This window comes from Dyella telluris (assembly GCF_014297575.1).
Taxonomy (GTDB): domain Bacteria; phylum Pseudomonadota; class Gammaproteobacteria; order Xanthomonadales; family Rhodanobacteraceae; genus Dyella; species Dyella telluris.
On the sequence record NZ_CP060412.1, the window covers coordinates 2225237 to 2282907 of the forward strand.

Below are 57671 nucleotides of genomic sequence, written 5' to 3' on the forward strand. Positions count from 1 at the left end.
CTGGAACGATACCCCGGTGGATGAGCTTGGCCTGAAGGCACAGCTCGCGGTGATCGGTGGTCTGGGCGATCCGGCCAAGCAGCCGGAAGTTCAGATCAACGCCGATGACGGCGTGGCGTATGAGCATGTGGCTCGCGTGCTGGCGGATGCCAAGAGCTACGGCCTTACGAAGATCGGTTTCACTGAAGGTCAGTAATTCCGAAAGGAATGAAAGTAACACTACCCTGAGAGCCCCCGCCTAGTGCGGGGGTTCTTTTTTGGGCGAAGAAAACACTGACGGACCCGTGCGCGACGTTGTTCCTGGCGACGGGAAGATAAGACGTATAGACGTCCAGACAGACGATGACTCGTCGAGGATTCGCGACGGCGCGGCCGTACCCGCGCGCGTGCCTCAGTGAATGGCGCCACCCGGCGGCCGTCACGTGCGCGACGGCCAGCACCGGTTCAACGCAGTATCTGCAGATACTTCCGCACGGTAGAGGCAAGGCCTTCGTAGAGCGCCTCGCCAATCAGCGCGTGTCCGATCGATACTTCCGCCAGACCAGGAATGGCTGCCTTGAACGTGCCGAGGTTGGCCTGGCTGAGATCGTGCCCGGCATTGACGGCCAGGCCCGCCTGCTGAGCGCGTCGTGCGGTGTCCGCACAGCGCGCGAGCTCTTCCTGCACATCGCCTTCCTCGAAGGCCTGTGCATAAGGGCCCGTGTAAATCTCGATGCGCTGCACGCCGATGGCCAGCGCCGCATCGAAACCGGTGGCATTGGAATCCACGAACAGGCTCACGCGGCAACCGATATCGCGTAGCTCCGCGACCAGTGGCCTGAGTGTGTCGATATCACGCGCGAGGTCAAAGCCATGATCGGACGTGATCTGGCCGTCGCCATCGGGAACCAGCGTGACCTGGGTGGGGCGCACTTCGCGCGCAAGCTCGATCAGGCCCGGATAGCTGCCACGTGCAGGCGCAAACGGATTACCCTCGATGTTGTACTCCACGCGGCCACGCGTCAGCGACGCGAGCGCGCGCACGTCTTCAGGTCGAACATGACGCAGGTCGGGACGCGGGTGCACGGTGATGCCGCCGCAACCCGCATCGATGCAGGTGTGTGCGGCGCGCAGAATGTCCGGTTCGGTACCGCCGCGCGAATTGCGCAGCACGGCGATCTTGTTGACGTTGACGCTGAGCAGGGTCATGGGTTGTTCGATACTCGCTTGCGGGGCGCATGGAGGCGCCGGAACAGTCGCGGGTTGGACACAGTGCGCCGTTCAGACGGGGCCGGCAAGTGTCCACTGACGGATGCGGCGCGGATCGCCCTGCCAGGCCAGGGTACCCACATGCTCGTCGTCCAGGATCAGCCGATGCAGTTGCCACAGGTTGGTCTCGTGCCCTTCCAGTCGATGCAGCACGGGAAGATCGGGAGCACCGGCAATGCTCAGGCGATGCAGGCCGAACGCCAGCCCGCGGCCCAGTGCTTTCAGCACGGCCTCTTTGGCAGTCCACAGTTCCAGAAAGGCGCGGTCGCGCTGGTCCGCCGGAAGGGCTTCGAGGGCGGCGCTTTCGTCCGGGCTGAAATAGCGCCGGGCAATCGGCACCGCCTTGGGGTGGGCGCGCAGGCGTTCCAGATCCACGCCCGGAAGCACGCCGCGCGCCACGGCGATCAGGGCCTGGTCGTGGCTGTGGGACCAGTTGAACGACAGCGTGTCTCGCTGTCCCCCGGCAAGCACCGGTCGCCCGTGCTCCTGTGCTTCCAGCGCTACGTCGGCCGCTGGCACGCCCAGATAGGCGCCCAGCATCGCCAGCAGCGGCGCCCGGCCCTGGTGATGGTCATAAGCGAGGCGCCAGACATGGATCTCGTCGTCGGCCAGTCCGGCAGCCAACTGGGCCGGTGTGCGGCCGTCGGTGGTGATCATCCGCGCATGTTGCCGCCCAAGAGGTGATACTTACAAGCACGGCAGACGCGCAGGAACGGAGCGTCCCCGCCCGTCGCACCCACCGCAGGGAAGCCCTCATGTCGGAGAACACCGCTTGATCGCCGGATGGCTATTGCTGCTGGCTTCCCTGCTGTACGTCGGACTGCTGTTCGTCGTTGCCTACCTCGGCGACCGTCGCCCGCTCTATCCGCGCCAGCCGCGCCTGCGTCCGTTGGTATACAGCCTGGCCCTGGCGGTCTATTGCTCGTCGTGGACGTTCTACGGCGCAGTGGGTACGGCCGCGCGCGAAGGCCTGGGTTACCTGCCGATCTACCTCGGCCCGATCCTGCTGTTCGTGTTTGGCTTCGGCCTGTTGCGCCGCCTCGTGTTGCTGGCGCGCCAGCGCAACATCACCTCGATCGCCGACTTCATCGGTGCGCGCTTCGGCAAATCGCACGGGCTCGCTGCACTGGTGGCGGTCATCGCCGTCATCGCGGTGGTGCCCTACCTCGCCCTGCAGTTCAAGGCGGTGGCGATGTCCTACGCGGTGCTCGGCAGCGCCGTGCCTCCCGGCACCTCGCAGTTCAGCGACAGCGCGCTGTGGTGCGCGATCCTGCTGGCCACGTTTGCGATCCTGTTCGGTACGCGCACCATCGACGCCACCGAGCATCACCACGGCATGATGCTGGCCATTGCCGTCGAGTCGCTGATCAAACTCGTGGTGTTCATCGTGCTGGCCGGCTACGCGTTGTGGCGCGGTCCCGGGCTGGCCGCCACCGCCCAGCTTCCGGTGCAGCAGTTTTCCGAAGGCGTGTCGCCGGGCTTTCTCGCGCAGACCCTGCTCGCCTTCTGCGCCATGTTCTGCCTGCCGCGCCAGTTCCAGATCGGCGTGGTGGAATGCGAAGACCCGCACGACGTGTCGCGCGCGCGCTGGCTGTTTCCGGCCTATATGGTGATCGTCAGCCTGGCCGTGCTGCCCATCGTTGCGGCAGGCCTGCACCTTCCGCAGCTGCAGGGGGGCAACAAGGATGCGTGGGTGCTGACGCTGCCGATGGCCTACGGCGACCGGTCCATGGCGCTGCTGGCCTTCCTTGGCGGTTTCTCCGCGGCCACCGGCATGGTCATTGTGGCGTGCGTGGCACTGTCCACCATGATCAGCAACGACATCGTCATGCCGATGCTGCTGCGGGTCCGCGCGTTCAAGCTCGAACAGCGCGCGGATCTTTCCCAACTGGTGCTGCTGGTGCGTCGCATTGCGATCATCGCGCTGGCCGCCATGGCGTACGTCTACTACCGCGTAGTGGCGGACACCACCAACCTTGCGGCCACCGGCCTGCTGGCGTTTGCCGCCGTGGCGCAGTTCGCGCCGGGCATCGTCGCTGCGCTGTATTGGCGTGGCGCCAGTCGCAAGGGCGTGGCGGTGGGCCTGGCCACGGGCTTCCTGGTTTGGGCTTATACCCTGCTGCTGCCGGCCATGAACCGCTCGGCAGACTGGCTGGACGATGGCCCGATGAAACTCAGCTGGTTGCGGCCGCAGGCGCTGTTTCACCTGAGCGGTTGGGATCCGGTGATGCACGGCACGTTCTGGTCGTTGCTGGTGAACGTGGCCTGCCTCATCTTCGTGTCACTACGTTTCCGCCCGAGCCTGGAAGAGCGCCTGCACGCGGCGATGTTCATCGACCCCTATGCCGTCGACAACCGTGGCGCCGGTGACTGGCGTGGTCGCGTGGCCGTGGCCGACCTGCGTACCATCGCCGAGCGCATCGTCGGTGAACGCAGCACGCAGCGTGCGTTCGACGACTATGCGGAAAGGCGCGGCAAGGCGCTGCAACCCGGGGAAGCGGCGGATCGCGCGCTGATCCAGTACACCGAACGCCTGCTTGCTTCGGCCGTGGGCGCGGCAAGCGCGCGACGTATCCTGATGGGCGCACTCTCCGGCTCGGGCCTGGATATCGCCGAGGCCATGGCGCTGCTGGATGAAGCCTCGCAGGAACTTCGCTTCAACCGCGAGCTGCTCTCCACCACGTTGGAGAACGTCTCGCAGGGCATCAGCGTGGTCGACGCCAACATGCGTCTGGTCGCGTGGAACCGCCGCTATCTCGAGCTGTTCGACTATCCCGATGGCATGGTCTATGTCGGTGTGCCGGTAGCCGATCTCATCCGCTGGAACGCGGATCACGGCGAGTGCGGCCCCGGCGAAGTCGAGGCCCATGTCGGCAAGCGCATCGCGCACATGCACGCCGGTTCGCCGCACGTATTCCAGCGTATTCGCCCTGATGGTTCGGTGATCGAGATGCGCGGCCGTGCACTGCCCGGCGGCGGCTATGTCACCACGTATACCGACGTCACCGCGTACAAGCACGCCGAGCAAGCGCTGATCGAAGCCAACGAGAATCTTGAACAGCGCGTGGACCAGCGCACTGCCGAACTCAGCGAAGCGCTGAACTCAGCCGCCCATGCGCGACGCGAAGCGGAGATGGCCAATGCGTCGAAGACGCGCTTCCTCGCGGCAGCCAGTCACGACCTGTTGCAGCCGTTGAATGCGGCGCGTCTGTTCACCGCCGCGTTGCGCCAGCATCCGGGCCTGGATGGCGAAGCGAGCCTGCTGGCCGAACGCATCGATGCGTCGTTCCGCGCAGCGGAGGACCTGCTCGATGCGTTGCTGGATACGTCGCGGCTGGATGCCGGCAGCTACCGGGCGGACGTGAGCAACGTGGCGCTCTCGGACCTCTTCGAATCGCTCAAGGCACAGTTCGCGGTGCTCTCGCAGCAGCGCGGTCTGCGCTTGCGCGTGGTACCGACGCGCCTGGCGGTGCGCAGCGATCCGATGTTGCTGCGTCGCATCCTGCAGAACTTCATTTCCAACGCGCTGCGCTACACGCGCGAAGGCGCCATCCTGCTGGGCGCACGACGCGTCGGCAATGAAGTGCGCATCGAAGTATGGGACACCGGGCCTGGCATTGCCGAAGAGCAGCGTGCACGCATCTTCGGCGAGTTCCAGCGACTGGACCGACCTTCGCCATGGGGTGAGAAAGGACTGGGCTTGGGCTTGTCGATCTGCGAACGCATCGCCGGCATCCTGGACCACAAGCTGGAACTGAAATCACGTGAAGGCAAAGGCAGCTGCTTCGCGGTGCGCGTGCCGCGCGCGGAGAGCGCCGTATCGCGCCGGCGCCCCGTGCATCCCGTCTCCAGCGAACAACTGCCGCTTACCGTGCTGTGCCTGGACAACGACCCCGCCATTCTCGATGGCATGCGTGCCCTCCTGCAGCGTTGGGGAGTGGACTGCCGCACGGCGCTCGATGTGACCCAGGCCGAGGAAGAACTGCGTCGTGGCGGCATCGACCTCATTCTGGCCGACTACCACCTCACCGATGATTTCGATGGTCTGCAGGCACTCGATGAATTGCGAAGCGTCGTCAGCGATCTGCCGCCAGTGGCCATGATCACGGCCGACGGCAGCAGCGAGCTGAAGCAACGCGCACGCGCGCTTGGCTATCCGATCCTGCACAAACCGGTGCGACCGGCGGCACTACGCGCTCTGTTGAGTGCACTCGTTAGACGACAGACTACGGCGTAGGACGAGAAGTGCGTGGAGAGTAGTGAGAGGTGAGAGAGAGCCACAGCCTGCATCTCTCACTTCTCACTACTCTCCACTCACTCCTCGCACCTCAACCTTCTTCGTCATCCGGTAACGACGGCATCGATTCCTGATCGATGGCGAGATGGCTCGCCGCGAGCGCGACCTGGGTGCGATTGTTCACGCCAAGCTTGCGCATGATCGCCGTCATGTGCGCTTTGACCGTCGCCTCGGATACGCCCAGGTCATAGGCGATCTGCTTGTTGAGCAGGCCCTCGGCGATCATGGTGAGCACGCGGAACTGTTGCGGCGTCAGCGTAGCTACGCGATCGGCAACCGCCGCCTCGTCGGGCTTCAGCTCCATGCCGCCGCCGACCAGCTGGTGCGGCAGCCACACATCGCCATCGAGCACCTTGCGGATCGCGGTGATGATGTCTTCGCCCGGCGTGGATTTGGGAATGTATGCCGATGCACCATGCGCCAACGCGCGTCGAGCCACCTGCACGTCCTCGTGTCCCGACACCACGATGGTGGGAAGCCCGGGAAACTGCCCGCGGATGTGCGCCAGCGCGGAATAGCCGCGGGCGCCCGGCATGTGCAGGTCGAGCAGCAACAGTTCGGCGTCGGGGTACTGCTCGATCAGGCTGAGCAGGGTGTACACGCTGTCCGCGGCGTGCACGCTGGCATCGGGGATGGCCGCGACGACAGCGCGTTGCAGGGCGTCGCGGAACAGCGGGTGATCGTCGGCAATCAATACGTCAGGCATGGTCTTTCAGCTTGGCCTTTTCTGTAGGAGCGCACCCTGTGCGCGACCATCGACGCATTGCGATGTCCATGGTCGCGCACAGGGTGCGCTCCTACATGCTGTCGGTTACTTGATGAGTCGTTCGTCCACCAGGTTCTTCACCACGCCCGGATCGGCCAGCGTGGAAATGTCGCCCAGCTGGTCAGGCTGGTTCTCGCCGATCTTGCGCAGGATGCGGCGCATGATCTTGCCCGAGCGCGTCTTCGGCAGGCCCGGTGCCCACTGCAGGAAGTCCGGCGTGGCGATGGGTCCGATTTCCTTGCGTACCCAGGCGACCAGTTCCTTGCGCAGTTCTTCGCTGCCCTGCTCGCCGGCGATCAGGGTGACGAAGGCATAGATGCCCTGGCCCTTGATGTCGTGCGGTGCGCCGACCACGGCGGCTTCGGCCACCTTGGGATGCGACACCAGGGCGCTTTCCACTTCGGCGGTGCCGATGCGGTGGCCGCTCACGTTGATCACGTCGTCGACGCGGCCGGTGATCCAGTAGTAACCGTCTTCGTCGCGGCGCACGCCGTCACCGGTGAAGTAATTGCCCGGATAGGCGCTGAAGTAGGTGTCGATGAAGCGCTGGTGGTCGCCATACACGGTGCGCATCTGGCCCGGCCACGAATCGGTGATCACCAGGTTGCCCTCGGTCGCGCCCTGCAGCACGGTGCCGCTGGCATCGACCACGGCCGGCACGATGCCAAAGAACGGCCGGGTGGCGGAACCGGGCTTGGCGTCGATGGCGCCCGGCAGCGGCGTGATCAGGATGCCGCCGGTCTCGGTCTGCCACCAGGTATCCACGATCGGGCAGCGCTCGTCGCCTACCACGCGGTAATACCACTCCCAGGCTTCCGGATTGATCGGTTCGCCCACCGAGCCGAGCACGCGCAGTGAGGCGCGCGAGGCTTTCTTCACCGGCGCCTCGCCTTCGCGCATCAGCGCGCGGATGGCGGTGGGTGCGGTGTAGAACAGCGTGACCTTGTGCTTGTCCACCACGTTCCAGAAGCGGCTGGTATCCGGGTAGTTCGGCACGCCGTCGAACATCACCGTGGTCGCGCCGTTGGCCAGCGGGCCGTACACCACGTAGCTGTGGCCGGTGACCCAGCCCACGTCGGCGGTGCACCAGTACACGTCGTCCTCGCGCAGGTCGAACACCAGCTCATGCGTGTAGCTGGCGTACACCAGGTAACCGCCGGAGGTATGCAGCACGCCCTTGGGCTTGCCGGTGGAACCGGAGGTATAAAGGATGAACAGCGGATGTTCCGCATCTACCGGCGTCGGCGGGCAATCGGCGGACTGGCCTTCCATCAGCGTGTGGAAGTAGCGGTCGCGCGGCGACTGCATCGGTACGGCGCTGCCGGTACGGCGCACCACGATCACGGTTTCCACGCTATTGGTGCCCGGGCGCTCCAGGGCGGCGTCCACGTTGACCTTCAGCGGGATTTTCTTGCCGCCGCGCACGCCCTCGTCAGCGGTGACCACCACCTTGCAGGTGGAGTCGGCGATGCGGCCGGCCAGCGAGTCAGGCGAGAAACCGCCAAACACCACCGAGTGGACAGCACCGATGCGCGCGCAGGCCAGCATGGCCACGGCCGCTTCAGGGATCATCGGCATATAGATGGCTACACGGTCGCCCTTGGTGACGCCAAGGTGCTTGAGCGTGTTGGCGAACTTGCACACCTCGGCGTGCAGTTCCCTGTAGGTGATGTGGCGGGACTCGTTCGGGTCGTCGCCCTCGAAGATGATGGCCGTCTTGTCACCGCGCTCCGCCAGGTGGCGGTCCAGGCAGTTGGCCGAGACGTTCAGCTCGCCGTCTTCGTACCAGCGGATGTGCAGGTTGTGCGGGTCGTAGGAGACATTCTTGATCTTGGTGGGAGCCTTGCTCCACAGCAGGCGCTGGCCAACCTTGCCCCAGAAGCCCTCCGGATCCTTGACCGACTCGGCGTAGAGCCGCTCGTAGTCGTCCTTGCGGATACGCGCCTTGGCGGCGAAATCGGGCCTGACGGGGTAGAGCTTGGACATCGCGGGGCTCCTGCGGCCGGCGCTGCCGGCCTCCTCATGGTTGAATGTCGCCGCTTGCCACGGCGGTAGCGGCCGAGTGTAGCGGTTGGCCGGTGATCGGTATGTTTCCTTGCCATGTCACCGCTTTCGACTTTGGTCGAGGTTAGACCAAAGGTTAATAGGCGTCCGCAATGCAGCATGGACATTCTCGGGGGGTCATCGACCTGGGGAGGCCTGCCATGACACTGCCTACAACCGCACGTCGCCATGCCCTGTTGGCACTCAGCATCGCTTGCGCGCTGAGCCTGCCGTTGGGGGCCTATGCGCAGAACACGACCAAAAGCACCAAGAGCACCACCCGCGAACAACAGCTCGAGAACCGGGTGAACCAGCTGGAACAGGAACTGGCCGAACTGAAGGCCATGATCCAGGAACAGAAGACCGCCACCACGCAGGCCACGCAGACCGCGCAACAGGCCCAGGTCGCCGCTACCCAGGCGCAGACCACGGCACAGGCGACGCAGACCAAGGTGGAGGCAGCACCCAAGCCGCAGTTCACCACGGCGCCGGGCCTCTCGGTGGCCCTGCATGGTTTTGTCGACGCCACCGTGTTCGGTCAGGACAAGACCTTCATCAATTACGGCAACGGCCAGAACGCGGAGATCCCGGCACCGCCCACCGCAGCCAACATCAAGAACGGCTACGACGGCACGCTCAGCGGCGCGGACATCCGCAACACGCGCTTCTGGCTGGACTTCACCGGCGCCCGCCTGAATGACAACTGGAACGGCAGCGGCCGCCTCGAGATGGACTTCTTCGGCGGCAACAACGGCACCGGCGCGTATGCGGGGCAACAACCGGTCCCGCGCCTGCGTCAGGCCTACATGGACATCGTCAATCCGAACTGGGGCACCACGGTTCGCATCGGCCAGATGTGGGACCTGATGTTCCCGCTGGAAAACGTCCCCACCTCGCTGTCGCATGTCGCTTTCCCGCTGGGTTACGGCTCCGGCATCGTGGGGTGGCGCTATCCGGGCGTGATCGTCATGCAGGATCTCAACCACGGTACGCAAGGGGTGCAGTGGCGCTTCGACCTGGCCGTGCTCGAAGGCAACTGGAGCGGTCCGCAGAACGGCGCGGGCAATGTCACCACCAACTACCTCAATGCCGGCTCGGCCAACTACAGGCCGCAGGTGGAAGCACGCATCCATGCACAGAGCGGCAACTGGCTGGCGTATGCCACCGTGCACTATTCGGAGATCGACCTGCACGGCGTGGGCGACATCGAGCCCAAGCCGCCGCGCGACACCCTCAACAGCTTCGGCTACGACCTGGGCGGCCAGTGGAAGCCCGGTCCGTGGACGTTCAAGGGGCTGATCTACGCCGGCAGGGCGCTGGGTGAAATCTTTGGCGCCATGTCGCAGTTCGGCAACATCAAGGAAGCGGGCGGTTTCGTGCAGGCGGGCTACAACTTCACGCCCAAGTGGAGCGTCAACGGCTTCTACGCGGCCGCGCGTCCCAACCGCGACGACGTGCTGGCGTGGACGGCTCCCGGCACGGCCACCGCACCCGGCACGGCACTCCTGCGCAACAACATGTCGGCGCTCAGCGTGCAGTACGCCTCGGGCAACTACGAGCTGGGCGTGGAATGGCTGTACGACGATATCCGCTACCAGCTGAAGAACTCGCAGTCGAGCCACACCACCGACGGCAACCAGGTCAGCTTCAGCGCCATGTACAAGTTCTAAGCGTCTTGCGGCGGCCATGCGGAGGGCATGGCCGCCGGTATGACCGGGCAGGGCGAAGGGAGCAGCCCAAACCGGAATGAGGAGAGGAAGGCACAGGGCGGCGCGCACCGCTCCAGCGGCTTGCGCCCCGAACACACCATCCATGGAACCGATCAAGCGTCACAACCGAGGGCTTTTATCATGGCTACGACCGCCGTCGACATGCGGGGATCGCTCGACACCGGCCACCGCCGCGTCATCCTGGCTTCCAGCCTGGGCACCGTGTTCGAGTGGTATGACTTCTATCTGTACGGCTCGCTCGCCGCACTGATAGGCAAGCACTTCTTCACCGGCCTCAACGAGACCAGCCAGTTCATCTTCGCGCTGCTCGCCTTTGCCGCCGGCTTTGCAGTGCGTCCGTTCGGCGCCATCGTGTTCGGGCGGCTGGGCGACATGATCGGGCGCAAGTACACCTTCCTCATCACCATCATCATCATGGGCCTGTCGACGTTCTTCGTCGGTGTACTGCCGGGCTACGCGAAGATCGGCGTGGCCGCGCCCGTCATCCTGATCGCGCTGCGCCTGCTGCAGGGCCTGGCCCTGGGCGGCGAATACGGAGGCGCCGCCACCTATGTCGCGGAGCATGCCCCCAACGGCAAACGCGGCCTGTACACCAGCTTCATCCAGATCACCGCGACGTTCGGCCTGTTCCTGTCGCTGCTGGTCATCCTGGGCACGCGCATGGGCCTGGGCGATGCCACCTTCGACGAATGGGGCTGGCGCATTCCGTTCCTGGTGTCCTCGCTGCTGCTGGCGGTGTCGGTGTACATCCGCATGCAGTTGCACGAGTCGCCGGTGTTCAAGCAGATGAAGGCGGAAGGCAAGCACTCCAAGGCACCGCTCACCGAAGCCTTCGGCCAGTGGAAGAACCTCAAGATGGTGATCCTCGCGCTGCTTGGCGCGACGGCCGGGCAGGCGGTGGTGTGGTACACGGGCCAGTTCTATGCGCTGTACTTCCTTACGCAGAGCCTGAAAATCGACGGCACCACGGCCAACCTGCTGATCGCCGCCGCGCTCGCCATCGGTACGCCGTTCTTCGTGTTGTTCGGCTGGCTGTCCGACCGCATCGGCCGCAAGACCATCGTGCTGGCCGGCTGCCTGTTGGCCGCACTGACCTACTTCCCGATCTTCAAAGGCCTTACGCACTTCGGTAATCCGGCCATCGAAGCCGCGGCGGCAACGTCGCCGGTGAAGGTAGTAGCCGATCCCAAGGCATGCAGCTTCCAGTTCGATCCGGTAGGCAAGACCAAGTTCACCAGTTCGTGCGACGTGGCCAAGAGCGCACTGGCGAAGAAGGGCATTCCATACTCCAACGTGTCGGCCGAGCCGGGTGCCATCGCGGAGGTGAAGATCGGCGACCAGACCATCACGTCGTTCGAAGGTGCAGCGCTGGACAGCAAGGCGTTCGCCGCGCAGGGCAAGGCGTTCGGCACGCAGCTGGGCACCACGCTCAAGGCAGCGGGCTACCCGGAGAAGGCCGATCCCGCGCAAAGCAACTACGTCATGCTGATCGTGCTGCTGGCGATCCTGGTGATCTACGTGACCATGGTGTATGGCCCCATTGCAGCGTGGCTGGTGGAAATGTTCCCCACACGCATCCGCTACACCTCCATGAGCCTGCCGTATCACATCGGCAATGGCTGGTTCGGCGGATTCGTGCCGACCATCGGCTTCATGCTGGTGGCCTGGAAGGGCGATATCTACTACGGCCTGTGGTATCCGATCATCGTGGCGATCGGCACCTTCTTCATCGGCCTGTTGTTCCTGCGCGAAACCAAGGACGTGGACATCAACTTCTGATCGAAGGCAACGCAACGACGAAGGCGCGACGGCTCACCGTCGCGCCTTTTTCATGCCTGCCATTCACAGGCTTCGGATCACCCCGACGATCGCCAGCAGGATCACCGCGCCGATCAACGCATGCAGCACGCTGTTGACGAACGGACCGAAGGCCACGAAATGCACGCCCAGCCTGGGCAGCAGCCAGCCGGCGAAAAATGCGCCGACGATACCGATCACGATGTTGCCGATCAGCCCGAAGCCAAAGCCGCGCACGATCAGGCCGGCGAGCCAGCCGGCGATGGCGCCGATCAAAAGGAAAATCAGCAGACCTTCAACGGTCATCGCATGCTCCTCTGTGGGCGGTGCATGAAGTATCCATGGGCTGAATGAGCGGGAGGGAAACGCGTGGGCTCACCTTCAGCGGCGGGTTGGTGATGTCGCAGGAACGTGCATGCCCACGCCGTCACGGGTGACAGGGTTCCATCGCTCTACTATGGTCGCGACCATGGCGAAGCACGGCACCGGGAGGGCGCCGCATGCCCGACCTCCGACGTGCCAAGGGAAAGCGACGCCCCAGCATTCGCCATCACTGGCGCCACGTGCTGGGCTGGACCGCGCTGGTGCTCGATCACCTCAAGCCCGTGCGTGTGTCGCTGCTGGTGCTGGCGGTGGTCGCCATTGTCACGGTGACCGTGGACCAGGCCGCGGAGCTGTTCCTGATCGCCCTGTGGACGGATCCCAGCCGGAGCCGTTATCTCGGCCTGCTGGCCAGCAGTGCGCTGGCTGGTTTCGCCATGTGGTACGCCGCGCGCAATGCCTATCGCCTGCGTTATCCGCGCTGGCCGGCATTGCAGGACGAACGCGCCGCCTTCCTGCGCGACTGGTTGCCCCGCTTGCTGGGTGCGTCGGTGCCGCTGCTCGTCTGCATCGGCTACGTGATTGCGCTGGCGCGCCTGCCGCACGGCCCGTGTGACCTTACCGAGCAATGCATGCAGCGTGGCTGGCGCGCCATGGGACTGCTGGTGGAGTCGGCCGCCATGATCGCCTTTTTCGTCGTGCGGCGACGCGTGACGCGCATGCTCCGGCATCGCGGGGCAACCACGCGCCCGCACCACGACCGTCCGCGCGACGAAAAGCGCGTGTGGCGCGTCAGCGACCTTGGGCGGTGGACGGTGGCGAGCTACGTGGTCGCCGTCATCCTCAATGTTGTCGCCACCATCGTGATCGCCATGGTGCCGGAGCTGCTCGATGGCATCGGACCGCTGGCGATCCTGCTCATTGCCGAAGCCTTCCTCTGCTATACGGGCGGCCTGTTGTGCATGATCGGGGACCGGCGCGGCGTGCCATTGCTCAGCGTGCTGCTGCTGGTCAGTGCATCACTGCACTGGTTGCACCTCAACGACAACCATCATGTGCGGCAGTACCCGGCCATGAGCACGCACGAGCATCCGGCCGTGCAACCGGCCGACACGCGGCCCGGCTTTGATGCCTATGTGGATAACTGGCTCACCACGCGTTGCGTCGGGCGGCAGCCTTGCCCGGTGATCCTGGTATCGGCGGAAGGCGGCGGTATCCGTGCCGCCGCCTGGACCACCGAAGTGCTGAGCCGCCTCACCGCCGACACCCAGCAAGGACAACCCGCCCACAGTGAGCCGCTGTTTGCGCATTACCTGCTGGCGGCCAGTGGCGTATCGGGTGGAAGCCTGGGGTTGGCGGTATACACCGCCTCGCTGGCGCAACCGCAGCCGGTGGATGTGTCCACGCTCGAGCCGCGTGCGCGCCGCATGCTCAGCCACGATTTCCTCGCGCCGACGCTCGCCAACGCATTCTTTGTGGACCTTACCCAGCGCTGGTTGCCGGGTGCGTGGATGAACGACCGCGCACGCGCCCTGACGCGCGCCTGGGAATCCGCCGCGCGCGAGGAAGGCATACCGGCCTTTGCGCAACCGTTCTCCGCGCTCTATGCGCCAGGCACGGCCGCGTCGACGTTGCCGGCCCTGTTCCTCAACAGCACCACCGTGGCGGAGGGAAAGCGCTTTATCCAGCATCCCTTTGCGCCCGTGGCGACGCCGCAACGACAGGCGTGGACCGCCGGCTTCGATGGTTCCAGCTGGCTCGATCCGCGCGTGCCGCTGAGCGAGGTGGTGCTCAACAGCGCGCGGTTCACCTATCTCAGCCCTGCGGGCACGCTGGAGGCGAACATGGCCAATCCGCCCGTGCCCGCGCGCCTGCAACTGGTCGACGGCGGTTACTTCGAGAATTCCGGCGCCACCACCCTGCTGGAACTGTTGCACCTGGTGCGCGACAAAGCCCGGCAGCGCGGCATACCGCTGCACTTCATCATCATCCACATCAGCAACGACCCGCTGATGGGCGACTTCGTCGAGCAGCACGATGCCAACCACCCCATGCCGTTCTATTCCGTCGCGTGTCCTGCTGCGCCCGGCCGGGCAGCCGGCCGCGTGAGTGGCGAAGCCATCGCCCCGTTGAACGCCTTGCTCGACACACGCAGCGCACGTGGCGAATACGCGCGCGTGCAACTGCTCGACGCGCTGAGGCCCAACACGGCCAGCCCGGCGAATGGCGACATCCTGTGGCATTTCCGCCTGTGCCCCGGCGACTATCCCATACCCATGGGCTGGACCATTTCCACGCCCGTGTTCACCGAACTGGACCGCCAGTTGAACCGCTATCCGATGGATGCCTTCGGCGCGACCTTGCGGGCCCAGCTGGCGCCCACGAGATAGGTCACCTTGTAGGAGCGCACTTGTGCGCGACCGCGGCGTCGAAACCGATAAGTCGTTGACGGCTTGGCGCTTGTTGGTCCATCGGCGAAGCGACGGTGCCTGGCGCTCGCGCGCAAGCGCGCTCCTACAAAAGGGGGAACGGTTGCACGTGTCTCGTCGCCTGAGACATCCCCGGCGCACACTCGACCCATGGTCGACTCCTTCCTTCCTTTGCAGGCCCTCAAGGGCCGCGGCGCCGCTTCCAATCCGGAAGGGCGCTTCGAGTCCATCCGCCACCACGCGGAAGACGACGGCTGGCAGAGCCTGATGCTCGACGAGCAGGCACCGCGCCCGCGCACGGAAGTTACCGAGGAACGTGCGCGCAGCGTCATCACCCGCAACGATTCGCCGGACATCCATTTCAACCAGGCGTTGAACCCATATCGCGGTTGTGAGCACGGCTGCATCTACTGCTTTGCTCGCCCTTCGCACAGCTACCTCAATCTGTCGCCAGGTCTCGACTTCGAAACCAAGCTGCGCGCGAAGAGCAACCTGGCCGAAGTGCTGCGGCATGAACTGGCGCGGCCATCCTATACGGTCAGCCCGATCAACATCGGCAGCAACACGGATCCCTACCAGCCCGTCGAGCGCCGCTGGAAACTCACCCGCGCTGCGCTGGAAGTGCTGGCCGAATGCCGGCACCCGTGCACCATCGTCACCAAGAACGCCATGGTGGAGCGCGACCTGGACATCCTCGCACCGATGGCGAAGGACAACCTCGTGCAGGTGTTCGTCTCCATCAATTCGCTGGACAACCATCTCGCCGCGAAACTCGAGCCGCGCGCCAGCGCCCCGCATCGTCGCATCCAGGCCATCCGCACGCTGCGCGAGGCCGGCGTGCCGGTGGGCGTGCTGGTGGCGCCCATCATTCCGGCGCTCAACGACAGTGACCTGGAAGCCGTGCTGGAACAGGCCGCAGATGCAGGTGCGACCTGCGCCGGCTACACCACGCTGCGACTGCCGTATGAACTGAAGGCATTGTTCCGCGAATGGCTGGCGCTGCATGTGCCGCAACGCGCGGCCCACGTGATGAGCCTGATCCAGCAGATGCATGGCGGTCGCGACTACGACAGCGACTTCTCCACCCGCATGCGCGGGCAGGGCGTGTTCGCTGAGCTGATCCGTCGTCGCTTCGACGTGGCCTGCCGCAAGCACGGTTTCGGTCGAGCCCGTGAGTTGTGGCTGGATACCACCAAGTTCGTGCCGCCGCGTAAACCCTCGCCGCAGGGACAGCTGTTCTGACAAGCCGCCGGTGGGAGCCACCGGCGGCTTCAGGAGATTACTTCGACGGCGGCAGGTACTTCTCGAACCACATCAGCGCGCGCTGCAGCACGTCGCGCTGGTGATCGGTATCGACGAAGTGGTGGCCTTCGTTCGGGTACACCACCAGCGACGTCGGCACGCCGAGCGCGCGTAGGGCATGCCAGTACTCGAACGACTGCGGTGCCGGGCATTCCGCATCGCGATCACCCACCACGATCAGCGTCGGCGACTTCGTCTGCTTGATGAAGTTGATCGCCGAGCTCTTCGCGTAGACCTGCGGGTCGTCGTACACCGACGCGCCGAAGAAAGGGATCATCCACTGGTCGATCAGGTTCTGGCCGTAATAGCTCTGCCAGTTGGCGATGCCGGCGCCGGCCACCACCGCGCGGAAACGCTGCGTCTGGGTGGGAATGAACATGCTCATGAAGCCGCCGTAGCTCCAGCCGGTAAGGCCAAGGCGCTTGTCATCCACCGGCAGTTTCTTCTCGATGGTGTCGATGCCGGCGAGGATGTCGCGCAGGTCGCCGTGGCCAAAGTCCTTGCGATTGGCCTGCACATAACCCTCGCCCTGGCCGAAGCTGCCGCGCGGGTTGGGCATGAACACGAAGTAGCCCAGCGACGAGAACGGCACGCCGCCGAAGCCCACGCCTGGCCAGCGCGGAATCACCGCGCTCGACGGACCGCCGTGCACGGTGACGATCATCGGGTACGACTTCGACGCATCGTAGTTGGCCGGATACAACAGCCAGCCCTGCACATGGTGGCCTTCGTTGTCCCACTCGACCGATTCGGCCTTGCCCCAGCCGGGCTTGAGCGCGGCGTTGATGCGGGTGACAGCTGCCGGCGCGGTTTCACCCAGCGCGCCCGCATGCACTTCCGGTGCCTCGGCGTAGGAGCTCTGCACGAACGCGACACGGCTGTGATCGGCCGACAGTGACAGGCCCATCTCGGCACTGCCGTCACCGATGTTGGCGGGCAGGGTGAACAGGGCGCGTGCCTGCGTGGCCTTGCCGGCGTCCACGTCGTACTGGGCGACCTGGCTCTGGCCATTGGTGACCTGCGCCACCAGCATCTGCTGCGCGCCGGTCCATGCGAACCACGCTGGCGTTACCCGCGTACCTGGCGTGAGGTTGGTCGGTTCGCCGCCGGTGGCCGGCACGGCGTAGAGGTCACCACCGGTGGCACCCTGGTCGCTCATCAGGCCGCCAATGAAGGCGATGCGCTTGCCATCGGGCGACCAGCGGGGCAGGGCCATCTGCAGGCCGTGCAGCGGGCCCTTCACCGTCGAGGGATCGAGAATCTCGATAGCCTTCTGTCCGGACGCGGCGTTCTGCACGTAGAGCTTCGCCACCCACCAGTTGTTGTCGCCGGGCGGGCGTGCCGCCGTGTAGGTGATGCGTTGGCTGTCCGGCGACCAGGCGAACTCGTACGCGTAGATGTCTTCCGGCGTGAGCAGATGCACGGCGCCGCCGACGGCGTCGACGCTGGCGACGCGCTGCACTTCCAGGCCGTCCACGCCGATCTCTCCCACCGACGGCTTGGCCGCGTACACCGCGCTTGCGCGTCGGGTGCCGTTGGGCACGTAGAGGAAACCGAGCGCCTTGCCATCCGGAGACCAGCTGAGGCCCTGCGCCACGCCGGGCAGCGATGCCATGTGCCTGGGCGATTCCTTGGCCTGCGTGTCGGCAATCAACAGGTCTTTCTGGCGGCTACCGCTCGCACAGTTGGACAGGAACGCGAGATGCCGCGAATCGGGCGACCATGCGGGATCGGTCTCGCTGCAGTCGGTGGCCTTGGCCACGCCGATGCGGTGCGCGTCGCTGCCATCGGCCTTGGCCACCTCGATGGCCTCCTTGCCGTCCGTACGTACGACCCATGCTAGCTGGCTGCCATCGGGCGACCACTGCACGGCGCTGATGGCGCGGACCTTGCCGAGCTCGCCCAGCAGTTTCTCGATGCGCGGATCCACGCTGGGCGCGGCGTGGAGAGCGGGAGCACAAGCGGCAACCAACAGCGGCAGCAGCAGACGGGCGTGGTGTTGCATGGCAAAGCCTGGAAGCGAAGACGAAACGCCAAGCTATCAGGCCTGCCGTTCTGCGCCAACACGCCTCAGCGCGACAGGGGCGCCGGGCCCTCTGCTTCCAGGCAATGACGGGCGATCTGGCGTCGCACGAGCTGTTCGAACTGTGCCGACGGACGGTCGGATTCGCGCCGGCACAGAGCGGCCAGGTTGCGGCCGATCTGGATGGGCGTGACCAGCAGCCCCCACGGAAAACCCCACCAGCCCAGCGTCGCGCAGTACAGCGTGCTCAGCCATTGATCGCGGCGGCCACAGCGACGGCAACACACGTTGCGCCGCGTGTTCCAATGCGTGATCAACACCATCGAATGCACGCGATGATGTTCATGCACATCGATCGGCTGGTCGCTCCGCCGGCAGGTCGGGCAGGTCGCGTGGCGCCACTCGTCCATCTGTCGTTGCAGGATGTCCCCGGGCACCCGCTCGGCCATTTCGTGCAGCGGATGCGCACGTGCGCAGGTGTCGCTGCAGTAGCGGCGCGTTCCCAGCCGGTGGCCGCCAAACAGGATCGACTTGCCGCATTGCTGGCACGAGCTCATGGCCTTCCCCGGAAGTTCCTGCGACAAAGCTAACCCGCAGAGACCACCGGCCCCATCCAACGGATGGCCGTCTGGACAGAAAGGCGGGGAACTGCTTCGCCTTAGTGCGCGGAAGGTGTGGACGACGCGCTGGCCGCCTGCAGGCGGGCCTGCTGCACCGCGGCGATCTTCGCCTTGATGGACGGCACGGCCGCCAGCGCAGCCCGTTCGCCTTCGAGGATGGCCTGGTCGCGTTGTTCGAAATCCGTCGAGCCGATCTGGTTCACCTTCGGGCGAATCACCACGTCCGCCCGTGCCAGCTCCTGCTCGCCTAGCTTCTGTCCCATGATGCTGATGGACTGCCCGACGATGCCAAGCATGCCCTGTGGATTCGTGCCGCTGGCCTTGCTGGAGATATCCACGGCAATCACCACGTCCGCGCCGAGTTGACGCGCGGCATCCACCGGCACGGGGCTGACCACGCCACCATCAACGTAGTGCTTGCCGTTGATCTCCACCGGCTCGAACACGCCGGGCACGCTGCTGGATGCGCGCACCGCCTGACCCGTGTTGCCCCGCACGAACACCGTCCGCTGCCCGGTTTCCAGCTGGGTGGCCACCGCGGCGAACGGCACGTTGAGCTTGTCGAGCGGGCGGTTCTTCACCTGCTGGTTCACGTAATCCTGCAGCTTTTGTCCCTGCACCACGCCGCCAGAGAACAGGCGCACGTCGCGGATGCTGGCCTGGTCCAGCGCGCTGGCGGTTTCCTGCAGCTGGAACGCATCCATGCCGCTGGCATACAGCGCACCCACCACGCTGCCTGCGCTGGTGCCGGACACCACATCCGGATGGATGCCGTTGGCTTCCAGCATCTTGATCACGCCGATATGCGCAAACCCCTTCGCCGCACCGCCACCCAGCGCCAGCCCGATGCGCAGCTTCACCACCGGCGGCGGCGCGATGGGCGCGGGCGGTGGCGTCGGCCTGGTGCCGCCGAAGCAGGCGCAGAGCGCCAGCGTGGCGAGCAAAGGGAAAAGCGAACGGAGGCGGCGGGTGGACGTCATGTCGGTGGCGATGATGGGTGGATGGGGCGGCCGATCCTTCGGCGGCGGAGCGTGCTGGCGGGCGAGTTTACGACTGGCTGAGGGCGCCGTGATGGCGGAATGGGGTTTTCGTTGGGCGCGGGTCAGCTTGCCTGACCCGTGTGGTGTGCAGAGGCAATGGCTTGGCGGCAGGCCTGATCGTTCTCCTTTCACTGCCCCCGGGGTAAAACCCCGAGAGGCATGCTGCACAACTGCCACCGGCAAGCATGTCTGTAGGAGCGCACTCTGTGCGCGGCAGCCTGACGGAAGCGGTATCAACCCGGCGCTGCGGTCGCGCACAAGTGCGCTCCTACCGGTGTTTGCCAGCCGCCTGGACGGCCTGATCTTCTCCCGTTCGGGAGAGGAAGCATGGCGGCGCGTCACCATGGCCAGACCGCGCCACACCGCCCAGAACATCAAAGGGAAGCCGGCTTCGGCGCCAGCTTCCCCAGCGACGCCTTACCCCGCGGCGTCCGCCTCGACGTGGTAATGCGTCGCCACTTCCACTTCCTTCTTCGAGCCGAGGAACACCGGCACGCGCTGGTGCAGGCCGGACGGCTTGATGTCCATGATGCGTTCGCGACCGGTGGTGGCCGCGCCGCCGGCCTGCTCGATGATGAAAGCCATCGGGTTGGCTTCGTACATCAGGCGCAGCTTGCCGCCCTTGGACTTGATCTTGGCGTCCAGCGGATAGAAGAACACGCCGCCGCGCGTGATGATGCGATGCACGTCGGCCACCATCGAAGCGACCCAGCGCATGTTGAAGTCCTTGCCGCGCGGGCCGTCCTTGCCGGCAAGAAGCTCGCCGATGTAGCGCTGCATGGGCGCTTCCCAGTGGCGCTGGTTGGACATGTTGATGGCGAACTCGGCCGTTTCCTGCGGAATCTGGATGTCGCGGCGGCTGAGGATGAAGCTGCCCACTTCGCGGTCCAGCGTGAACTCATGCGTGCCGTGGCCAAAGGTGAGCACCAGCACGGTGGCCGGGCCGTACACCACGTAGCCGGCGGCGAGCTGGGTGGTGCCTTCCTGCAGGAAGTGCTCAGCCTTGGGTTCGGTGATGCCGTCGGGGCAGCGCAGCACCGAGAAGATGGTGCCCACCGAGATGTTCACGTCGATGTTGGAGCTGCCATCCAGGGGATCGAACAGCAGCAGGTGGTGGCCCTTCGGGTACATGTCGGGGATGGGCTGCGGATCTTCCATTTCCTCCGACGCGCACGCCGCGAGCTGGCCGCCCCATGCGTTGGCTTCGAGCAGGATCTCGTTGGAGATCACGTCCAGCTTCTTCTGTGCCTCGCCCTGGATGTTGCCCGTGCCGGCCTCGCCCAGCACGCCGCCCAGGGCGCCCTTGTTGGTGGCCACGGCGATGCGCTTGCAGGCGCGCGCCACGACTTCGATCAGGAGGGACAGCTCGGCATTCATGCGGCCGGCGCGGCGTTCCTCGATGAGGAACTGGATGAGCGAGATGGACTTCATGGCAAACCCGCAAGCAAAGGGATGCCTATTGTCCCGGCAGATGCCTCCGCTTGTCAGCTCAAAAGCTGACCAGTGGGTTCATCTTCCCGTTCTTAAACCATTTTCCGGGAAACCACCCGGGGTCAAGGCGGCGGCGCGGGAGGAATCGGGCTACCCCTGCTGACAACACGTTGGCAGCAGGGGGTCCGCACACTTCCTTCTCGTCAGAAGGAGGGAGTCTCATGCGCGACACGGTGTATTTCCTGGCGTTCGACGGCTTTGCGGACTGGCATGCGGCGCATGCGCTCTGCGAAATCCGCCGTCCGGGCGATTGGCAGTTGAAGACGGTGGGCTTTTCCCTGCAGCCGGTGCTGTCCATGGCGGGCCTGCGGGTAGTGCCGGAACTGACCCTGGACCAGCTCGACCTGCGACGCGCCGCGCTGCTGATCGTGCCCGGCGGATATCTGTGGGAACACGGGCATGGCGAGGAAGCGGTGGAGGCGGTGCGCCGTGTCCATGCGGCGGGCGCGCCGGTGGCCGCCGTGGACAGTGGTGTGCTGGTGCTGGCCCGGGCCGGGCTGCTGGATGCCTGCCGTCATACCGGCAGCTGGCCCGGCCACATCGGCGCCCACGTACCCGGCTATGCCGGTGCGGAGCACTTCGACCCGCTGGCGCTCGCCGTGAGCGATGGCCGGGTGATTACCGCCAGCCAGCTCGGCAGCGTGGAATTTGCCCGCGAGGTGATCCGCGCGCTGGATCTCTACAACCCGAGCGATCGCGAGCACTGGTACCGCCTGTTCAAGCACGCCCAGCCGCCACCGTGGTGCGCCGGTGAAGCCGCCGCCGTGGCGGCCTGATCAAGCAACCCGACGAGGAGGACGTCATGGCATTCCCGCTTGGAAAGATCCTGATGGCTTATCGCCCGCTCTATCTGCGGGGCTTGTTGATGGATGGCCAGTACCGACTGCCGGTCAGCGCGCCGGAGCCGGAGAAGGGCAAGAAGGTGGAGCAGAGCAAGGAAGTCGCGGCGACGCGTGCGCCTGCCGCATCCAACACGTTACGAGGAGCTCGCGCATGACCCGCACCTATCACGGCAGCTGCCATTGCGGCACGGTTCGCTATGAAGCAGATCTTGATCTCTCCGCCGGCACCGGCCGCTGCAATTGTTCCATCTGCCGCAAGCTGCGCTTCTGGGGCGCCATGGCGGACCTGAAAACCTTCCGCGTCGTGAGCGGCGAAGACGCGCTGGTGAACTATCGCTTCGGCACCGACAGCACGCAGAACCTGTTCTGCCGTCACTGCGGCACGCACTCGTTCCACCGTGGCTATGTGGAACAGATCGGCGGCGAGTTCGTCTCTGTCAACGTCACCTGCCTGGACGACGTGAGCGACGAGGAATGGGCTGCCGCTCCGATTCGCTATTCCGATGGTCGCGACAACAACTGGTGGAACGCACCCGCCGTTACCAGCTACCTGTGAGGAACATGCCATGACCGCGCCACGCGTCACCTTCTATCACGCACCCAACAGCCGTTCCGCCGGCACCCGCGGCCTGCTGGAAGAACTGGGCGTGGAGTACGACCTGCACGTGCTCGACTTCAAGAAGAACGAGCAGCGCGCCGCGCCGTACACCGCGATCAACCCGATGGGCAAGGTGCCAGCCATCGCCTATCGCGGCGAGTTGGTGACCGAGCAGCCGGCAGTGTTCCTTTTTCTTGCCGATCTTTACGCAGACAAGGGGCTGGCGCCTGCGTTGGACGATCCCCTGCGTGGTCCGTATCTGCGCTGGATGGTGTTCTACGGCTCGTGCTTCGAGCCTGCCGCCGTGGATCGCGCGATGAAGCGAGAACCGGTGCCGCCATCCACCAGTCCCTACGGTGACTGGGACACCATGTTCACCACGCTGGTGACGCAGCTGGAACGCGGTCCGTACATGCTGGGCGAGCGCTTCACCGCCGCCGACGTGCTGTGGGGCACCGCGCTGCGGTGGATGACGATGTTCAAGCTGGTGCCGGCCTTGCCGGTGGTCAGCGCCTATGTGGAGCGCGTCATGGCACGGCCGGGCATGCAGCGGGCGGCCGAGCTGGATGAAGCGCTGGCGGCGACATTGGCGGCGTGACGTGAAGTGGGCGCTGCGACACACCCATGACTCCCGGCGCTGGCCGCGCGCGCCTCGCTCCGCCATCATCGGCGAATGCGTCGTGCCGACCGGCTCTTCCTCATCATTCACGCCCTGCGCGGGCGTCGTACCGCGCTGCAGGCGCGCCAGCTGGCCGGCACGCTCGGTGTCTCGCTACGCACCGTCTATCGCGACGTGGCTGACCTCCAGCTCTCCGGCGTCCCCATCGAGGGCGAAGCCGGCGTCGGTTACCTGCTGCGCAAGGGCTCGGACATCCCGCCGCTGATGTTCACTGCCGACGAGCTCGAATCGCTGGTGGTGGGCACGCGCTTCGTGCGTGCGTTCGCTGGCCAGAAGCTGGCCGAAAGCGCACAGGCCGCACTGCTCAAGATCGAAGCGGTGTTGCCCGCCGATCTGCGCGAGCGCGCGACGCGCACGCGCATCTATGCACCCATCTGGCGCGATCAGAGCAAGACGGATTTCGCCGCGCTGATCGACCGGCTCAACGCGGCGATCACGGACAGCCAGGTGCTGCGCCTGGACTACAGCGACGAAGCGGGGCGCACTTCCACGCGCGAGGTGGAACCGCTGTGCCTGGCGTTCTGGGGTGGCAAGTGGACACTGGGAACGTGGTGCCGCCTGCGCGTGGGCTTCCGCAATTTCCGGCCGGATCGCATCGCAGGGTGCACCGTGACGGGCGAGCGGTTTGGTGAGGTGGATGGGCGGAATCTGGATGCCTATCTGGAAGCGATGCGCGGTTATTACGAGGGAATGGAGGGGTAGCTCTCTGTTCTCTCGCCGGTTCGTCCGGTAGGTGCTCGGAGCGGCGAGCGGAAGCGGCGGCATCCCTCGTCCCCCTGCATCATCCGGCAGACAAACCGGGGCGCGGCAACCGGCCAACGTGTTCCCGAGGCCACGCCGCCCAAAACCCGCTACGCTCCCCGTGCACCCATCCGGAGCGCCGCATGCCCACGACACCCCTACCCGTCGTCGCCAAGGCACCCGTCACCTGGCACCTGGACCTGGTCGCCGGCCTTTCCATCGCTGGTTTGCTGATTCCCGAAGCCGTTGCCTATTCCGGCATCGCCAACCTGCCTCCGCAGGCCGGCGTCATCGCGCTGTTCGTGGGCCTGGCCACGTATGGCCTGCTGGGGCGCAGCCGTTACGCCATCGTCTCGGCGACGTCGTCATCGGCGGCCGTGCTGGCGGCGGGTACGCTGGCCCTGGCGGGCGTGGACAATGTGTCGCGCGTGGCCATGGCGGCCACGCTGGTGCTGTTGGGCGGCGCCTGTTTCCTCATTGCCGGTGCGGCCCGGCTCGGTGGGCTTTCGCATCTGATCGCGCGCCCGGTGCTGCGCGGCTACACGTTTGGTCTGGCGTGCGTCATCGCGCTCAAGCAACTGCCGCACCTGATGGGCGTGGCGGATGTGCACGGCGATTTCGTGCCGGCCTTGCTGGTGCAGCTGGCGAAGGTATTGCCACAGGTGAACCTGGCAGCACTGGGGGCGGGCGTGGTGGCGCTGCTCCTGCTGTTCGCCTGCGAGCGTTTCCGTCGGCTACCGGGCAGCCTGGTGGCTATCGCCCTCGGTGTGGCGGCGTCGGGCTGGTTGTCGGCGCATGGCGTGGGGCTGACCGGGGAGATTCGCCTGGCTGCGGATCTGGGCTGGCCCACCTGGCCAAAGAGTGGTCAGTGGTTGCCCAGTGTTGAACTGGCGGCGGCATTGTTGCTGATCCTGTATGCGGAGTCGTACAGCTCCGTCCGCGGCTTCGCGCTCAAGCACGGCGACGCAGTGAACCCGAACCGCGACCTGCTTGTACTCGGTGTCGCCAACGTGCTGTCGGGCGTGCTGCACGGCATGCCGGTGGGCGCGGGTTATTCCGGCACCTCGGCGAACGAGGCGGCGGGCGCGCAGTCGCGGCTGGCGGGGCTGATCGGCGCGGCCAGCGTGCTGGTGCTGGTGCTGCTGGCGCTGCGCTGGATCGAACGTATTCCGCAGCCCGTGCTGGCGGCCATCGTGATCCATGCGGTGAGCAAGTCGTTGCGCGTGTCGGTGTTCGCGCCTTACCTGCGCTGGCATCGCGACCGGCTGGTACTGGCGGCTGCGGTGGTGGCGGTGCTGTCGCTGGGCATCCTCAATGGCCTGCTGTGCGCCATCGCCTTCAGCCTGATCATGCTGTTGCGCCAGCTCGCCACGCCGCGCCTGAGCGTGTTGGGCCGGCTGGCGGACGGCCATGATTTCGTCGACATGGGGCAGCATCCTGGCGCGCTGCAGGTACCCGGCATGCTGATCGTCCGTCCGGAAGAGCCCTTGTTCTTCGCCAACGCCGAGGCCGTGCTGGCGCAGGCCCGCCATCGCGTGGAGGCCTGCCAGGGCCTGCGGCGCGTGGTGCTGAGCCTGGAAGTCTGTCCTGATCTGGACGGCACCTCGCTCGAAGCCATCGGCGATTTCGCCACCTGGCTGGCCGACCGTGGCATCGAACTGCGCGTGGCCCGCCTGAAGGATGAGGCGCGCGATGCCCTCTCACGCATGGCCTTACCCCAGCTTCCGCCACAGGCGCTGGAAGACTGGAGCGTGGAGGATGCCGTGTCGGCATCGCCGCTCACCACCTCTTTGTCCAAGGGAACCCCGAAGTGAAGAAAGCTCTCCGCACGACCTGGCTGGCCGCCGCCACCACGCTCGCTCTTGCCGCGCCCGCCTGGGCCGATACCTCCGCCGACGCGCGCTTCAAGCAGATCTACGAGCAGGAGTGGTCCTGGCGCAACGGTCAGTCGGGCATCGCCACGTCGGGCGAGGCACAGCCCAACGGGTCGCGCCTGGACAACGTGGATGCCGCCAACCAGCAGAAGCGTCTGGACTACTGGCAGAAGGTGTCCAACGACCTCGACGGCGTGGACGTGAAGCAGCTGTCGCCGGAAGAGCAGGTCAATTACGCGGTGTACCGCGCGCAGATCCAGAACCTGCTGGCCGCGCAGAAATTCAAGCAGTGGCAGATGCCCTTCAACAGCGACTCGGCGTTCTGGAGCGACCTGAGCTACGTGCTTGAAGGCGACAAGCTGCGCACCACGCAGGATTACCAGCGCTACATCGATCGCCTCAACGAAGTGCCGGCGTACTTCCAGCAGCAGATCGCCAACATGCGCGACGGCCTGGCGCGCGGCTTCACCGTGCCCAAAGAGGTCCTGAAGGGCCGCGACGTTTCCATTTCGTCGGTTTCAGAACTGAAGGATCCGACGCAGAGCAGCTTCTACAAGCCGTTCGAGAAAATGCCCAGCACGGTGCCTGCCGCCGATGCTGCGAAGCTGCAGCAGCAGGCGAAGCAGGCCATCAGCGCCAAGGTGATTCCGGCCTACGCAACCCTGCTCACCTTCTTCCGCAACGAGTACGTGCCCAAGGCACGCACCACGCTGGCGGCTGAATCCATGCCGGACGGCAAGGCGTGGTATCGCCAGCAGATCATCGAGTACACCACGCTGGACATGGATCCGGATGCCATCCACAAGGTGGGCATGGAGCAGGTGGAGAAGATCCATGCCGAGATGGTCAAGACCATGCAGGAGACGGGCTTCAAGGGAAGCTTTGCCGACTTCCTGCATTTCCTGCGCACCGATCCGCAGTTCTATGCCAAGACGCCTGACGAACTGCTGATGCGCACCGCCTGGGTGGCCAAGCAGGTGGACGCGCAGCTGGGCAAGGAATTCGGCCGCCTGCCGCGCGGACGCTTCGCCATCGTGCCGGTGCCGGCGGATATCGCGCCGTACTACACCTCCGGTCGCGGCGGCGCGGGCCAGTACCTGGTCAACACCTATGACCTGCCGTCGCGCCCGCTCTACAACATGCCGGCACTGACCCTGCATGAATCGGCGCCGGGCCACTCGTTGCAGCTGGCGCTGGCCAGCGAACAGCACGGCCAGCCGGACTTCCGCCGCGAGGGCTACATCTCCGCCTACGGCGAAGGCTGGGGCCTGTATTCGGAATACCTCGGCAACGAGATGGGCATCTACAAGACGCCCTACGACCGCTTCGGTTACCTCACCTACCAGATGTGGCGTGCGTGCCGCCTGGTGGTGGACACCGGCATCCACCACCTGGGCTGGACACGCCAGCAGGCGATCGACTTCATGACGCAGAACACCGCGCTGTCCGATCGCGAGATCGCCAACGAAGTGGACCGCTACATCAGCTGGCCGGGCCAGGCGCTTTCCTATGAGCTGGGCTACCTGAAGATCCGCGAGCTGCGCCAGAAGGCCGAGCAGGCGCTGGGCCCGAAGTTCGACGTCCGCCACTTCCACGACACCGTGCTGCAGATCGGCTCCGTGCCGCTGCCGGTGCTGGAGAAGCGCGTGGACCAGTTCATCGCCGAAGGCGGCCCGGAGCCGGATTTCGGCTGTGACTGCAGCAAGGGCAAGGACGCAAAGAAGTAAGCACGTCGTCTAAGCCCGACGGAGCAGTGGCACCCGCGAGCGAGTGCCACTGCCCTGGGGTTCAGGGCTTTCCTTTCTCCGCATAGCGCTGCAGGCGTTCCAGCTGATCCATCAGCATGCCGTTGGCGGCCGTGGCGATCTTGTCCAGGCCGCTCGCGCCGGAGCCGTTGACGCGGTAGTCGAACTGCAGCGCCGTGCCCTCGGGCGCGGGCTTCAGGGTGAAGGTCATCACGCCATTCACCGCGAGGGACTGCAGTGGTCCCAGCGCCGTATCCAGCCGTAGCACGTGGCCGGGTGCCGCCCAGATCACGCGGCCATGTTCCACGCTCTGGCCAGCCCAGCGCTCGCAGAAGCAGCCGCCGGCCTCGGCCTTCAGGCTCAGGTGCGAGGCATCGCCGGAATAGGTGTGTTCGCTGTTCCACCAGTGGCCCACGTCGGTGAGCGCGGCATAGAGCTTGTCCGGCGGCGCGTGGATGGTGCGGTTGTCCTGGATCAGCAGGTGGTCGGGCGCGGCTTCCTTGACCTCGGCGTGTGCGCCAAGGCTGACCCACGAAAAAAGGACCGCGGCGGCAAGGGTTTGGTGACGCATGGCGTTTCCTCCCGGCTGGGGCAGGGCGGAGTATGCGTCTGTGGATAACTGGCCAGTACTGGCCAAACGGTGGATAACCCGCCCACTGGCGAAAAATTCACCAGTAAAGTAAAGTAGCTATCAACTTCACAGGGAGAGTCGAACCATGGCGGCTCATCTCCAGCCAGCAAGTCATCCCGCCTCTGATCTCGGCGGCCCCGCGCTGCGCGCCTTCTTCAACATCGCCGAGCGCTGGAACCTGCGCATCGCCGACCAGCGCCGCCTGCTGGGCGATCCGCCGGAATCAACCTTCTACAAGTGGAAGCGGCTGCAGAGCGGCACCCTGGGCCGCGACACGCTGGAGCGCATCAGTTATCTGCTGGGCATCTTCAAGGACCTGCAGATCCTGTTCCCCGACACCGCCCAGGCCGATGGCTGGGTCCATCGCGCCAACCGCGCCAGCATGTTCGGCGGGCACTCCGCACTGGATCGCATGCTTTCCGGCAACGTGGCCGATCTCTACGTGGTACGCCAGTATCTGGACGCCCAGCGCGGGTGATCAGAGCGAGAAGTGAGTGAAGAGAAGTGAGGAGTGAGAGAAGGGCAGAGCTTGCGACTCTCACTTCTCACTTCTCTTCACTCGTTCCTGGCCTTACGTCGCAACCGGCGATACGCCTCTCCGCCATACTCTTTCCCTCTGGCAGATCGCGTGAGAGTTGCACGTCATGGCCGACATTCCACCGCTCAAACGCATCCGCTGGAGCCATGCCTACCGCATCGTTCCCAGCCGTTTTCCGCCCATTGGCGTGTTCGACCGCATCGCCGAGCCGGGCGATCTGGAGGCGCTGTACGCCATCGAGGCGATGACCAATCCGCGCCTGCGCGACGAGATGGGCGACCTGCAGCTGGTGCCGGCCGAGCGTCGCATCAGTGGCCCCGGCACCACGCCGGTGATGGCGGCATTCACCCACCTCAACCCCGAAGGCAGCCGGTTCTCCGATGGCAGCTGGGGCGTGTTCTACGCCGCGCACAGCGTGGCAACGGCGGTGGAGGAAACGGTCTATCACCGCGAGCTCTTCCTTGCCGCCACGGCGGAACCGGCCTGCGATATCGAAATGCGCTGCTACAGCACCAGCATCCAGGCGAAGCTGCACGACCTGCGTGGCGGGTGGAAGGCCGAGCACGATGCGGATGACTATGCCGCCGGCGTCGCGCTGGCGCGCAAGCTGCGCAACGCGGGTTCCGATGGACTGGTCTACGACAGCGTGCGCCATGCCGGTGGCGAATGCGTGGCGGTGTTCTATCCCGACCGCGTGGCGCCCTGCGTGCAGGCACAGCACCTGATGTATCGCTGGGACGGCCAGCGCATCGCCCAGGTGCTGACCGTCGATGAGTGGAAGCGCGGCTAGCCGGTCCGCGCGCCGGGCATAAAAAAGGCCCTTCTTGCGAAGGGCCTCCGCGGCGTCCTTGCCGACAGGTCTCCCCTTGTCAGAAGCGATAGCCCACGCTGGCGCCGAACACGATGGGGTCGATCTTGGCGGTGCCTACCTTGGCGTTGTCGACTTTCACATCGCCCTCGATATAGGCCCAGCGCACGTCCACCGTGGCCAGCCACTTCTCGGAGATCTTCAGGTCGAAGCCCGCGCGCACTGCCGGGCCCCAGCTGTTGGCGATGCTGACGCTGCTGCCGTAGAGCGCGCCGGTGGCATGGGTACCGAAGAAGTTGGTGTAGTTGACGCCGGCGCCGAGGAAGGGCGACCAGGCTGCGCCAGGCATGAAGTGGTAGTTGATGCCGAAGGTCGGGGGGAGCTCCTTCGTGCGGGCCACCGTGCCCAGCCCGGCAAGGCTGATGTCATGCAGGAACGGCGTGGCGGCGAGTACATCCAGGCCCCAGTTCGGGGTGAACATGTACTCGAGGTCGATGGTGGGCCGGCCGCTGCTGCTCACGTCGGCGCGGGCACCGGCAAGCGTGCCGTTGTTGCTCTTGGGCGCCACGACGGCGGCACCGACGCGCACGACCCAGTTGTCGTCGGCGTGGGCGGCGGGAGCAGCAACCGCACCGAACGTAGCGGCAAGGACGAGAGGGAGCAGGACTTTCATGGCGTGGTTCCGTTGTGTCTTTCGTGGGGGACAAGGCCATGGTCGTTAGGATCTCGTTGCGTGCTTTTGATCCAGATCATTCGTAAACGGGGCATACGGACGCAGGCACCGACGTCAGGAAAAGCAAAAGGCCCGCACGATGGCGGGCCTTTCTGCGTGTTGCATGCACCTGGGCTCAGGTATCGGCGTTGGTTGCCCAGCCTTCGCGATTGCCGCGCGTGAACACGCGGTCGCTGTCCAGCACGTCGCCCGCGGCATGCGCGGCCTGTGCCTGCAGGCTGGCATAGATCGGCGTGAAGTCCGGGCGCGTGGCGTCGAACAGCTGCTCGAAGCTGTCGATCACGAAGTAGGTCTGCTGGAAGGTATCGATGCGGTAGCGCGTGCTCATCACGCGTTCCAGGCCGAAGCCGATGCGGTTCGGGGAGGCGGAATCCAGCGAGTAGATCGACTCGCCCTTGGAGCTGACGATGCCTGCACCGTAGATGCGCATGCCTTCGCTGGTGTTGATCAGGCCGAACTCCACCGTGTACCAGTACAGGCGCGTGAGGTTCATCAGCGCTTCGGGACCAATCGCAAACGCCTTCATGCCGCCACGGCCATAGGCCTGCATGTAATCAGCGAACACGGGGTTGAGCAGCAGCGGCACATGGCCGAACAGGTCGTGGAACAGGTCCGGCTCGCTCAGGTAGTCGAGCTGGTCGGGCTTGCGGATCCACCAGCTCACCGGAAAGCGTCGATTGGCCAGATGATCGAAGAACACCTCGTCCGGCAGCAGGCCTTCCACCGCCACCAGCTCCCAGCCGGTGGCGGCACCCAGCACCTTGTTCAGGTCGGCAAACTTGGGGATGCCGCCGTCGCCCATGCCGAAGCGCTCCACGCCGTCCAGGAATTCCTGGCAGGCACGGCCGGGCAGCAGGTCGCGCTGGCGCGCGTAGAGGGTGTCCCACACCTGATGGTCGGTGGCGGTGTAGTCCGCCCACGGCTGCTCCACGACGCCCGTGGCATACACCGGCACATAGCCACGGTCGGTCTGATGGTGCTCTACGCGGCGCGGTGTGGTGTTCATGGCGTGCTCCTGGCGATCAGGCCGGCGTTGCTTTGACGCTTCAGCATAGGGCGATTGCCACGCACGTTGATTGTTTTGTTGCATCTGTACAGCTCGATTGAGCAATAATCGTGTTCCATCAATCGTATCTATGGAGATTTATTGCCATGGCTACTCTGGATCGTACCGATCTGCGGATTCTTGCCGTCCTCCAGTCGGAAGGGCGCATCACCAACGCGGAGCTGGCCGACAAGGTCAGCCTGTCTCCCTCGGCCTGCCTGCGCCGGCTGCAGCGCCTGGAGGCGGATGGCGTGCTGACGGGCTATAGCGCCCAGGTGGACCCTCAGGCGGTGGGGCTCGGGCTGCAGGCCTTTGTCCGCGTGCAGCTGGCCAAGCACGAAAGCGCCCAGGTCGAGCGCTTCGTGGAACTGGTCAACGACTGGCCGCAGGTGGTCTCCTGCTATGCCCTGACCGGCGACATGGACTACCTGTTGCACGTCTATGTGACTGATCTGCAGGATTTCTCCCGCTTCCTGCTCGACCGGCTGCTCAACGCCTCGGGCGTGGCGGATGTCAATTCCAGCTTCGTGCTGCGCACCGTGAAGCACTCGTCGGCCCTGCCGCTGGGCCAACGGGAGCACTGATGGTGCGACGCAGGGACGCAGCCAGCGACTAACGCTAAACTAACCGGACTGATGAACAGCCATTCCCTTACCGCCCCAGCCCGCCGAGACCTGATGCGACCCTTGCGCTACCTCTGGCGCGTGCCTTTGCTGCTGCTGCACATCGTGCTGGGCATACTGCTCTGCTCGCTCGTGCTTACCTGGCGCCGCGATGTAGTGATGAAGAATGGCCGCGAGCCGTTTGCGCATCGCACCATCCGATGGTGGTCCACCGCGCTGCTGCGCATCTTCGGCCTGCGTTCGGTTCGGGTGGGCAAGCCGCTGGCCGACCCGGTGCTGTTCGTCGCCAATCACACCTCCTGGATCGACATCGAGCTGCTGCACAGCCAGCGCGCGGCCTGTTTCGTGGCCAAGGCGGAAATCGCCAGCTGGCCGCTGGTCGGCTGGCTGGCCTCGGCGGGTGGCACCATCTTCCATCGCCGTGGCAGCAACCATTCGCTGGCGGCGGTGATGCAGGTGATGGTGGATCGTCTGCGCGCAGGTCGTTCCGTGGCCGTGTTTCCCGAAGGTGGCACCGGCCATAACGGCGTGCTGCGCGTGTTTCACGCGCGCATCTTCCAGGCCGCGCTGGATGCGGAAGTTCCGGTGCAGCCGGTGGCCTTGCGCTTTGCGCGTGCCGGTCGCCGCGTGGTCGATGCCGGTTTTCGCGACCACGAAAACTTCATGCAGAACTTCCTGCGCCTGCTGGGCGAGGCGCCGCTGGATGCCGAGGTGCACTTCCTCGAGCCCGTGCCGGCCACGCCGGATGCGCGCCGTCGCATGGCCGAAACCTCGCGCGAGCGCATCGCCGCTGCGCTGGAAGACAAGCCCGGCACCGATAACCAAGCATGACGCTGCCCAAGGGAAAGGATTTTCTGCCGCCGGCGCCGCTGCGTAGTGGCCATATCCAGACCATGCTGTCTTCCAGCGGCGTGCGTCGCATGCTGCTGCCCAAGGCGGCGCAGACCGTGCTGCAGGGTTCGGAGCCGATGATGGTCGACGGCGGCGATGGCGTGCGGCTCACCGGCGCCTACACCGCGCAGAAGACGCATCCCCGGTCGCGTGGACTTGCCGTGCTGTTCCACGGCTGGGAAGGCAGCGTCGATTCCACCTATGTGCTGCAGACTGGCAGCCGCCTGCTCGGCGACGGCTGGGACGTTTTCCGCCTGAATTTCCGCGACCACGGCGACAGTCATCATCTCAACGAGGCGCTGTTCCATTCGTGCCGCATCGACGAGGTGGTGCACGCGCTGGGCGATATCGCGCAGCGTTTCCCCAACCGGCCGATGGCGCTCGCAGGATTTTCGCTGGGCGGCAACTTCGCGCTGCGTGCCGCCATGCAGGCTCCGGCGGCAGGTCTGCCGTTGAGCTACGCGCTGGCGGTGTGCCCGATCATCGATCCGGGCGAAGGGCTGTTCTCGCTGGAAGGCCAGGCGCCGTGGTTCTACCAGGCGTACTTCATGCACAAGTGGCGCCGCTCCCTGCAGGCCAAGCAGGCAGCGTTCCCGCACCAGCAATACTTCGAGCTGGCCGAGCTCAAGCAGAACCTGCGCGGCCTTACCGCGTCGCTGGTGGCGCGGCATACCAATTTCGCGTCGCTGGAAGCCTATCTGGATGGCTATTCGGTGGCCGGCCGCGCGCTGGCGGACATGCACGTGCCGTGCACCATCCTTACCGCGCGCGATGATCCCGTCATTCCCGTGGCAGCCTTCGAGAAGCTGGACCTGCCGGCCAACGTGGAGCTGGACATCTCACCCTACGGCGGCCATTGCGGCTTCATCCGTGGCTGGAACATGACCAGCTTCACCGACGACTACATCGCCGCGCGCTTCAACGCGATCGTGCCCTGATCCTTTCTTTCCCGGTGGGAGCGCACCCTGTGCGCGACTGGGCAACCCGTGGACGCCAGTCGCGCACAGGGTGCGCTCCTGCAGGAAGGGTTACGCGCGGTTCGTCACGACGGCGTTGCATCATCCGCGTCAGGATCGCCAGTCATTCCACCGGGAGACAAGCAGATGGCTCACGCCAAGGGCAGCTTCGAGGTAAAGATCACGCCGCAGGCACCAGACGAAGGCGTAGGCGATCCCAGCGTCGGCCGCATGGCCATCGAAAAGCAGTTCCACGGCGACATGCAGGGCGAGGGCCATGGTCAGATGCTGGCGGTGGGTACGGCCGTGGACGGCTCGGCCGGCTACGTGGCGATGGAACGGGTCAACGGCAGCGTGCACGGCCGCCAGGGCAGTTTCGCACTGCAGCACGCCGGCACGCTGACGCGTGGCACGCCGCAGCTCTCCGTCACCATCGTGCCGGATTCGGGCACGGACGGACTTGCCGGCATCGCAGGGCACCTGACCATCACTATCGCGAACGGCGTGCATTCGTACGATCTCGACTACAGCCTGCCCGATAGCCCATGACGCTACCCCCTCGCGGCGACATGGCGGTACGCTGTCAGACTCCCTCCATGGAGTGTGTTCCATGCGCAAGTTGATCCTTGGCCTGCTGGGGCTGCTGATGGCCCAGGCGGCGATGGCGGCACCGCAGCTGGACAAGCTCACGATGCCGAAGGGATTCCACGTCGCGGTGTATTCGGACCAGGTGCCGAACGCGCGGGAAATCGCACTGGGCGCCAAGGGCACGGTATTCGTCGGTTCCAACAGTGCCGGCAAGGTCTATGCCCTCACCGACACCAGGGGCGACGGGCATGCCGACAAGGTGCGCGTGATCGCCAGCGGCCTGCAGCTGCCGGTGGGCGTGGCCTTCAAGGACGGCAACCTGTATGTGTCCGCCGTGAGCAAGATCCTCGTGCTGCGCGACATCGAGAATCACCTCGACACCCCACCCACGCCGGAAGTGGTCAACGACAAGTTTCCCACCGAGACCCATCACGGCTGGAAGTTCATTGCCTTCGGGCCAGACGGCAAGCTGTATGTGCCGGTTGGTGCACCCTGCAACATCTGCGACAAGGGCAAGGACTACGCCAAGATCACGCGCATGAACGCGGACGGCAGCGGGCTGGAAGACGTGGCCTACGGCGTCCGCAACACCGTGGGCTTCGACTGGCAGCCGACGACGAAGCAACTGTGGTTCACCGACAACGGCCGCGATCTGATGGGCGACGACATGCCCAGCGACGAGCTGAACCGGTTGTCGCATGTCGGTGAGCACTTCGGCTATCCGTACTGCCACCAGGGCGACACGCTCGACCCCGAGTTCGGCCAGGGCAAGAACTGCAAGGACTATACGCCGCCGGTTTACAAGCTGGGCGCGCACGTGGCGTCGCTCGGCATGCGCTTCTATGAAGGGGCGCAATTCCCGGCCAGCTACAAGGGCGCGATCATCATTGCCGAGCATGGTTCATGGAACCGCAGCAAGAAATCCGGTTATCGCGTGATGGCCGTCCATCTCAACGGCGACAAGGTCACCGCGTATGAGCCACTGCTGGACGGTTTCCAGCAGGACGAACGGGCCTGGGGTCGTCCCGCCGACGTGCAGCCGCTGCCTGACGGCAGCGTGCTCGTCAGCGACGACCTGGCCGGCGCGGTCTATCGCGTTACCTACGAAAAACCCTGATGCGGCGCCTGCACGGCGACGCGACACTCGATTCATCGCCATTCATCCGGGAGAACGACCTTGCAACTGCGTAGTGACAGCTTCGAACACGGGCAGCCGATGCCGACGCGACTGGCCTTTGGCAAACGCGGCGAACCTTTCGCCCTGTCGGACAACCTCAGTCCGCACCTCGCGTGGAATGGCGCGCCGCACGCGACGCGCTCGTTCGTGCTCACCTGCCTCGACTTCGATGTGCCGAGCAAGCCGGACGACGTGAACCAGGAAGGCCGCGTGGTGCCGGCCGACCTTCCGCGCGTGGAGTTCGTGCACTGGCTGATGGCCAACATTCCCGTCGAGTGCGGCGAATTGGCCGAAGGCGCTTGCAGCAATGGCATCGTGGCACGCGGCAAGCGCGCGCCGTATGGGCCGCCGGGCAGCGTGCAGGGCATCAACGACTACACCGGCTGGTTCGCCGGCGATGCCGATATGCGCGGTGAATACCTGGGCTACGACGGTCCGTGCCCGCCGTGGAACGATTCCATTGTCCACCACTACCACTTCCGCCTGTATGCGCTGGACGTAGAGAGCCTGCGGCTCGCCGATGGGTTCACCGTGAATGAACTGCGCGAGGCGATGGACGGCCATGTACTGGCCGAGGCAGAGATCATGGGCACCTACACCATCAATCCCGCGGCAGCCTGAATGCCCTCGTCGCGAGCGTGAACGGTGACCAAAGGCCGGTCCGGACTGAGGCTATCTTCACGCTCGCAAGGCGCAGGCTGTGGGTGAATGTCGGCGGGTTGATGTCATGCCCGCCGAGAGGATCGCACCATGCTCCACTACGCCCTGGTTTTCCTGGTCATTGCCGTCATTGCCGCGCTGTTCGGTTTCACCGGTATCGCGGGTGCTGCCGCAGGCATGGCGAAGATTCTCTTCGTCATCTTCCTGATCCTGGCCATCATTGCGTTCTTTCGTCGCGCGAGTTGAACGAGGGCACGCTGGAGCGGCATCCCCCGGTACGCACGACCGAACACATTGGTTACAGTGAATGTCCGCCTCATCGGAGAACGTCATGAACAAGCAAGTCCAGGCGCACGAGGAAAACACGGCTGCCGAGCGTATCGAGGAACGTGCCGAGCGCATCAAGCAGGCCACCACGACCGCCGTGACGAACACCAAGGAAGCCGTGGAGCGCGCTGCCGATCACGTCGAGGACGGCCTGCATCGCGCCACCGACAAGGCAGCAGATGCCGCCACGCGGGCCACCGAGAAGGCTGACGAGTATCGCCAGCGCGGCCGCGAGGCGTACGACGACGCCATCGACCGCGCCGATGAATGGCTGGAGCGCGCCCGCGACTACGTGCGCGAGAAGCCTGTGCAGTCGGTGGCTATTGCCATTGGCGCCGGCTGGTTGCTTGGCCGCATACTCCGCCGCTGATTGATCACCTGAGCCCGTTCAATGGCCTCATCGCAGCGACGAGGCTACCCATAGGCTCACAGCCGAGGACAGCGGATGGACCAGACCGGACGCGATGACGCGCCCGCCTCGCCCGACGAGACGCCTTCTCCTGCGCCGCCGGGCCTGCTGGACGACATCGGCCGCCTCGGCCGGGCCTTCCAGAAGCTGTTCGGAGCTCAGCTCAAGCTGCTGGCGGCCGAGCTGGGGCTGGCGCGCAGCGCCGTCCACTGGTTGCTGGTGGCCGGTCTGGTGGCCACCGTGGCCGCCGTCGGCTTCGGGCTGACCCTGCTGGGCCTGATCGGCTGGCTGCTGGCGCAGTGGTTCGGTTCGTGGACCTGGGCCCTGGTGTCGCTGGCCGTGGTGGAACTGGTCTTCCTCGGCGGGGCGCTGCTGCTGTTCCGTCGCTGCATGCACTGGATGACGCTGCCCGCGACGCGGAGCGAATGGGGTGCGATGATGCGCGAGACCCTGCGCCGTCCCGACCCGCAGGCCGATCCCCGCCCGGAGGACGAGCCATGAGCCTCATCAAGCAACTGCATGCGGTACGAGAAGCGCAGGACCGCGCGCAGAACGCCCGTGGCGAACTGGCCGTGCCCGCCCAGGCCCTGTTGTCGCGCGGCCAGCGTTACCCGCTGACCACCGTGGGCATGGCGGCCGGAGCGGGCTTCGTGCTTGGCCAGCTCAACGTGCATCCGCTCCGCGTGCCCGGCCTTGGCGCCCTGTTGAGCGGCACGGCGGCGGAAGTGGTCGGACAGGCCATGCGACTGGTCGCGGATTTCGCGCAGGAACACAGCGACCTTTCATGAACACGCCGATGTCCCCGCCACCGCCTGTCGCCGCGGGTGACGAGGCGCTTCTGGATCTGCCCGTCGAAGCGATGGTGCCCAGTCGCGAGCCGAGGCTGAACCTGTTGCACGTGAACCGCGCCCAGAGCGCGCGGCGACACCTGCGCGGCATCCGCATGGTGCTCAACATCTTTCTGGCGCTGGCGCTGCTGTACACGGTGACGATCACCAAGCAGTTGCTGATACCGCTGGTGCTTGCCTCCTTCATCGGTCTGGCACTCAACCCCATCGTGGCGCGCTGCGCGCATATGGGTATTCCTCGCTGGCTCGGTGCCAGTGTGTTGATGATCGGCCTGATCGCCGGCATCGGCACTGGCATCGGCATGCTCACCCAACCCGCGCTGGGCTGGGTGCACGAGGCGCCGACTGCCATTCGCAGTTTCATTCCCAAGCTGCGCAGCGTGATGCAGCCGCTGGAGGCTGCCAATCGCGCCACCCAAGGCCTGACCGGGCCGACGCGCGTGCAGGGTTCGGTGCAGTCACCGCTTTCCATCACCATCTGGGACATCGTGGCCACCACGCCCAAGGTGCTGGCGGGCGTGCTCACGGTGGTGCTGCTGGTGTTCTTCTTCCTCGTCTACGGCGACCTGATGCTCAGGCGGTTGGTGCAGGCCTCGCCGAGCTTCGGCTACAAGCGCCATGCGGTGCATGTGGTGCGCGGCATCCAGTTCGAGGTATCGCGTTACATTCTCACCGCCACGCTGATCAATCTTGGCCTGGGCGCCGCCACGGCCGGCATGCTGTGGCTCTATCACATGCCCGATCCGCTGTTGTGGGGAACAGTGGCGATGCTCGCCAATTTCATTCCCTACGTGGGCGCGATCAGCACCACCGCCGTGCTCGCCGTAGTGGGCCTGCTCAACTTCAACCAGGCGGGTTCGGCCTTGCTGCCGGCGCTCACCTTTGCCGGCATCACGGCATTCGAAGGCAATGTGGTCACGCCACTCATCCAGGGTCATCGCATGCGGCTCAGCCCCATCGCGATCCTGCTGTGGCTGCTGGTGTGGGGCTGGCTGTGGGGCATTCCAGGCGCCTTGCTCGCGGTACCCATGCTCACCAGCGCCAAGCTCGTGGCCGAGCGCGTGCGTGGCTGGCGCTGGTTTGTGCGCATGGTGCAGCGCTGATCGCCGGATGACCGCGCCGCTCGCCATCCGCTTTGTAACGGCGCAGGACTTCGCCGCCTGGCAGCCGCTGTGGGATGGCTACAACGCGTTCTATGGGCGCAGTGGAGAAACGGCGTTGCCGGAGGCATTCACGCGCATCGCGTGGTCGCGCTTCCTGGATCCGGCCGAACCGATGCATGCGCTGGTGGCCGAGCGTGAAGGCCAGCTGCTCGGCCTCGCGCACTATCTGTTCCATCGCAACACCACCAACCCCGCGGACAACTGTTACCTGCAGGACCTGTTCACCGTACCGGCCTCGCGCGGGCTGGGAGTCGGTCGCGCGCTGATCGAGGCGGTTTACGCGCAGGCGCGCGAAGCCGGCGCGGGACGGGTGTACTGGCAAACGCACGAAACCAATGCGACCGCCATGCAGCTCTACGACAAGCTAGCCGAGAAGTCAGGCTTTCTGGTGTACCGCAAGCCGTTGTAGTGTCGGGGCATCTCACGTTCGCAGCGGGTGGGTGCCATGCATGCAGGGAAGACGGGAGCGAAAGCATTTGCGTGGCTGCTCGCATGCTGCAGCTCTGTTGCCTTAGCGGCTTCCCCGGCGGCGGACACACGGCCGCTCTGCGGTGTTCCATCCGGCAGCCAGACTCCCGCCGTACGTGAAACCACGCTTGCCGGCGTCCCCGCGATACTTCGCGTGCCTGATCATGTCCGCAAGCCACCGATTATCCTCTGGCATGGCTTCGGTCCGCCCGCGAGCGAAAAGGCCATGATGGAAGCGTTGCCCCTGGACGACGTGGATGCTGTGAAGGTCTACCTTGGCCTGCCCTTGTTCGGTGCGCGTGCGCCCGAAGGTGGTATGAAGGAGTTGGCGCGGCGACAAGGCGAAGACGTCGGCCTGCTGGTCTTCAAGCCCGTGGTGGTCGGCGCGGCCGACGAATTGCCAAACGTGGTGGACGCATTGCGGAAAAACGCCTGCATGCAGCAGGGCGCATCGGTGACGCTGGTTGGCTTTTCCGCAGGTGGCGCGGCGACGCTCGATGCGCTGATACAAGCCAAGGTAGCCATCGATGTGGCGGTACTCATCAACCCTTCCACTGGCCTGAGCGAATCAGTACAGGCGTACGAGAAGGCCACCGGCAAGACCTACGCCTGGTCGCCCGCTTCGCGCGCGCTGGCGCAGGAAAGCGATGCTGCCGCGCATGTATCGCAGATCGCCGCCCATCGTCCGGCACTGCTGTTCCTGCAGGGCACCGACGACGCCGTGATCGATGCGATGGCGGTGTCGTCGCTGGTCGAGCGCCTGAAGCCGTTCTATGGTGAACAGCTGCAACGATTGCAGCTGACCCGGCCCGCTGGCATGTCCCACCAGTGGGCCAGCGATCCCGCTACGTTGGCAGTGGTGCGCAAGGCTACCGGCGACTGGCTCGTCGAGCACCCGCCGTAGCTGCGGTTCACTGGTCGATGCCGTGCGCCTTCAGTACGTCGCTGATGTTGAACAGCCACAGATTGCGCGAGCCGTTGAGGGGCTCTTCCAGGCGGTGCTGCAGCGAGGCCGCGTCATCGAGCGTCTTCGGGAAACGGACGTCACTCTCCCGGTTGCTGCTGACGTACAGTTCGCCGAAATGGCGCCCGAGCGCCGGTGCGTTTTCCAGCGAGGCACTGTTGACGTCGCCGGGTAGATGCATCGGCTTGCCCCATTGTCCCTTGTCGTCGCGAAAGGCGATGTAGATATCCGCGCTGCCCAGCGAATCGCCCTCGTTGCCCGCGTAGACAAGAAAGCGCTCCTGCGGATCCACGCTGGGGTCCATGCGGTTGTGATCGACCTCGCCCAGATCCACGCGCTCGGGCGGGGCGTAGCCGTTCGCCGTTCGGCGCGCCACATAGATCTGGTACGCCTTGCCTGCATCGGGACGATGGGCAGAAAAGTAGATGTTGCCGTTGGCGGCCACGGACGGGCTGTAGATCATGGCGCCGTCGTTGTGCGCGCCATCCACATGCACGGGTGTTCCCCAACGACCATCGCCCTGTCGTTCGACGTACCACAGGTGCTTCCCGGTAAACGTGCGTCCGTCCATCTCGGCCATCATCGGCGCATCACCCGGATGCGGCGGGCGGTTGGACACGAAGTACAGGCGCTTGCCATCGGGTGACATCGCCGGCTCGGAGTCATGCCACTGGCCGGAGAACGGCGCGACTTCCGGCGTGCTCCAACTGCTGCCCTGACGCTGCGAGACGAGGATGGTGTCGTCCTTCTCGGCGAAATCCGAGCGCATGAAATACAGCGTGTTGTTGTCCCGGCTAAGCGCCGCCGATGTTTCCTGCAAGCCGGTGGAGATCGTGCCCGGGCCGACCAGCTCGCCCGCGAAGGTCGAGCCGGTGGCCAGCGCAGCGAAAAGAGACGTGATCAGAATGAGCGGCTTCGACGGCATGAAGGACATTCCTTTGAAGTTGGGGACGGTGAAGCGACTTCATCCTGAAGTGACGGGCATCAATGCGCAGCGGATTTGTGACCGCCGGTCGCGGCGGCGTGACGAGCGGTTGCCAGCGCGCCGCCGGCGGTCAGGCCATGCCGAGCGCGCGCCGCGCCGGCATGCGGAAGCGGCGGCTCAGGTTGAGGCGCGTACCGTCCTTCAGGACCACCTCGGCGCTTCCCTGGAACAGCGGATGCACCTCGTGGATGCGTTCCACGTTCACCACGGTGCCGCGATGGATGCGCAGGAACCGGGCGGGATCGAGCAGGCCAAGCAGGTGCCGTAGCGATTCACGATGAAGATAGGTCGCCACGCCCGCATGGATATGCACGTAATTGCCATCGGCGCGGATCCAGTCGATGTCATCCACCGCGATCACCCGGATATGCTCGCCCTGTTGCACGCTCAGGCGTTGCAGGAAGGGCGATGCCGATGGAGCCGCTGCCACGGTGGCGCCATCGCCGCCCGCGTGCAGTCCGCGCCAGTGGCGTCGCACGCGTGCCATGGCCTGGTCGAAGCGCTCCTGGTCGATGGGCTTGAGCACGTAGTCGATCGCATTGGCATCGAACGCGCGCAGCGCATGCTGTCCGAATGCCGTGGCGAACACCACCATCGGCAGGTGATCGCGCTTCATGCCCTGCAGCAATCGGAAACCGTCCATGCCGGGCATGCGGATGTCCAGGAACAGCAGATCGGGGTCGAGTGCTTCGATGGCCTGCCGTGCTTCGTTCGCATTGGCGCATTCACCGACAATGGCGACGTCCTCGTGCGAAGCCAGCGCCTGCCGTATCGCCAGGCGTGCCAGCATTTCATCGTCGACCAGAAGCGTGCGGATGGCGGGCGTATTCATGCCGCGCACTCCCGGAACGGAAAACGCAGTTCCACGCGCGTGCCGCCGTTCGCCCTGCGTTGCAGTTCCACGGTGGCGGCGTCGCCGAACAGCATGTCCAGCCGCGTGCGCGTATTGCCCAGGCCAATGCCTTCCCTCGCGCCACCGGGCGGCAGGCCGATGCCGTCGTCATCCACGCGCAGCAGCAATGCATCGCCTTCGCGGCGTGTCTCGATGTGCAGCGTGCCGCGCTCAGTCTTGTCGAGCAGCCCGTGGCGCAGCGCGTTCTCCACCAGCGGTTGCAGGATCATGTTGGGAACCAGCGCACGCATGGTGTCCGTGGATACATCCAGGTGCGTGGTGAGCCGATCCTGGAAGCGCACCTGCTGGATGCCGAGGTAGCAGTTGAGGAACTCCATTTCGCGCGACAGCGGCACCTGCTGGGCGTGGCGTTCCTCCAGCGTCAGGCGGAGAAAATCACTGAGCCGCGCGATCATCTGTCGCGCCTGCACCGGGTCCGCCAGCGCCAGCGCGGAAATCGCGTTGAGCGTATTGAACAGGAAATGCGGTTGCAGCTGCACGCGCAGTGTCTGCAATTGCGACTGTACGAGCTGGGTTTCCAGGTTGGCATTGCGCAGCCGCTCGTCACGCAGCCGGCGTTGCGAATCGATGGCGCGCAGCACCACCAGCATCACGCCGTAGGTGAGCACGCTCAGGTGGAAGTTATAGGCGAACTGCATGCGCGCGAATGCGCCGAAGGCAAGATGGGGTTGCGAGCTTGGTGGTCCACACAGCGTCCAGTAGATGCACAGTACCAGCATGACCTGTGCAGCGGCGAGCACGATGCTGGCGGGCGCGTGTACGGCCCAGAAGCGTCCCCAGCCACCGGTGCCACCCTGCGTACCGAGCCAACTGACGGCGGGCGTCAGCAGCATCCACAGGTAAGCGTTAGCCAGGTTCCAGGTGAGCGGGCGTGTCCAGTTGAAGGCCTCGCCTTCACTGATCATGGAGATCACCGAGCTGGCCGTGTAGGACAGGGCCAGCAAGGTCCAGAAGGCGAAGACCAGTCCCCAGATCTTCCAGCGTGGCGCAGTCATCAGGTCGGACACGGGAGCCTCACCGGCGCGGGCCGCAGCAGCGAACCGGCACAGTGTGGAACGCCGCGGTGTCGCGGCGACAGTGCCTGAAGGCGTGCATCAACCGATCACGCAGGGCGCCGGGGAAGCGTCCGATGGCAGGCCATGCGCGGAAAGCCACGGCGCCAGCGAGACGCGCCAGATGTGGTCGTCACCGCCCTTGTCCTGCGGGGAGCCTGACGAGGGCAGGGTGCGATCGCTGGAGTAGTACAGCGTGCGATGGTCGCAGCCCAGCTGCGAGCCCATGCTGTGGGTGCCGCCGTTCACCACATCACCCAGGTCCTCCGGCTCGCTCCAGTTGTTGGGCGTGTGGAAGGCGATGGCGAGCCGATACGGTTGCCTGGGATCGTGGCGGATGCTGAACACCATGAACGAACGATCCGGTGCGATAGCCACATCCCGGACCTGCGCATCCTTGTCGCCTACCGCCACCGCATATGCGGCCTGGTACTGGCCGTTCTCGTGGATGGCCCGCATGGGTCGTATCACGCCATCCGGCGCGCAACCGATGTAATAGATGCTGCCATCCGACGCCACGCTGGGTGCGAACGTGCTGGTGCAGGTGTTGACGGTATCGGGGAGGCGCCTGGGCTCGCTCCAGCCGTTGCCCTCGCGGTCGACGCGCCACAGGTTGAGGCCCTGGCCGGCCAGCACCTTCCCTTGGCGCACGGCGTCAATGGGCTTGCCCCCGGCCATGGCAGGTCGGTTGGACGTGAATATCAGGTAGGAGCCGTCCGGCGCCATGGTCGGGTCGCCATCACGCCAGTGACCGGAGAAAGATGCAGGCACCGGTGCCGACCACTTGCCATGAGCGCGGTGCGAGACCATCACGGCGGCACCGTTCTCGGAACCACGCATGAAATAGACGGTATCGCCGTCCGGCGTGAAGGCAGGCGACTCGGCATCGGCGAGATCGCCGGGCAGGAAGGCGATCGGCTTGGGCGGGTTGGCGGGCACGGGCGTCATCAGCGGCGAGATCGCGAGCAGGACGACACAGATCATCTGTTGCCACATCATGGCGGGCACTCCCTTGGATACGCAGGTAAAGGAATCTGCGCATCAACCTAGGATGTCCCGCGCCATGCGTCGCCACGTTTGTGACAAGCGGCACTCCCGCTGCCACGAGCGGCATCACACCATCGGCAGACGGTACGGTGACGTCACCAGTCGATGCGTTGCCGGTCGCGGAAAAAGCCGCCATGAATGGCCGGACGCGACGGCAGCATGGCTGCCCACACGATGCCCGCGGCACCCTCCGCGACGGGCCGCCCGCCATGACCGCCCATGTCGGTGGCGACCCAGCCGGGACACACCGCGTTGACCAGGATCCCGCTGCCCTCGAGTTCCTGGGCAAGCATGCGCGTGTGACTGTTGAGTGCCGCCTTGGAAACACGATAGGCCGGACAGCTGGTGCCATCGCTGTTGTTGGCGCCACATCCGCTGGACACGTTGACGATGCGGCCGTAGCCGTGGCGCTGCATCAGCGGAAGCATGGCCTCCGTGAGCTGCCATGCACCGAGCAGATTGGTTTCCAGCGCCTGGCGTACCACGTCGAGATTGGCCGATGACGCCTGGTTATCCGCATCGAAGTACGCGCCGGCGTTGTTGACCAGGATATCCAGCCGGCCGTACTCACCTTCGATGCGCGCAGCCAGTTCCCGCACGCTGGCGCTGGAGGTCACATCCAGCGGCACCGACAATACGGTGCCACCTTCGCGCCGCAGTTGCCGCGCTGCCTTCTCGCCCGCCAGCGGGCGACGTGCACCCAGCAGCACGGTGACGCCGGCGACAGCGAGCTGCCGCGAGACTTCAAAACCCAGCCCCCGGTTGGCGCCACTGACCAGCGCCACACGCTGTGACGGTTCCGGTTCGGGCACGAGCGTGCGGCGTCGTGATGGCCTCCCCGGAAACGCCACCGCGTTCATGGTGCCGTGGCCAGCTGGTCGCAACGCTCGCTGGCGCAGGCCTGCCAGCCGCCACCCAGTGCCTTGTACACCGACACCGCGCGCAGGTTGATCGAAGCCTGGGCGTCGGCCAGCGAATCCTCCGCTTCCAGCTGCGTGCGCTCGGCATCCAGCAACTGCAGGAAATCGGCAGCGCCTTCGTTGTAGCGGATGCGGGCCAGGTCGGCGGCATGGCGGCTGCTGGTCACCTGGTCCTGCAGCTTGAGCACACGGTCGCGCTGCAGGTTGTAGCCAACGATGGCGTTATCCACATCTTCCACCGCCTGCAGCACGGCCCGCTGGTAGTTCGCCAGCGCCGCATCGGAACGTGCCTCGCTGGCCTTCACGTTGGAGCGCACGCGCTGCACGTTCAGGCCGGACCACGAAATGCTCGGCGCGATCGACCATGCACGCGACTGCGCGCCGCCGAAGTCATTGCTGCGGCCGGCGAGGAAACCGAGGAAACCACCCAGTGTGATGTGCGGGTAGTAGTCAGCCTTGGCCACGCCGATGCGTGCATTGGCAGCGGCCAGCTCGCGCTCCGCCACGCGCACGTCGGGACGACGCTGAAGCACGTCACCGGCATTGCCGATGTCCAGCGCCACATCGATGGGCGTGAAGTGCTTCGGCGACAGGTCCACATCCAGCTCGCCCGGACGCTCACCCAGCAGCACCGCGAGGCGCGAGCTGTCGTTCTGCGCCAGCGTCTGCAGTGTGGGCAGCTGCGCTTCCACGAACTTCAGTCGCGCCGTGGCGCTGGCCACGTCCTGCTCGGACACCGTGCCGATGTCGTTGCGGGCATGGATCAGTCGCAGCGTTTCGCGCTGGTTCTCGATGTCGCGATTGGCCACGTCGATGCGAAGCTGCACGCCACGCAGGTCGAAGTAGTAGCGCGCGACCTCGGCGAACAGCGTCACCTGGGCATCCTGCAGCGACGCCTGGCTGGCGCCGGCATCCGCGCGCGCCGCTTCCACCGAGCGGCGCACGCCGCCGAACAGGTCGATCTCCCAGCTGGCGTCGAAACCGGCCTGGTAGCTGGTGACGGTAGTGCGCTGGTCCGTAAAGCCGGGCTGCTGGCCACGGCTGCGCGAATAGTTCGCCACCGTCTCCACATCCGGAATCTGCTGCGACTTCGCCACGCCGAGCAAGGCGCGCGATTCGCGCAGGCGTGCATAGGCGATTTTCAGGTCAGGGCTGTTCGCGGCCGCGCGCTGGATCAGTGCATCGAGCGTCGGGTCGTTGAACTGCTTCCACCACTGCGCCTGGAAGGTCTGCGTGGACTCCTGCGCATTCACGCCCTGCATGGCCACCGGCTTTTCCTGCGGCGCGTGATAGTCCGGGCCCACACTGACGCAACCGGCCAACATGATGGCCGCCGCGATGGCAGTGACGCGTTTGGCAGCCACGCGATGCGATGCGGGGCGACAGGTGTCGCACGACTCGACGGCGGCGACATCCATCATGCCCACGCCCGTCTGGAGTTGGCCGCGGGACTGATCCCTCTCCCCGGCGGGGAGAGGGCGCTGCGCGAGCTTAAGGTTCTTGAAGAAGGACATATCAGTGCTCCTCAATCAGATTGGCCTGCGCGAGGCGCGCAGCCTGTCGGGCGCGGCGGCGTTCGCTCATGCGTTCGCCCCAGCCGCGCACCGTCACGTAGAACAGCGGCGTGAAGATCAGGCCGAAGAAGGTGACGCCCAACATGCCGGAGAACACCGCCACGCCCATCGCATGACGCATCTCCGCACCGGCACCGTGCGAGGTCACCAGCGGCACCACGCCCATGATGAAAGCGAACGAGGTCATCAGGATCGGGCGCAGTCGCAGGCGGGCCGCTTCCAGCACGGCCTGCGTGCGGTCCATGCCTTCGATGATCTGCGCTTCGCGGGCGAACTCCACGATCAGGATCGCGTTCTTGCACGCCAGGCCAACCAGAACGATCAGGCCGATCTGGGTGAAGATGTTGTTGTCGCCGCCGGAGATCCACACGCCGGAGATCGCGGACAGCAACACCATCGGCACGATCAGGATCACCGCCAGCGGCAGCAACAGGCTTTCGTACAGCGACGCCAGCACCAGGAACACCAGCAGCACGCACAAGGGGAACACCAGCACCGCGGTATTGCCGGCAAGGATCTGCTGGTAGGTCAGCTCGGTCCACTCGAACGTCATGCCGTTGGGCAGGTTGTCCTTGGCGAGTTTCTCGATGGCTGCCTGCGCCTGGCCACTGCTGAAGCCGGGTGCCGGACCGCCGTTGATCTCCGCTGTCGGGTAGCCGTTGTAGTGCTGCACGCGATCCGGACCCACCGTCTGCTTCACGGTGAGGAATGAACCCAACGGGATCATCTCGCCCGTGCTGCTGCGCGTCTTCAGCTGAAGGATGTCGCTGGCCTCATGACGGAACTTGGGCTCGGCGGACACGTTTACCTGATAGGTGCGGCCAAAACGGTTGAAGTCGTTGACGTAGAGCGAGCCGAGGTAGGCCTGCATGGTCTGGTACACATCGGCCAGGTCCACGCCTTCCGCCTTCGCCTTCTCGCGATCCACATCCGCATCGATCTGCGGCACGCTCACCTGATAGCTGGAGAACAGGCCGGCAAGCGTCGGCACCTTGGTGCTGGCCTGGATCAGGTTCTGCGTCTGCTTGTACAGCTCTTCAAAGCCCTGGTCCGAGCGATCCTCCACCTGCAGGCGGAAGCCACCGATGGTGCCCAGGCCATTCACCGGCGGGGGCGGGAAGATGGCGATGTACGCATCCTGGATGCCCATGTACTTCTGCTGCAGGGCCGCGGTGATGGCGCCCGCGGACAGCGACGGATCACGACGTTCCTCGAACGGCTTGAGCGTCACGAACACGATGCCGGAGTTGGTGCTGTTGGTGAAACCGTTGATCGACAGGCCGGGGAACGCCACCGCGCTCTCCACGCCCGGCTGCTTCAGCGCGATATCGCTCATGCGGCGGATCACGTCTTCCGAACGGTCCAGCGAGGCGGCATCCGGCAGCTGCGCGAACGACACCAGGTACTGCTTGTCCTGCGGCGGCACGAAGCCGGTCGGCACGTGGGCAAAACCGAACAGGCCGAGCACCACCAGACCGCCGTAGATCAGAAGGGCGATCGAACCCGAACGCAGGATGCGCTTCACGCCACCCACGTAACGGTTCGCACTGCTGACGAACAGGCGGTTGAACGGGCGGAACAGCCAGCCGAACGCACGGTCGATCAGGATGCTCAGCTTGTCCTTCGGTGCGCCCTGTTCCTTGAGCAGGATCGCGGCAAGCGCCGGGCTCAGGGTGAGCGAGTTGAACGCCGAGATCACCGTGGACATGGCAATGGTCAGGGCGAACTGGCGATAGAACTGGCCGGTGAGGCCGCTGATGAAGGCCGCCGGCACGAACACCGCGCACAGCACCAGCGCCGTTGCCACGATGGGGCCGGTCACTTCGTTCATGGCCTTGCGCGTCGCTTCCTTCGGCGACAAACCATGTTCGATGTGTCGTTCGACGTTTTCCACCACCACGATGGCATCGTCCACCACGATGCCGATAGCCAGCACCAGGCCGAACAGCGACAGCGCGTTGAGCGAGAAGCCGGCCAACAGCATCACGGCGAACGTACCGATCAGCGACACCGGCACAGCCACCAGCGGGATGATCGATGCACGCCAGGTCTGCAGGAACAGGATCACTACCAGCACCACCAGGGCGATGGCTTCGAACAGGGTGTGCACCACCGCTTCGATCGAACCGCGCACGAATACCGTGGGGTCGTAGACGATCTGGTAATCCACGCCCTGCGGGAAGTCCTTCTTCAGGTCCGCCATCAGTGCGCGCACTTCATCCGAAATCTGGATGGCGTTGGAACCCGGGCGCTGGAAGATCGGCAACGCCACGGCCGGCTGGTTGTTCAGCAGGCTGCGCAGCGCGTAGCTGTTGGAACCCAGTTCGACGCGACCCACGTCGCGCAGGTGCACGAACGAACCATCGGCATCCTTGCGCACGATGATGTTGGCGAAGTCGTCCTCGGTGATGAGGCGACCCTGCGTGTTGATGTTGAGCTGGAAGGCCGCGTTGGTCGGACCCGGGGGCGCATTGAGCGCACCGGCCGCCACGGTGATGTTCTGTTCCTGGATTGCATGCACCACGTCACCCGTGGTGAGCTGGCGCGAGGCCAGACGCTCCGGGTCGAGCCACACGCGCATGCTGTATTCGCCGGCACCGAAGATCTGCACGTCGCCGACGCCATCGAGGCGGGCAAGCTGATCCTTGATGTGCAGTCGCGCGTAGTTGGACAGGTACAGCATGTCGTACCGGTTATCCGGCGAGATCAGATGCACCACCATGGTGAGGTCGGGCGAGCTCTTCTGCGTGGTCACGCCGAGTCGCTGCACTTCCTCGGGCAGGCGCGGCAGTGCCTGCGACACGCGGTTCTGCACCTGCACCTGGGCGTTGTCCAGATCCGTGCCCAGCGCGAAGGTGACGGTGAGCGTCATCGCGCCGTCGCTGGTGGACTGCGAGCTGGTGTAGAGCATGCCTTCCACGCCGTTGATCTGCTCTTCCAGCGGCGTGGCGACGGTTTCGGCGATCACCTTGGGGTTGGCGCCGGGATAGGAAGCGCGCACCACCACGGTAGGCGGCACTACTTCCGGGTATTCGCTGATCGGCAGCTTGAACAGCGCAATGCTGCCCGCGATGAGGATCAGCACGGAGAGGACGCCGGCCAGAATCGGCCTGTCCACGAAATACTGAGCGAGTTTCATTGCATTCGTCCTGGTTGCTCTTGGCACCAATGCCCGCGCGAAGCGGGGACTTTGGGTGCTTGGTTTCCGGTGATCGGAGACAAAGCGGCCCTGGCCCTCTGCTCGAAACGAGAGAGTGCGTGCATTCATTTCTTGTCGCTGACTTTCCTACTCGTCATCCCTGCGGAAGCAGGGATCCAGCGCCTTTATCCACGGCGGCGGAAGTCGCTGGATTCCTGCTTCCGCAGGAATGACGATCAAGAAGATTTACTTCTGCTGCGAAGCGTTCTTGCCCGAAGCACCACCCGCCATCGCCACCTGCTTGTTCGGATCCAGGCTGCGCGTTTCCATGGCCACCTTGGTCGCGTTCACTTCCACGCCGGGGCGCACGTGCTGGATGCCGTTGACGATCACGGTGTCCTTGGCGTCCAGACCTTCGGTAACCACGCGCAGGCCGTCCAGTAGCGGACCGGTGACCACGCGGCGGTATTCCACCTTGCGGTCCTTGTCGACCACGTACACGAACTTGTTGCCAAGGTCGGCTGCCACGGCGCGGTCGTCGACCAGGGCACGCGGCTGGCGGCTGTCGCTGCGCAGCTGGATGCGGACGTACAGGCCCGGCGTGTAGCTGGAATCCGTGTTGTCGAACACGGCGCGCAGGCGGATCGTGCCGCTGCCCGCGCGCAGCTGGTTGTCGACGAAGTCCACGCGACCGGTGTGCGGAAACCCTTTTTCATCGGCCAGGGCCATCGAGATCTGCGGCGAACCGCCATGTTCGCGACGCTGGCGGTCGAACTTCAGGTAGCTGTGCTCGTCGACGTCGAAGTAGGCATAGATCGGGTCGATGCTCACCACGCTGGTCAGCACGTCATTGCTGGTGACCAGGTTGCCCGGGGTGACCAGCGCGTTGCTCACGCGGCCGTCGATCGGCGCGCGGATCTCGGTGAAGCCGAGGTTGAGCTTGGCCGCATCCAGTGCGGCGGTGGTCGAAGCCACCTGGGCCTTGGCGCTTTGCGCCGCGGTCTGCTGGCGGTCGGCTTCTTCCTTGGCGATGGCGTGCTGTTCAAGCAGGCGCTGGGCGCGTTCACCATTGGCCTGGGCCAGCACCTGGTTGGCCTTGGCTTCGGCCAGGTTGGCGTTCAGCCGGTCCACTTCGGCCTGATAGGGGCGGGGGTCGATGCGGAAAAGAAGATCGCCCTTGCGCACGATCGCCCCTTCCTTGAAGTGCACCGAGTCCACATATCCACTCACGCGGGGACGCAGCTGGATGGTGTCGACCGCCTGCAGGCGACCGGTGAATTCATCCGCGTCGTCCACCGGGCGCACCAGCACCTGGGCCACCGTGACTGCGGGAGCCGGCGGCGGGCCAGCCTGGGCATGGGTGTCGCCACTGTGGCCGAGCAAGGCCCAGCTGCCGCCCACCACGGCGACCGTGAGTACGGCAAGGATCCATCGTTTGTTCATCTTCGACTCCCGGATTGGACTCGCCGAAGTGGGGGTACCCCGACGATCAGGAGCGGAAGATTAGGTATACCATCGAGTTCAATAAATAGCTTATGATGCAACGCAATAGTGACTGCCAGTCACGAATGGGGTAACTAACAAGCCTATGGAAGACTTTGCCGCAATCTCCGCGTTTGTCCGCGTGGTCGAGGCCAAGAGCTTCGCCGCCGCGGCCGCCCAGCTGGGCATGACCCCGTCCGGCGTCAGCCGCGCCGTGTCGAGACTGGAAGAACAGCTGGGTGCCCGGCTGTTGTTCCGCTCCACGCGTTCGCTGCGTTTGACCGACGATGGGGCCTCATTCCACGCACGTTGCAAGGAAATCCTTGCCGATCTGGCGGAGGCCACCGAGGCCCTGGGCTATGCCAGCCGCAAGCCCACCGGCAAGCTGCGCATCGGCGTGCCCGCTGCTCTGGGGCGCACGGTGATCATTCCCAGACTGGCGGAATTCGAGCAGCGCTATCCGGATATCCGGCTGGAGCTGTCGATGTGCGACTACCCCTACGACCTCAACGAAGAAGGCATCGACGTGGCCGTGCGCGCGGGTCCGCTGGAGGACTCCAGCCTGATCGCCCGCAAGATCGGCTACCTGCGCAACGTCATCATCGCTTCGCCCGAGTACCTAGCGAAGCACGGCGCACCGCAAAGCATCGACGACCTGAAGAACCATCGCTGCATCAACTACGTGCAGCCCAACGGCCGGCCGCGCCAGTGGCAGTTCGATACGCCGAGCGGGCAGGTGGCGGTGGATATCGACGCGCACATCCTAATCAACGACGCCGAGTCGGTGATCCAGGCCGTGGTATCAGGCCTTGGTATCACCCAGGCGCCGAACGTCATTGCGTCCTGCATGCTGGACTTCGGCAAGCTCGAGCTGGTGATGACCGACACCATCTCCACCGGCAAGCCGGTGTGGATCGTCTATCCGCAGAAGAAGCACCTCTCGGCCCGCGTGCAGGCCTTCATCGAGTGGGTGCGCGAGGTGTTCGAGCAGACCAGCGAACCGGTCAAGCACAAGAAGCCGGTGATGGCGGCGGTGCCGGAGCGGTTGAGCGCGTAACCAAAACGGGACGCAGTCTCCGATGGTTCGAAACGCTCGTTATCCCTCACCGTCATCCCCGCTTTCGCGGGGTGACGGTGAGGTAATGGGAAAGCCTGAGGCCAATCCCCTTGTTGTCGATTACATCCCCGCCGGAATCAACAGCAGCAACGCCACGCCCAGCACGATGCGGTAGATCGCAAACGGCGTGAAGCGGTGGCTGCGGATGTAGCCGAGCAGCCACTTCACCGCCACGAAGGCCACGATGGCCGACACCACGAAACCGACGCCGAAGGCGGTCCAGTCTTCGTGGTGCGCGCCGCCTTCCTTCAGCACCTTCAGCAGCTCGTAGCCGCTGGCTGCGTACATGGTGGGAATGCCGACCAGGAAGGCGAATTCCGTGGCCGCGGCGCGGTTGCTGGTGCCGGCGAGCATGGCAGTGAAGATGGTGGCCGCCGATCGCGAGGTGCCGGGGAAGATGCCGGCCACCATCTGGGCAATGCCGACCAGGATGGCCACGCGCCAGGTCACCTGCGTGCGGTCCGGCTGGCGGGCGGCGAGGCGTTCGGCCGCGATCATCCAGATGCCGCCGATCACCAGCGCCCAGGCCACCGGCGTTACCGCCTCGGGCAGCTTGAAGCCGAGCTTCACCGCGATGAAGCCGAGCACGGCGGTGATCAGGAAGGCCACGGTGAGCTTGGCCAGGTAATCGCGGTTGGCCGGGTCGCGCCACTGGGTGAACAGCTGCCAGATGCGGCCCCAGTAGATGAAGGTGACCGCGAGGATCGCGCCCGCCTGGATGCCCACATTGAAGAGGTCCGAACGCTCGCCAAGGCCGAATTTTTCGGCGATCAGCAGGTGGCCCGTGCTGGAGATGGGCAGGAATTCGGTGATGCCTTCGATGATGCCGAGCAGGATGACGTTGATGAGATCGCTCACGGAAACTCCGACAGATGGGGCCTTACCGGTTCCATACCGGCGCAAAGCGGCATAGCTTAAGGGACCGGGATGGCGATTTCGGGGCGGCAAGGGCCGGAAGCATCTTGTCTTTGCCGATCCGTCTTTGCGCTTTCACCCGCGCGGTACCGTTCACATTGATTGCACTTGGATGGTGCATCCTAGTGGTTCAATTTAGTGCAACATGGCTATGTCAGCATGTCCGGCAACACCGTAACCTGTTGAAACATCGAGATCAAACCGCTTGGCACGCGCCTTGCTCAGACGCCTGTCGTTGTCCCACCTTTTCGCCCGTCGAGGTTGTCCATGTCGTCCGCCGTCCAGAAAGTGCTCGATCTGATCCAGGAACATGAAGTCGAATTCGTCGACCTCCGTTTCGCCGACATGCTCGGCAAGCACCATCACGTCACGTTCCCGGCCCACGCCATCGACGAGGGCACGTTCGAGGACGGCAAGATGTTCGACGGTTCGTCGATCGCCGGCTGGAAGGGCATCAACGAATCGGACATGGTGCTGATGCCCGATCCGGATACCGCCTACATCGATCCGTTCAGCGCGCACACGCAGATGGTTCTGCACTGCGACGTGCTGGAGCCGTCGACCATGCAGGCCTACGGCCGTGACCCGCGCTCCATCGCCAAGCGCGGCGAGGCGTTCCTGAAGTCCACCGGCATCGCCGACACGGCCTTCTTTGGTCCGGAGCCGGAATTCTTCATTTTCGACTCGGTCCGCTGGCAGAACGACATGGGCCGCGTGTTCTACGAAATCGGCTCCGAAGAAGCCGCGTGGAGCTCGCGCTACAAGTACGACGACAACAACACCGGCCACCGTCCGGGCGTGAAGGGCGGCTACTTCCCGGTCAGCCCGGTCGACTCGCTGGGCGACCTGCGCGCCGACATGTGCAAGGTGCTGGAATCGCTGGGCCAGGTGGTGGAAGTGCATCACCACGAAGTGGCCAATGCCGGCCAGTGCGAGATCGGCGTGAAGTTCAACACGCTGGTGCAGAAGGCCGACGAACTGATGACCATGAAGTACGTCATCAAGAACGTCGCCCACCAGAACGGCAAGACCGTCACCTTCATGCCCAAGCCCATCGTCGGCGACAACGGCAGCGGCATGCACGTGCACCAGTCGCTCTCGAAGGACGGCAACAACCTGTTCGCCGGTGACCTGTACGGTGGCCTGTCGCAGACTGCGCTGTGGTACATCGGCGGCATCTTCAAGCACGCCCGCGCCATCAACGCGTTCGCCAACTCCACCACCAACAGCTACAAGCGCCTGGTGCCGGGTTTCGAAGCGCCGGTGATGCTGGCCTACTCGGCCCGCAACCGTTCGGCCAGCTGCCGCATTCCGTACGTGTCGAGCCCGAAGGGTCGTCGCATCGAAGTGCGCTTCCCCGATCCGATGAACTCCGGCTACCTGGTGTTCACCGCGCTGATGATGGCCGGCCTGGATGGCATCATCAACAAGATCGACCCGGGTGCACCGGCCGACAAGGACCTGTACGACCTGCCGCCGGAAGAAGAGAAGAACATCCCGCAGGTGTGCGCGAGCCTGGACGAAGCGCTCAATGCGCTCGACAAGGACCGCGACTTCCTCAAGGCCGGCGGCGTGTTCACCGACGACTTCATCGACGCGTACATCGCGCTGAAGATGCAGGAAGTCACCCGCTACCGCGCCAGCACGCATCCGCTGGAGTTCCAGATGTACTACGCGCTCTGATCGCGTCGTCCATCCGGTGAAAAAAGACGGGCGCTTCGGCGCCCGTTTTTTTTGACGCCGTTATGTAGTCCCTTTTCTTGACGTGCTCTTCGCCCACTGTGGACGCCACGGCGACATTCGTCACTCTCGCTGGCGTCTGCTTCGTTGATCTACGCATGGGTCATTAGGTAGTTATGCGGTTGTTGTGATCGAGCCCTGTGTCGATGATGGCGCTTCGTGTCCAAACGACATCCGACCCGCGTTGGCTAGCGCATCGCGGTTCGACACGGGAGCAGGGCTATGGAAGAGCTTCTCGCGAAGGCAGCCGCCACGTCGTCGCCGATCCCGCGAAATACACCGGCGCATCAAAGGCACCCACTGGCGTGCGCGATAGCACGATGCATGAGGGAACGGCAGGCATGGGCGATGGCCGGGGGAGGCCTGGCCGTGGTGGCCATGCTCGTGCCAGGTCTGGGTCAGGCGCAGACGCTCGTGGGTCCTGGAACGCAAACCACCGCGGTGACCGCTGGCGCCGCCAATCCGTCGGTATTGGTGGTGGGCGGCACCACGATCAACACCGGTTCCACCATAGCTGCAAGCGTCAACGCGCAGGCAACATTGGTGTTCGATGCAAGCCAAGGACCGAGTCCGGGACCTATCGTCATCAACAACAGTAACGTGGCGATTCAGGACACGAACGGGAGTGTCTCCGTTCCGACCGCTGGTCTCACGATAAACACCAATCGGGTCGGGTTTCTTTCCTACAGCACCAACCTCAATGCGTTGGCTCCCATCACCATCGATGGTGGGGCCACGGTCAACATGACGGGTGTGGGCGCCGCCCTTGGCGCCTACGGACAGGCCAGCAGCATTTCCGGGACGAACATGGTCCTGGCGATCAGCGGAGGCGGTGCGCGTGGTGCCGTGGCGCAGGCAGGTGGAAAGATCGACCTGTATGGAAGCTCATCGAGCATCACGACGAGCGGCACCACGACGAAGCAGCTGGCTCTGGGCGCGCAGGATGCCGGTACGGTTGTCACGGTGCACGACCCGATGTCGATCACGGTGAACTCGCCAAATTCGATTGGCGTGTACATGTACAACGGCGGCATTGTCTCGCTTCCGGCAAATCAGACCTTGTCCTTCAATGTGGCATCGGGTGGCGGCAGCGAAGGGGTGGTGATCGATAACACCCAAGTGCCGGCCACTGCCATCGGCAGCGGGCTGACCCTGCTTTTCAACTACACCGGACCTCAGCCGGCTTCGCGCAATTCGTCGACGGGCGTGCTGGTGGCCAATGGCGGCAACGTGACATTGAGCAACCTGACCGTGGATGGCAACGACGCCGCCGTGGGTGTGTGGGTCAGGCAAGGCTCCAGTGCGACGCTCAGCGGTGGCACGATCAATATCAACGCCGCGAGCAACGGTAGCCCGGACATGATCAGTGGCGGGCAATTGCTCAATCCCAGCCTCAACTGGCAAGGGCCGAGCTATACGGGCTCGGGCGCGGCGCCAGGATCTGCGCTCAAGTCGGACGGTGGCACCATCACGGCTACGGGCACCCATGTTGCGGTCAACAGCACGGCCTATTCGACCGGTGGATATGCATGGTCGAGCACCAAGGCTGCCGATGGTTCCTATGCCAATGCCGTACTGAACCTCAACCAGGTCACGATCACGTCCACGGGAAAGCAGACCTACGGTTTGCTGGCACAGGACGGTGGACAAATCACCGCGGCGGGATCACAGATCAGCAACGCCGGCGGCATCGCCGCGCTGGCGCTGGCCGATTACGGCACGAGGACGCCGGCATCGCTGACACTCACTGGCAGCACCGTGCAGGCAACCGGCATCAACAGCGCCTATAGCCAACCCTTCGGCACCATCGGCCTGGATGCATCGAACAAGGCCGCGACCGGGACGAACGTGGTGACGCTGACGGGAACCACGTTGTCCAGCGAATCGGGCACGGCCATCGAAGGTACGGGGCCATTGCAGATCACGGTGCAGCAAGGTTCGAGCGTCTCCGGTGGCGATGGGCTGCTTTACGCCTATAAGAACAGTTCGGGGCAGGCGACGCTGGTGCAGCTCGATGCTTCAGGCAACAGCACGTTGGCCGGCCTCGCACAGGCGGACAGCGCCAGCACCGCCAACATCACGTTGTCGGATCATTCGAGCTGGACGGGTGAGTCCTACTACGTCACCAATGTCGACGTCGACGAGACGAGCAGCTGGATCATTCCGGCCGGGTCCGTCGTGTCACAGCAGCTGCTCAACAACGGGCTCGTGCAATTCACGGCGCCGCAGGATGGCGTCTACAAGAGTCTCTATGTGCATGACTATGCCGGTACCGGCACCCTGGGCATCAACACGTATCTTGAGGACGACAGTTCGCCGACTGACCGCCTGCTGATCAACGGTGGTGTCGCCAGCAGCCAGGGCAAGATCGC

General features: G+C 65.1%; 52 protein-coding genes (2 of these 52 running past the window's edge). 31 read left to right on the forward strand and 21 right to left on the reverse strand.

The genetic code is table 11. The features are described from left to right. Positions 1-196, forward strand: partial view of an ExbD/TolR family protein gene (locus tag H8F01_RS10035; RefSeq protein WP_109124654.1) — the final stretch only. It extends 221 nt beyond the left edge of the window; only the last 196 of its 417 coding nucleotides appear in the window; its start codon lies beyond the left edge, outside the window; it ends in the stop codon at positions 194-196. A gap of 248 nt (positions 197-444) precedes the next feature. Here the strand turns inward: H8F01_RS10035 and H8F01_RS10040 are convergent, their stop codons facing one another. Together H8F01_RS10040 and H8F01_RS10045 are read right to left on the reverse strand one after the other, a co-directional pair. Then, positions 445-1188: a pyridoxine 5'-phosphate synthase gene (locus tag H8F01_RS10040; protein WP_187058881.1), complete on the reverse strand. Its 744-nt coding sequence runs from the start codon at positions 1186-1188 to the stop codon at positions 445-447. A gap of 72 nt (positions 1189-1260) precedes the next feature. Further along, positions 1261-1905, reverse strand: a complete 645-nt coding sequence (locus H8F01_RS10045) for a 4'-phosphopantetheinyl transferase family protein (protein WP_187058882.1) — start codon at positions 1903-1905, stop codon at positions 1261-1263. Positions 1906-2020: 115 nt separating this feature from the next. Between H8F01_RS10045 and H8F01_RS10050 the strand changes: the two genes are divergently transcribed. Then, a complete protein-coding gene (locus H8F01_RS10050; RefSeq protein WP_187058883.1) occupies positions 2021-5485 on the forward strand; it encodes a hybrid sensor histidine kinase/response regulator in 3465 nt (1154 codons plus the stop codon). A 91-nt stretch (positions 5486-5576) separates the two neighbouring features. Here the strand turns inward: H8F01_RS10050 and H8F01_RS10055 are convergent, their stop codons facing one another. Both H8F01_RS10055 and acs read right to left on the reverse strand, forming a co-directional pair. Then, positions 5577-6251, reverse strand: a complete 675-nt coding sequence (locus H8F01_RS10055) for a response regulator transcription factor (RefSeq protein WP_187058884.1) — start codon at positions 6249-6251, stop codon at positions 5577-5579. Positions 6252-6356: 105 nt separating this feature from the next. After that, positions 6357-8297 carry an acetate--CoA ligase gene (gene acs, locus H8F01_RS10060; RefSeq protein ID WP_187058885.1) on the reverse strand — a complete coding sequence of 647 codons (1941 nt, stop codon included), beginning with the start codon at positions 8295-8297 and terminating at the stop codon, positions 6357-6359. Positions 8298-8515: 218 nt separating this feature from the next. Here acs and H8F01_RS10065 point away from each other — a divergent pair, with 218 nt between their 5' ends. Next, on the forward strand, positions 8516-10024 hold the full coding sequence (locus H8F01_RS10065) for a porin family protein (protein ID WP_187058886.1): 1509 nt from the start codon (positions 8516-8518) through the stop codon (positions 10022-10024). A gap of 180 nt (positions 10025-10204) precedes the next feature. Continuing rightward, entirely contained in the window at positions 10205-11863 is a 1659-nt protein-coding gene (locus H8F01_RS10070; protein WP_187058887.1) for an MFS transporter, read from the forward strand. 63 nt (positions 11864-11926) lie between these two features. Here H8F01_RS10070 and H8F01_RS10075 read toward each other — a convergent pair whose 3' ends face one another. Beyond that, on the reverse strand, positions 11927-12187 hold the full coding sequence (locus tag H8F01_RS10075) for a GlsB/YeaQ/YmgE family stress response membrane protein (RefSeq protein WP_187058888.1): 261 nt from the start codon (positions 12185-12187) through the stop codon (positions 11927-11929). Between the two features lie 194 nt (positions 12188-12381). Here H8F01_RS10075 and H8F01_RS10080 point away from each other — a divergent pair, with 194 nt between their 5' ends. Continuing rightward, entirely contained in the window at positions 12382-14592 is a 2211-nt protein-coding gene (locus H8F01_RS10080) for a hypothetical protein (RefSeq protein ID WP_187058889.1), read from the forward strand. A 189-nt stretch (positions 14593-14781) separates the two neighbouring features. Then, the gene (locus H8F01_RS10085) at positions 14782-15873 is read left to right on the forward strand and encodes a PA0069 family radical SAM protein (RefSeq protein WP_187058890.1); all 1092 of its coding nucleotides are present in this window, start codon (positions 14782-14784) and stop codon (positions 15871-15873) included. A gap of 37 nt (positions 15874-15910) precedes the next feature. On the opposite strand, the gene H8F01_RS10090 is transcribed toward H8F01_RS10085, so the two are convergent. From H8F01_RS10090 to H8F01_RS10105, 4 genes are all read right to left on the reverse strand, one after another. After that, positions 15911-17938, reverse strand: coding sequence for an alpha/beta hydrolase family protein (locus H8F01_RS10090; RefSeq protein ID WP_187058891.1), 2028 nt, complete (start codon positions 17936-17938; stop codon positions 15911-15913). Between the two features lie 65 nt (positions 17939-18003). Further along, complete coding sequence (locus H8F01_RS10095) at positions 18004-18513, reverse strand: hypothetical protein (RefSeq protein WP_187058892.1); 510 nt, start codon at positions 18511-18513, stop codon at positions 18004-18006. Between the two features lie 101 nt (positions 18514-18614). After that, positions 18615-19556 (reverse strand): patatin-like phospholipase family protein, encoded by a 942-nt coding sequence (locus H8F01_RS10100; RefSeq protein ID WP_187058893.1) that lies wholly within the window; start codon positions 19554-19556, stop codon positions 18615-18617. Between the two features lie 477 nt (positions 19557-20033). Continuing rightward, positions 20034-21047 (reverse strand): class 1 fructose-bisphosphatase, encoded by a 1014-nt coding sequence (locus H8F01_RS10105; RefSeq protein WP_187058894.1) that lies wholly within the window; start codon positions 21045-21047, stop codon positions 20034-20036. Between the two features lie 221 nt (positions 21048-21268). Here H8F01_RS10105 and H8F01_RS10110 point away from each other — a divergent pair, with 221 nt between their 5' ends. From H8F01_RS10110 to H8F01_RS10140, 7 genes are all read left to right on the forward strand, one after another. After that, positions 21269-21883: a DJ-1/PfpI family protein gene (locus H8F01_RS10110; RefSeq protein WP_187058895.1), complete on the forward strand. Its 615-nt coding sequence runs from the start codon at positions 21269-21271 to the stop codon at positions 21881-21883. Positions 21884-21909: 26 nt separating this feature from the next. Next, positions 21910-22104 (forward strand): hypothetical protein, encoded by a 195-nt coding sequence (locus tag H8F01_RS10115; RefSeq protein WP_187059429.1) that lies wholly within the window; start codon positions 21910-21912, stop codon positions 22102-22104. After that, positions 22101-22505, forward strand: a complete 405-nt coding sequence (locus H8F01_RS10120; protein WP_187058896.1) for a GFA family protein — start codon at positions 22101-22103, stop codon at positions 22503-22505. Before H8F01_RS10115 ends, H8F01_RS10120 begins: the two co-directional genes overlap by 4 nt. 10 nt (positions 22506-22515) lie before the next feature. Beyond that, the gene (locus tag H8F01_RS10125; RefSeq protein WP_187058897.1) at positions 22516-23145 is read left to right on the forward strand and encodes a glutathione S-transferase family protein; all 630 of its coding nucleotides are present in this window, start codon (positions 22516-22518) and stop codon (positions 23143-23145) included. 75 nt (positions 23146-23220) lie between these two features. Continuing rightward, on the forward strand, positions 23221-23928 hold the full coding sequence (locus H8F01_RS10130; RefSeq protein WP_187058898.1) for a helix-turn-helix transcriptional regulator: 708 nt from the start codon (positions 23221-23223) through the stop codon (positions 23926-23928). A 182-nt stretch (positions 23929-24110) separates the two neighbouring features. Next, on the forward strand, positions 24111-25781 hold the full coding sequence (locus H8F01_RS10135; RefSeq protein WP_187058899.1) for a SulP family inorganic anion transporter: 1671 nt from the start codon (positions 24111-24113) through the stop codon (positions 25779-25781). Beyond that, positions 25778-27568, forward strand: coding sequence for a DUF885 domain-containing protein (locus H8F01_RS10140; RefSeq protein WP_187058900.1), 1791 nt, complete (start codon positions 25778-25780; stop codon positions 27566-27568). The genes H8F01_RS10135 and H8F01_RS10140 overlap by 4 nt, the downstream gene beginning before the upstream one ends. A gap of 61 nt (positions 27569-27629) precedes the next feature. Here the strand turns inward: H8F01_RS10140 and H8F01_RS10145 are convergent, their stop codons facing one another. Beyond that, positions 27630-28157 carry an SRPBCC family protein gene (locus tag H8F01_RS10145; RefSeq protein ID WP_187058901.1) on the reverse strand — a complete coding sequence of 176 codons (528 nt, stop codon included), beginning with the start codon at positions 28155-28157 and terminating at the stop codon, positions 27630-27632. A gap of 145 nt (positions 28158-28302) precedes the next feature. On the opposite strand from H8F01_RS10145, the gene H8F01_RS10150 reads away from it, so the two are divergent. Beyond that, positions 28303-28695 (forward strand): MbcA/ParS/Xre antitoxin family protein, encoded by a 393-nt coding sequence (locus H8F01_RS10150; protein WP_187058902.1) that lies wholly within the window; start codon positions 28303-28305, stop codon positions 28693-28695. Positions 28696-28861: 166 nt separating this feature from the next. Continuing rightward, positions 28862-29545: an RES family NAD+ phosphorylase gene (locus H8F01_RS10155; RefSeq protein ID WP_187058903.1), complete on the forward strand. Its 684-nt coding sequence runs from the start codon at positions 28862-28864 to the stop codon at positions 29543-29545. Positions 29546-29624: 79 nt separating this feature from the next. On the opposite strand, the gene H8F01_RS10160 is transcribed toward H8F01_RS10155, so the two are convergent. Then, complete coding sequence (locus H8F01_RS10160) at positions 29625-30236, reverse strand: OmpW/AlkL family protein (protein WP_187058904.1); 612 nt, start codon at positions 30234-30236, stop codon at positions 29625-29627. A gap of 175 nt (positions 30237-30411) precedes the next feature. Then, positions 30412-31302 (reverse strand): phenylalanine 4-monooxygenase, encoded by an 891-nt coding sequence (gene phhA / locus H8F01_RS10165; RefSeq protein ID WP_187058905.1) that lies wholly within the window; start codon positions 31300-31302, stop codon positions 30412-30414. Between the two features lie 146 nt (positions 31303-31448). Here phhA and H8F01_RS10170 point away from each other — a divergent pair, with 146 nt between their 5' ends. From H8F01_RS10170 to H8F01_RS10230, 13 genes are all read left to right on the forward strand, one after another. Beyond that, positions 31449-31925, forward strand: coding sequence for an Lrp/AsnC family transcriptional regulator (locus H8F01_RS10170; RefSeq protein ID WP_187058906.1), 477 nt, complete (start codon positions 31449-31451; stop codon positions 31923-31925). Positions 31926-31976: 51 nt separating this feature from the next. Continuing rightward, the gene (locus tag H8F01_RS10175) at positions 31977-32795 is read left to right on the forward strand and encodes a lysophospholipid acyltransferase family protein (protein ID WP_187058907.1); all 819 of its coding nucleotides are present in this window, start codon (positions 31977-31979) and stop codon (positions 32793-32795) included. After that, positions 32792-33793 (forward strand): YheT family hydrolase, encoded by a 1002-nt coding sequence (locus H8F01_RS10180; protein WP_187058908.1) that lies wholly within the window; start codon positions 32792-32794, stop codon positions 33791-33793. Before H8F01_RS10175 ends, H8F01_RS10180 begins: the two co-directional genes overlap by 4 nt. Positions 33794-33958: 165 nt before the next feature. Beyond that, a complete protein-coding gene (locus H8F01_RS10185) occupies positions 33959-34360 on the forward strand; it encodes a DUF3224 domain-containing protein (RefSeq protein ID WP_187058909.1) in 402 nt (133 codons plus the stop codon). Between the two features lie 61 nt (positions 34361-34421). After that, complete coding sequence (locus H8F01_RS10190) at positions 34422-35516, forward strand: PQQ-dependent sugar dehydrogenase (protein WP_187058910.1); 1095 nt, start codon at positions 34422-34424, stop codon at positions 35514-35516. 60 nt (positions 35517-35576) lie between these two features. Further along, on the forward strand, positions 35577-36197 hold the full coding sequence (locus H8F01_RS10195; protein ID WP_187058911.1) for a YbhB/YbcL family Raf kinase inhibitor-like protein: 621 nt from the start codon (positions 35577-35579) through the stop codon (positions 36195-36197). 129 nt (positions 36198-36326) lie between these two features. Next, entirely contained in the window at positions 36327-36482 is a 156-nt protein-coding gene (locus tag H8F01_RS10200) for a DUF1328 domain-containing protein (protein WP_019466508.1), read from the forward strand. Positions 36483-36567: 85 nt separating this feature from the next. Then, positions 36568-36933, forward strand: coding sequence for an ElaB/YgaM/YqjD family protein (locus H8F01_RS10205; RefSeq protein ID WP_187058912.1), 366 nt, complete (start codon positions 36568-36570; stop codon positions 36931-36933). A gap of 75 nt (positions 36934-37008) precedes the next feature. Next, positions 37009-37473: an ABC transporter ATP-binding protein gene (locus H8F01_RS10210; RefSeq protein ID WP_187058913.1), complete on the forward strand. Its 465-nt coding sequence runs from the start codon at positions 37009-37011 to the stop codon at positions 37471-37473. Beyond that, a complete protein-coding gene (locus tag H8F01_RS10215) occupies positions 37470-37760 on the forward strand; it encodes a hypothetical protein (protein ID WP_187058914.1) in 291 nt (96 codons plus the stop codon). The genes H8F01_RS10210 and H8F01_RS10215 overlap by 4 nt, the downstream gene beginning before the upstream one ends. Further along, positions 37757-38923, forward strand: coding sequence for an AI-2E family transporter (locus H8F01_RS10220; RefSeq protein ID WP_187058915.1), 1167 nt, complete (start codon positions 37757-37759; stop codon positions 38921-38923). Before H8F01_RS10215 ends, H8F01_RS10220 begins: the two co-directional genes overlap by 4 nt. Before the next feature lie 7 nt (positions 38924-38930). Continuing rightward, positions 38931-39392 (forward strand): GNAT family N-acetyltransferase, encoded by a 462-nt coding sequence (locus H8F01_RS10225; protein WP_187058916.1) that lies wholly within the window; start codon positions 38931-38933, stop codon positions 39390-39392. A 285-nt stretch (positions 39393-39677) separates the two neighbouring features. Then, positions 39678-40355, forward strand: coding sequence for a prolyl oligopeptidase family serine peptidase (locus H8F01_RS10230; RefSeq protein ID WP_187058917.1), 678 nt, complete (start codon positions 39678-39680; stop codon positions 40353-40355). 7 nt (positions 40356-40362) lie between these two features. Here the strand turns inward: H8F01_RS10230 and H8F01_RS10235 are convergent, their stop codons facing one another. The 8 genes from H8F01_RS10235 to H8F01_RS10270 all read right to left on the reverse strand — a co-directional run bounded on the left by H8F01_RS10235 (position 40363) and on the right by H8F01_RS10270 (position 51488). Next, positions 40363-41340, reverse strand: coding sequence for a TolB family protein (locus tag H8F01_RS10235; protein ID WP_187058918.1), 978 nt, complete (start codon positions 41338-41340; stop codon positions 40363-40365). Positions 41341-41470: 130 nt separating this feature from the next. Next, entirely contained in the window at positions 41471-42232 is a 762-nt protein-coding gene (locus tag H8F01_RS10240; RefSeq protein WP_187058919.1) for a LytR/AlgR family response regulator transcription factor, read from the reverse strand. Next, entirely contained in the window at positions 42229-43320 is a 1092-nt protein-coding gene (locus H8F01_RS10245; protein WP_238481213.1) for a sensor histidine kinase, read from the reverse strand. The genes H8F01_RS10240 and H8F01_RS10245 overlap by 4 nt, the downstream gene beginning before the upstream one ends. An 87-nt stretch (positions 43321-43407) precedes the next feature. Beyond that, on the reverse strand, positions 43408-44364 hold the full coding sequence (locus H8F01_RS10250; protein ID WP_187058920.1) for a TolB family protein: 957 nt from the start codon (positions 44362-44364) through the stop codon (positions 43408-43410). A 143-nt stretch (positions 44365-44507) separates the two neighbouring features. Next, a complete protein-coding gene (locus tag H8F01_RS10255; protein WP_238481214.1) occupies positions 44508-45224 on the reverse strand; it encodes an SDR family oxidoreductase in 717 nt (238 codons plus the stop codon). A 44-nt stretch (positions 45225-45268) separates the two neighbouring features. Further along, positions 45269-46657 carry an efflux transporter outer membrane subunit gene (locus H8F01_RS10260; protein WP_187059237.1) on the reverse strand — a complete coding sequence of 463 codons (1389 nt, stop codon included), beginning with the start codon at positions 46655-46657 and terminating at the stop codon, positions 45269-45271. Between the two features lie 190 nt (positions 46658-46847). Then, positions 46848-50045 carry an efflux RND transporter permease subunit gene (locus H8F01_RS10265; RefSeq protein ID WP_187058922.1) on the reverse strand — a complete coding sequence of 1066 codons (3198 nt, stop codon included), beginning with the start codon at positions 50043-50045 and terminating at the stop codon, positions 46848-46850. 246 nt (positions 50046-50291) lie between these two features. Further along, complete coding sequence (locus H8F01_RS10270) at positions 50292-51488, reverse strand: efflux RND transporter periplasmic adaptor subunit (protein ID WP_187058923.1); 1197 nt, start codon at positions 51486-51488, stop codon at positions 50292-50294. Positions 51489-51633: 145 nt separating this feature from the next. On the opposite strand from H8F01_RS10270, the gene H8F01_RS10275 reads away from it, so the two are divergent. Then, entirely contained in the window at positions 51634-52584 is a 951-nt protein-coding gene (locus tag H8F01_RS10275) for a LysR family transcriptional regulator (protein WP_187058924.1), read from the forward strand. 120 nt (positions 52585-52704) lie between these two features. On the opposite strand, the gene H8F01_RS10280 is transcribed toward H8F01_RS10275, so the two are convergent. Then, entirely contained in the window at positions 52705-53502 is a 798-nt protein-coding gene (locus H8F01_RS10280; protein ID WP_187058925.1) for an undecaprenyl-diphosphate phosphatase, read from the reverse strand. A gap of 324 nt (positions 53503-53826) precedes the next feature. Here H8F01_RS10280 and glnA point away from each other — a divergent pair, with 324 nt between their 5' ends. Then, complete coding sequence (gene glnA / locus H8F01_RS10285) at positions 53827-55242, forward strand: type I glutamate--ammonia ligase (protein ID WP_187058926.1); 1416 nt, start codon at positions 53827-53829, stop codon at positions 55240-55242. Positions 55243-55623: 381 nt separating this feature from the next. After that, positions 55624-57671 carry the 5' portion of an autotransporter outer membrane beta-barrel domain-containing protein gene (locus tag H8F01_RS10290; RefSeq protein ID WP_187058927.1) on the forward strand. It continues 1453 nt past the right edge of the window, so 2048 of the gene's 3501 nt are visible here — the first part of the coding sequence; it begins with the start codon at positions 55624-55626; its stop codon lies beyond the right edge, outside the window.

What these genes read in the sequence shown, in the direction of transcription:
- H8F01_RS10040 (WP_187058881.1), bottom strand. Translation starts at nt 1,188, where the DNA reads ATGACCCTGCTCAGCGTCAACGTCAACAAGATCGCCGTGCTGCGCAAT.
- H8F01_RS10045 (WP_187058882.1), bottom strand. Translation starts at nt 1,905, where the DNA reads ATGATCACCACCGACGGCCGCACACCGGCCCAGTTGGCTGCCGGACTG.
- H8F01_RS10055 (WP_187058884.1), bottom strand. Translation starts at nt 6,251, where the DNA reads ATGCCTGACGTATTGATTGCCGACGATCACCCGCTGTTCCGCGACGCC.
- acs (WP_187058885.1), bottom strand. Translation starts at nt 8,297, where the DNA reads ATGTCCAAGCTCTACCCCGTCAGGCCCGATTTCGCCGCCAAGGCGCGT.
- H8F01_RS10065 (WP_187058886.1), top strand. Translation starts at nt 8,516, where the DNA reads ATGACACTGCCTACAACCGCACGTCGCCATGCCCTGTTGGCACTCAGC.
- H8F01_RS10070 (WP_187058887.1), top strand. Translation starts at nt 10,205, where the DNA reads ATGGCTACGACCGCCGTCGACATGCGGGGATCGCTCGACACCGGCCAC.
- H8F01_RS10075 (WP_187058888.1), bottom strand. Translation starts at nt 12,187, where the DNA reads ATGACCGTTGAAGGTCTGCTGATTTTCCTTTTGATCGGCGCCATCGCC.
- H8F01_RS10080 (WP_187058889.1), top strand. Translation starts at nt 12,382, where the DNA reads ATGCCCGACCTCCGACGTGCCAAGGGAAAGCGACGCCCCAGCATTCGC.
- H8F01_RS10085 (WP_187058890.1), top strand. Translation starts at nt 14,782, where the DNA reads ATGGTCGACTCCTTCCTTCCTTTGCAGGCCCTCAAGGGCCGCGGCGCC.
- H8F01_RS10090 (WP_187058891.1), bottom strand. Translation starts at nt 17,938, where the DNA reads ATGCAACACCACGCCCGTCTGCTGCTGCCGCTGTTGGTTGCCGCTTGT.
- H8F01_RS10095 (WP_187058892.1), bottom strand. Translation starts at nt 18,513, where the DNA reads ATGAGCTCGTGCCAGCAATGCGGCAAGTCGATCCTGTTTGGCGGCCAC.
- H8F01_RS10100 (WP_187058893.1), bottom strand. Translation starts at nt 19,556, where the DNA reads ATGACGTCCACCCGCCGCCTCCGTTCGCTTTTCCCTTTGCTCGCCACG.
- H8F01_RS10105 (WP_187058894.1), bottom strand. Translation starts at nt 21,047, where the DNA reads ATGAAGTCCATCTCGCTCATCCAGTTCCTCATCGAGGAACGCCGCGCC.
- H8F01_RS10110 (WP_187058895.1), top strand. Translation starts at nt 21,269, where the DNA reads ATGCGCGACACGGTGTATTTCCTGGCGTTCGACGGCTTTGCGGACTGG.
- H8F01_RS10115 (WP_187059429.1), top strand. Translation starts at nt 21,910, where the DNA reads ATGGCATTCCCGCTTGGAAAGATCCTGATGGCTTATCGCCCGCTCTAT.
- H8F01_RS10120 (WP_187058896.1), top strand. Translation starts at nt 22,101, where the DNA reads ATGACCCGCACCTATCACGGCAGCTGCCATTGCGGCACGGTTCGCTAT.
- H8F01_RS10125 (WP_187058897.1), top strand. Translation starts at nt 22,516, where the DNA reads ATGACCGCGCCACGCGTCACCTTCTATCACGCACCCAACAGCCGTTCC.
- H8F01_RS10130 (WP_187058898.1), top strand. Translation starts at nt 23,221, where the DNA reads ATGCGTCGTGCCGACCGGCTCTTCCTCATCATTCACGCCCTGCGCGGG.
- H8F01_RS10135 (WP_187058899.1), top strand. Translation starts at nt 24,111, where the DNA reads ATGCCCACGACACCCCTACCCGTCGTCGCCAAGGCACCCGTCACCTGG.
- H8F01_RS10145 (WP_187058901.1), bottom strand. Translation starts at nt 28,157, where the DNA reads ATGCGTCACCAAACCCTTGCCGCCGCGGTCCTTTTTTCGTGGGTCAGC.
- H8F01_RS10150 (WP_187058902.1), top strand. Translation starts at nt 28,303, where the DNA reads ATGGCGGCTCATCTCCAGCCAGCAAGTCATCCCGCCTCTGATCTCGGC.
- H8F01_RS10155 (WP_187058903.1), top strand. Translation starts at nt 28,862, where the DNA reads ATGGCCGACATTCCACCGCTCAAACGCATCCGCTGGAGCCATGCCTAC.
- H8F01_RS10160 (WP_187058904.1), bottom strand. Translation starts at nt 30,236, where the DNA reads ATGAAAGTCCTGCTCCCTCTCGTCCTTGCCGCTACGTTCGGTGCGGTT.
- phhA (WP_187058905.1), bottom strand. Translation starts at nt 31,302, where the DNA reads ATGAACACCACACCGCGCCGCGTAGAGCACCATCAGACCGACCGTGGC.
- H8F01_RS10170 (WP_187058906.1), top strand. Translation starts at nt 31,449, where the DNA reads ATGGCTACTCTGGATCGTACCGATCTGCGGATTCTTGCCGTCCTCCAG.
- H8F01_RS10175 (WP_187058907.1), top strand. Translation starts at nt 31,977, where the DNA reads ATGAACAGCCATTCCCTTACCGCCCCAGCCCGCCGAGACCTGATGCGA.
- H8F01_RS10180 (WP_187058908.1), top strand. Translation starts at nt 32,792, where the DNA reads ATGACGCTGCCCAAGGGAAAGGATTTTCTGCCGCCGGCGCCGCTGCGT.
- H8F01_RS10185 (WP_187058909.1), top strand. Translation starts at nt 33,959, where the DNA reads ATGGCTCACGCCAAGGGCAGCTTCGAGGTAAAGATCACGCCGCAGGCA.
- H8F01_RS10190 (WP_187058910.1), top strand. Translation starts at nt 34,422, where the DNA reads ATGCGCAAGTTGATCCTTGGCCTGCTGGGGCTGCTGATGGCCCAGGCG.
- H8F01_RS10200 (WP_019466508.1), top strand. Translation starts at nt 36,327, where the DNA reads ATGCTCCACTACGCCCTGGTTTTCCTGGTCATTGCCGTCATTGCCGCG.
- H8F01_RS10205 (WP_187058912.1), top strand. Translation starts at nt 36,568, where the DNA reads ATGAACAAGCAAGTCCAGGCGCACGAGGAAAACACGGCTGCCGAGCGT.
- H8F01_RS10210 (WP_187058913.1), top strand. Translation starts at nt 37,009, where the DNA reads ATGGACCAGACCGGACGCGATGACGCGCCCGCCTCGCCCGACGAGACG.
- H8F01_RS10215 (WP_187058914.1), top strand. Translation starts at nt 37,470, where the DNA reads ATGAGCCTCATCAAGCAACTGCATGCGGTACGAGAAGCGCAGGACCGC.
- H8F01_RS10220 (WP_187058915.1), top strand. Translation starts at nt 37,757, where the DNA reads ATGAACACGCCGATGTCCCCGCCACCGCCTGTCGCCGCGGGTGACGAG.
- H8F01_RS10225 (WP_187058916.1), top strand. Translation starts at nt 38,931, where the DNA reads ATGACCGCGCCGCTCGCCATCCGCTTTGTAACGGCGCAGGACTTCGCC.
- H8F01_RS10230 (WP_187058917.1), top strand. Translation starts at nt 39,678, where the DNA reads ATGATGGAAGCGTTGCCCCTGGACGACGTGGATGCTGTGAAGGTCTAC.
- H8F01_RS10235 (WP_187058918.1), bottom strand. Translation starts at nt 41,340, where the DNA reads ATGCCGTCGAAGCCGCTCATTCTGATCACGTCTCTTTTCGCTGCGCTG.
- H8F01_RS10240 (WP_187058919.1), bottom strand. Translation starts at nt 42,232, where the DNA reads ATGAATACGCCCGCCATCCGCACGCTTCTGGTCGACGATGAAATGCTG.
- H8F01_RS10250 (WP_187058920.1), bottom strand. Translation starts at nt 44,364, where the DNA reads ATGATGTGGCAACAGATGATCTGTGTCGTCCTGCTCGCGATCTCGCCG.
- H8F01_RS10260 (WP_187059237.1), bottom strand. Translation starts at nt 46,657, where the DNA reads ATGTTGGCCGGTTGCGTCAGTGTGGGCCCGGACTATCACGCGCCGCAG.
- H8F01_RS10265 (WP_187058922.1), bottom strand. Translation starts at nt 50,045, where the DNA reads ATGAAACTCGCTCAGTATTTCGTGGACAGGCCGATTCTGGCCGGCGTC.
- H8F01_RS10270 (WP_187058923.1), bottom strand. Translation starts at nt 51,488, where the DNA reads ATGAACAAACGATGGATCCTTGCCGTACTCACGGTCGCCGTGGTGGGC.
- H8F01_RS10275 (WP_187058924.1), top strand. Translation starts at nt 51,634, where the DNA reads ATGGAAGACTTTGCCGCAATCTCCGCGTTTGTCCGCGTGGTCGAGGCC.
- glnA (WP_187058926.1), top strand. Translation starts at nt 53,827, where the DNA reads ATGTCGTCCGCCGTCCAGAAAGTGCTCGATCTGATCCAGGAACATGAA.